At 72.2% G+C, this 41,945-nt stretch carries 35 protein-coding genes; 13 read left to right on the plus strand and 22 right to left on the minus strand.

Going from position 1 to position 41,945, the window contains the following annotated elements; translation table 11 throughout:
• Positions 1-95 precede the first annotated feature (95 nt).
• Positions 96-935, minus strand: coding sequence for a S1C family serine protease (locus AB0I91_RS31820; protein WP_498784590.1), 840 nt, complete (start codon positions 933-935; stop codon positions 96-98).
• A gap of 45 nt (positions 936-980) precedes the next feature.
• Positions 981-3,107, minus strand: coding sequence for a putative bifunctional diguanylate cyclase/phosphodiesterase (locus tag AB0I91_RS31825; protein ID WP_498784592.1), 2,127 nt, complete (start codon positions 3,105-3,107; stop codon positions 981-983).
• Positions 3,108-3,310: 203 nt separating this feature from the next.
• Between AB0I91_RS31825 and AB0I91_RS31830 the strand changes: the two genes are divergently transcribed.
• Entirely contained in the window at positions 3,311-4,180 is an 870-nt protein-coding gene (locus tag AB0I91_RS31830) for an NAD(P)-dependent oxidoreductase (RefSeq protein WP_499617600.1), read from the plus strand.
• Positions 4,181-4,314: 134 nt separating this feature from the next.
• Here AB0I91_RS31830 and AB0I91_RS31835 read toward each other — a convergent pair whose 3' ends face one another.
• The 3 genes from AB0I91_RS31835 to AB0I91_RS31845 are packed head-to-tail and all read right to left on the minus strand — an operon-like array spanning position 4,315 to position 7,158.
• Positions 4,315-5,079, minus strand: coding sequence for an ESX secretion-associated protein EspG (locus AB0I91_RS31835; RefSeq protein WP_498784596.1), 765 nt, complete (start codon positions 5,077-5,079; stop codon positions 4,315-4,317).
• Positions 5,076-6,728 carry a PPE domain-containing protein gene (locus AB0I91_RS31840; RefSeq protein WP_499640258.1) on the minus strand — a complete coding sequence of 551 codons (1,653 nt, stop codon included), beginning with the start codon at positions 6,726-6,728 and terminating at the stop codon, positions 5,076-5,078. The genes AB0I91_RS31835 and AB0I91_RS31840 overlap by 4 nt, the downstream gene beginning before the upstream one ends.
• Before the next feature lie 13 nt (positions 6,729-6,741).
• The gene (locus AB0I91_RS31845; RefSeq protein ID WP_498784600.1) at positions 6,742-7,158 is read right to left on the minus strand and encodes a hypothetical protein; all 417 of its coding nucleotides are present in this window, start codon (positions 7,156-7,158) and stop codon (positions 6,742-6,744) included.
• Positions 7,159-7,314: 156 nt separating this feature from the next.
• Here AB0I91_RS31845 and AB0I91_RS31850 point away from each other — a divergent pair, with 156 nt between their 5' ends.
• Both AB0I91_RS31850 and AB0I91_RS31855 read left to right on the plus strand, forming a co-directional pair.
• Positions 7,315-10,050 carry an AfsR/SARP family transcriptional regulator gene (locus AB0I91_RS31850; protein ID WP_499640260.1) on the plus strand — a complete coding sequence of 912 codons (2,736 nt, stop codon included), beginning with the start codon at positions 7,315-7,317 and terminating at the stop codon, positions 10,048-10,050.
• 84 nt (positions 10,051-10,134) lie between these two features.
• On the plus strand, positions 10,135-10,923 hold the full coding sequence (locus AB0I91_RS31855; RefSeq protein ID WP_499640262.1) for a hypothetical protein: 789 nt from the start codon (positions 10,135-10,137) through the stop codon (positions 10,921-10,923).
• Between the two features lie 13 nt (positions 10,924-10,936).
• On the opposite strand, the gene AB0I91_RS31860 is transcribed toward AB0I91_RS31855, so the two are convergent.
• Both AB0I91_RS31860 and AB0I91_RS31865 read right to left on the minus strand, forming a co-directional pair.
• Complete coding sequence (locus AB0I91_RS31860) at positions 10,937-11,761, minus strand: hypothetical protein (protein WP_499640264.1); 825 nt, start codon at positions 11,759-11,761, stop codon at positions 10,937-10,939.
• Positions 11,762-11,830: 69 nt separating this feature from the next.
• A complete protein-coding gene (locus AB0I91_RS31865) occupies positions 11,831-13,486 on the minus strand; it encodes an FAD-binding dehydrogenase (RefSeq protein WP_498784608.1) in 1,656 nt (551 codons plus the stop codon).
• 68 nt (positions 13,487-13,554) lie between these two features.
• On the opposite strand from AB0I91_RS31865, the gene AB0I91_RS31870 reads away from it, so the two are divergent.
• Positions 13,555-14,028, plus strand: a complete 474-nt coding sequence (locus AB0I91_RS31870) for a cupin domain-containing protein (RefSeq protein WP_498784610.1) — start codon at positions 13,555-13,557, stop codon at positions 14,026-14,028.
• Between the two features lie 465 nt (positions 14,029-14,493).
• On the opposite strand, the gene AB0I91_RS31875 is transcribed toward AB0I91_RS31870, so the two are convergent.
• The gene (locus AB0I91_RS31875) at positions 14,494-15,324 is read right to left on the minus strand and encodes a hypothetical protein (RefSeq protein WP_499617609.1); all 831 of its coding nucleotides are present in this window, start codon (positions 15,322-15,324) and stop codon (positions 14,494-14,496) included.
• Between the two features lie 257 nt (positions 15,325-15,581).
• On the opposite strand from AB0I91_RS31875, the gene AB0I91_RS31880 reads away from it, so the two are divergent.
• Positions 15,582-18,827, plus strand: coding sequence for a S8 family serine peptidase (locus AB0I91_RS31880; protein WP_499640266.1), 3,246 nt, complete (start codon positions 15,582-15,584; stop codon positions 18,825-18,827).
• A 93-nt stretch (positions 18,828-18,920) separates the two neighbouring features.
• On the opposite strand, the gene AB0I91_RS31885 is transcribed toward AB0I91_RS31880, so the two are convergent.
• The 3 genes from AB0I91_RS31885 to AB0I91_RS31895 form a co-directional block, all read right to left on the minus strand.
• Positions 18,921-19,340: a hypothetical protein gene (locus tag AB0I91_RS31885; RefSeq protein WP_498784616.1), complete on the minus strand. Its 420-nt coding sequence runs from the start codon at positions 19,338-19,340 to the stop codon at positions 18,921-18,923.
• Between the two features lie 64 nt (positions 19,341-19,404).
• Entirely contained in the window at positions 19,405-20,550 is a 1,146-nt protein-coding gene (locus AB0I91_RS31890) for a mechanosensitive ion channel family protein (RefSeq protein WP_498784618.1), read from the minus strand.
• Between the two features lie 135 nt (positions 20,551-20,685).
• Complete coding sequence (locus AB0I91_RS31895) at positions 20,686-21,348, minus strand: TetR/AcrR family transcriptional regulator (protein ID WP_499617613.1); 663 nt, start codon at positions 21,346-21,348, stop codon at positions 20,686-20,688.
• 94 nt (positions 21,349-21,442) lie between these two features.
• Here AB0I91_RS31895 and AB0I91_RS31900 point away from each other — a divergent pair, with 94 nt between their 5' ends.
• Positions 21,443-22,264 carry an alpha/beta fold hydrolase gene (locus AB0I91_RS31900; protein WP_498784622.1) on the plus strand — a complete coding sequence of 274 codons (822 nt, stop codon included), beginning with the start codon at positions 21,443-21,445 and terminating at the stop codon, positions 22,262-22,264.
• On the opposite strand, the gene AB0I91_RS31905 is transcribed toward AB0I91_RS31900, so the two are convergent.
• The 3 genes from AB0I91_RS31905 to AB0I91_RS31915 all read right to left on the minus strand — a co-directional run bounded on the left by AB0I91_RS31905 (position 22,239) and on the right by AB0I91_RS31915 (position 25,722).
• The gene (locus tag AB0I91_RS31905; protein WP_499640268.1) at positions 22,239-23,570 is read right to left on the minus strand and encodes a DUF4153 domain-containing protein; all 1,332 of its coding nucleotides are present in this window, start codon (positions 23,568-23,570) and stop codon (positions 22,239-22,241) included. The two genes, AB0I91_RS31900 and AB0I91_RS31905, sit on opposite strands and share 26 nt — an antisense overlap.
• Positions 23,571-24,004: 434 nt before the next feature.
• Positions 24,005-25,051 carry a HAMP domain-containing sensor histidine kinase gene (locus tag AB0I91_RS31910; protein ID WP_499640270.1) on the minus strand — a complete coding sequence of 349 codons (1,047 nt, stop codon included), beginning with the start codon at positions 25,049-25,051 and terminating at the stop codon, positions 24,005-24,007.
• Entirely contained in the window at positions 25,048-25,722 is a 675-nt protein-coding gene (locus AB0I91_RS31915; RefSeq protein ID WP_498784628.1) for a response regulator, read from the minus strand. The genes AB0I91_RS31910 and AB0I91_RS31915 overlap by 4 nt, the downstream gene beginning before the upstream one ends.
• Positions 25,723-25,955: 233 nt before the next feature.
• Between AB0I91_RS31915 and AB0I91_RS31920 the strand changes: the two genes are divergently transcribed.
• The gene (locus tag AB0I91_RS31920; protein ID WP_499640272.1) at positions 25,956-26,300 is read left to right on the plus strand and encodes a hypothetical protein; all 345 of its coding nucleotides are present in this window, start codon (positions 25,956-25,958) and stop codon (positions 26,298-26,300) included.
• A gap of 36 nt (positions 26,301-26,336) precedes the next feature.
• Positions 26,337-28,502, plus strand: coding sequence for an SF1B family DNA helicase RecD2 (gene recD2 / locus AB0I91_RS31925; protein WP_499640274.1), 2,166 nt, complete (start codon positions 26,337-26,339; stop codon positions 28,500-28,502).
• A gap of 79 nt (positions 28,503-28,581) precedes the next feature.
• Here the strand turns inward: recD2 and AB0I91_RS31930 are convergent, their stop codons facing one another.
• Together AB0I91_RS31930 and AB0I91_RS31935 are read right to left on the minus strand one after the other, a co-directional pair.
• Positions 28,582-29,394, minus strand: coding sequence for a MerR family transcriptional regulator (locus AB0I91_RS31930; protein ID WP_499640276.1), 813 nt, complete (start codon positions 29,392-29,394; stop codon positions 28,582-28,584).
• Between the two features lie 66 nt (positions 29,395-29,460).
• On the minus strand, positions 29,461-29,703 hold the full coding sequence (locus tag AB0I91_RS31935) for a DUF2630 family protein (protein ID WP_498784637.1): 243 nt from the start codon (positions 29,701-29,703) through the stop codon (positions 29,461-29,463).
• Between the two features lie 153 nt (positions 29,704-29,856).
• Between AB0I91_RS31935 and AB0I91_RS31940 the strand changes: the two genes are divergently transcribed.
• On the plus strand, positions 29,857-31,626 hold the full coding sequence (locus AB0I91_RS31940; RefSeq protein ID WP_498784639.1) for a M14 family zinc carboxypeptidase: 1,770 nt from the start codon (positions 29,857-29,859) through the stop codon (positions 31,624-31,626).
• Between the two features lie 42 nt (positions 31,627-31,668).
• Here AB0I91_RS31940 and AB0I91_RS31945 read toward each other — a convergent pair whose 3' ends face one another.
• Both AB0I91_RS31945 and AB0I91_RS31950 read right to left on the minus strand, forming a co-directional pair.
• Positions 31,669-32,427, minus strand: a complete 759-nt coding sequence (locus AB0I91_RS31945) for a hypothetical protein (RefSeq protein WP_499640278.1) — start codon at positions 32,425-32,427, stop codon at positions 31,669-31,671.
• 106 nt (positions 32,428-32,533) lie between these two features.
• Positions 32,534-34,162: a glycosyl hydrolase family 18 protein gene (locus AB0I91_RS31950; RefSeq protein ID WP_499617626.1), complete on the minus strand. Its 1,629-nt coding sequence runs from the start codon at positions 34,160-34,162 to the stop codon at positions 32,534-32,536.
• A 264-nt stretch (positions 34,163-34,426) separates the two neighbouring features.
• Between AB0I91_RS31950 and AB0I91_RS31955 the strand changes: the two genes are divergently transcribed.
• Complete coding sequence (locus AB0I91_RS31955; protein ID WP_498784645.1) at positions 34,427-35,533, plus strand: serine hydrolase domain-containing protein; 1,107 nt, start codon at positions 34,427-34,429, stop codon at positions 35,531-35,533.
• Between the two features lie 50 nt (positions 35,534-35,583).
• On the opposite strand, the gene AB0I91_RS31960 is transcribed toward AB0I91_RS31955, so the two are convergent.
• On the minus strand, positions 35,584-36,078 hold the full coding sequence (locus AB0I91_RS31960; protein ID WP_499640280.1) for a carboxymuconolactone decarboxylase family protein: 495 nt from the start codon (positions 36,076-36,078) through the stop codon (positions 35,584-35,586).
• Positions 36,079-36,109: 31 nt separating this feature from the next.
• Complete coding sequence (locus AB0I91_RS31965) at positions 36,110-37,300, minus strand: serine hydrolase domain-containing protein (protein WP_499617628.1); 1,191 nt, start codon at positions 37,298-37,300, stop codon at positions 36,110-36,112.
• 142 nt (positions 37,301-37,442) lie between these two features.
• On the opposite strand from AB0I91_RS31965, the gene sigJ reads away from it, so the two are divergent.
• Positions 37,443-38,381, plus strand: coding sequence for an RNA polymerase sigma factor SigJ (sigJ, locus tag AB0I91_RS31970; RefSeq protein WP_499640282.1), 939 nt, complete (start codon positions 37,443-37,445; stop codon positions 38,379-38,381).
• An 82-nt stretch (positions 38,382-38,463) separates the two neighbouring features.
• On the opposite strand, the gene AB0I91_RS31975 is transcribed toward sigJ, so the two are convergent.
• Together AB0I91_RS31975 and AB0I91_RS31980 are read right to left on the minus strand one after the other, a co-directional pair.
• Positions 38,464-38,928 (minus strand): heme-degrading domain-containing protein, encoded by a 465-nt coding sequence (locus AB0I91_RS31975; protein ID WP_498784653.1) that lies wholly within the window; start codon positions 38,926-38,928, stop codon positions 38,464-38,466.
• Complete coding sequence (locus AB0I91_RS31980) at positions 38,925-39,944, minus strand: Gfo/Idh/MocA family protein (RefSeq protein WP_499640284.1); 1,020 nt, start codon at positions 39,942-39,944, stop codon at positions 38,925-38,927. Before AB0I91_RS31980 ends, AB0I91_RS31975 begins: the two co-directional genes overlap by 4 nt.
• Positions 39,945-39,997: 53 nt before the next feature.
• Here AB0I91_RS31980 and AB0I91_RS31985 point away from each other — a divergent pair, with 53 nt between their 5' ends.
• Positions 39,998-41,038: an ROK family transcriptional regulator gene (locus tag AB0I91_RS31985; RefSeq protein ID WP_498784657.1), complete on the plus strand. Its 1,041-nt coding sequence runs from the start codon at positions 39,998-40,000 to the stop codon at positions 41,036-41,038.
• Positions 41,039-41,104: 66 nt separating this feature from the next.
• Positions 41,105-41,854, plus strand: coding sequence for a PP2C family protein-serine/threonine phosphatase (locus AB0I91_RS31990; RefSeq protein WP_498784659.1), 750 nt, complete (start codon positions 41,105-41,107; stop codon positions 41,852-41,854).
• Positions 41,855-41,945 lie beyond the last annotated feature (91 nt).

The raw sequence follows: 41,945 nt of genomic DNA on the forward strand, positions 1-41,945 counted from the left end.
CCACCCCTCAAGGGCGCGCGCGCGTGGGGTGCGGCCTCTGCGGCCCGGGGGCGCGGCGCCCCCCCGGGGCCCCCCCCCCGCCGCACCTGCGGTGCTCACAGCCGGTCGACGAGCTGCCGCACCTGGTTGGACGGGATCGCGAAGCCGATGCCCACGCTGCCCGCCTCGCCGCCGTCCGACGCGGGCGAGTAGATCGCCGAGTTGATGCCGATCACCCGGCCCGCCGAGTCGACCAGCGGCCCGCCCGAGTTGCCGGGGTTGATCGACGCGTCGGTCTGGATCGCCTGGTAGCTGACCGTCGAGGAGCCGCGGCGGCCGGTCGACGTGCCCGGCACGGTGACCTCGCGGTCGAGCGCGCTGACGATCCCGGACGTCACGGTGCCCTGGAGGCCCTCCGGCGAACCGATCGCCACGACCTCGTCACCGATCTTCACCTGATCGGAGTCGCCGAACGTCGCCGGCGTCAGCCCGCTCACGCCCGACGCCTGCACGACCGCCAGGTCGCTCGACGCGTCGGCGCCCACCACGGTGGCGTCCACGGTCCGCCCGTCGCTCAACGTCACCGTCACCTTCTGCGCGCCCGCGACCACGTGGTTGTTGGTCAGGATCCGCCCGTCCGGGGTCAGCACCACCCCGGAACCGAGGCCCTGCCCCTGCGCCGACACCACGTTCACCTGCACCACGCTCGGCAGCACGCGCGCCGCGACGCCCGAGACGTCCAAAGCGGACGACGCGTTCCGCGCGACCTGGCCGCCGCTCACCGGCGCCTGCGCGGTGGACGAGGCGTTCAGCGCGCCGACCACCCCGCCGGTGGCGCCACCGACCAGGGCGGCGACCAGCGCCGCCGAGGTCACGACCGCACCGGTCCGACGCCGCCAGAACGGCGCCCGCTCCTGCAACGACCCGCTCACGGCGGGGAAGTCCTCTGTCGTCATGGCCCCAGGCTCGTCCCCGACCCTATGCGCAGCCTGAGCGCCGGGTCAGGACTTGCCAAGAATCCCGCGGACGTCGTCGGCCGTCAGCAACGCCGACCCGAACAGCGGACCCTGCGCGCCCGTCACGCCCAGCTCCACCAGCCGCCGCGCCTCGAACTCCGTGCGCACGCCCGCCGCGTACAGCGGCAGCCCCAACGTGCGCGACCACGTGAGCAGCGCCACGGCCGCGCTCTCCTCGATCCGGCCCGCACCCTCCGCCAGCCCGTACACCGGCGAGCCCTGGAACTTCACCGCGGTCAGCGGTATCCGCCGCAGCCGGTCGATCGGCACGTTGCCGCCGCCGACCTGGTCGAGCACCAGCCGCACGCCGTCCTCGGCCAGGTACGTCAGCTCGTCGACCTGGTCGTCGTTGATCAGCGCGGGCAGCTGCTCGCCCAGCTCGAACTGCAGCAGCCGCGCGGGCAGCCCGCCGTCGCGCAACGCCCGCCGCACGGTCGCCACCAGCTCCGGCTCCTGGCACTCCCGGGCGGTCAGGTCCATGCTCAGCACGGGCGCGGCGTCGCCGAACTCGGCGTGCCAGCGGCCCGCGTCGGCGCACGCCCGCGCGATGGCCCACTGGCCCAGCCGGGCCGCCATCCCGGTGCACGTCGACAGCGACACCAGCTCCTGCGGGTCGAGCACGCCCTCCGTCGGGTGGTCCCACCGCAACCGCGCCTCGACGGCCAGCAGCGCGCCGTCGGCCAGCGAGTGCACCGGCTCGTAGTCGACCCGGAACTCGCCCTGCTCCAGCCCGCCCGCGATGGACGCCGCCAACCGCATCCGGGCCCGTTCCCGCTGGTCGCGCTCCTTGTCGTAGAGCGCCCACTGCGCCTTGCCGTCGTCCTTGGCCCACCGCACGGTCAGGTCGACGCACCGCAGCAGCTCGGCCGCGTCCGCACCGCGCGCGGGCCGCACCACGATGCCGACGCTGGCGGTCACGCCGATGCCGTCGTCGCCCACCCACACGGGTTCGGCGAACCGCTCGACGGCGGACTCGGCGAGCGTCACCACCGTGCGCACGTCCGCGGGGTCGCGGATCAGCACGGCGAACTCGTCCGGCCCGATCCGGGCCAGCTGCCCGACCCCGTCGAACACCGACCGCAGGTGCCCGGCGACCGCGGTGAGGATCCGGTTGCCGACCTCGTGCCCGTAGGCGTCGTTGACCACCCGGAAGCCGTCGAGGTCGAACACGACCAGCGCGAGCGTCGCGGGGCCGCGGGAGCCGACCGCGCCCTCCAGCCAGCCGACGAACTGCGACCGGTTCGCCAGGCCGGTCTGCATGTCGTGCAGGCTCTGCCGCACCAGTTGGGACTGCAGCGCCCGGACCTCGTCCAGGCTCTCGATCATCGTGACGTAGAAGGCGGGCGCGCCGTCGTCGTCGCGCAGCAGGGCGAGGGCGATGAGGACGTTGACCAGCTCGCCGTCGGCGCGGACCAGCCGGGTCTCGCTGCGCACGTGCTCGTGCCCCGCGTGTAAGAGCTGGGCGGCGCGGGAGATCACCTCGCGCTCGTCCGGGTGGACCAGGTCGCGGCCGAGCGTCCCGATCAGCTCCTCGGCGGTGCGGTCCACCATCGCGAGCATGGCGTCGTTGCAGTCGAGGATCACGCCTTCGGCGTCGGAGACCGCGATGGCCAACGCCGAGGTCCGGAACACGGCGCGGAACTTCGCCTCACTCGCCCGGACCGCGGATTCGGTCGACCGGGTGGATCTCAGCTCGTGGTGCTGTTCCTGCTCGTCCAGCGTGCGTTGGCACAGGGCGTCGGTGAACCCGGCGGCGAGCGCGCCCAGGGCGGCCATCAGGCGGCCGGGCTCGACGTCGGCGGCCAGGTGTTCGCCGACGAACGCGAGCGTGCGCTCCAGCGTCTCGGAGGCCGCCAGGCCGTGCTCGACCAGGCCGCGGCCGACCTCGCGCGCCGTCGCGGTCGACCCGTCGTCGCGGACGGCGGCGCGCAGGGTGGCGGTGAGCCTGGTGAGGAGGTCCTCCAGCCGTTCGTCGGGCTGCTCGTCGGGAGCGCCGGAGGACGCGTCGGACGGGACCGCGGACGGCGCGATGGCGGCGGCCCACTCGCGTGCGAAGGCGACCCGGGGTTGGCCGGGCTCGTCACCGAGTCTCGCCGCGTCTGCCGTCGTCATTCGGCTCTGGGTGCCATTCGTCGCTCCGACATGCCAATTTCCCGACTATTGTCACTCGAATGGGTTAATGCGGACCGTGGGTCCCGGTCAGCTTACTTCCCACCGGTCGGCGTTCGGCAAGACGATCAGCGCTTCTCTTCAGCGGGGCGTGATCTCGGGGTCGGCTTGACCTCTAGTAAACCTGAGGTTTTAGCGTCGGGTCCATGGCTGTCACTGTGTTGGGCTTGGGGGAGATGGGGAGCGCGCTCGCGGCGGCGTTCCTCGACGGCGGGCAGCGGACCACGGTGTGGAACCGCTCTCCGGGCAAGGCGGACGCGCTCGTCGCCAAGGGCGCGGTGGGCGCGTCGACGGCGGCGGAGGCCGTGGCCGGTGGTGATCTCGTCGTGGTGAACGTGAAGGGCAACGACGCGGCGCGGTCGATCCTGGCGTCGGCCGGGTCGTTGGCGGGGCGGGTCGTGGTGAACCTGACCGACGGGACGTCCGGTGAGGCGCGTGAAGTGGCTTCGTGGGCCGTGGAACGGGGTGCGGAGTACGTCCACGGGCAGATCATGACCATCGCGCCGGCGATCGGTCACCCGGATTCGGTGTTGTTCTTCGGCGGTGACGAGGGCGCTTATAAGCGCTACCGCGACGTGTTGTCGTTGTTGGGTGGTGGCGGGAAATTCCTCGGGGACGACGCGGGCGCGCCGGCGCTGTTCGGGCTGGCGATGAACGGCACGATGTGGGGCACGCTCAACGGGTTCCTGCACGCGGCGGCGTTGTTGTCGAGCCAGGGCGTGGAGGTGAAGCGGTTCGTGGAGGAGGCGGCGGCGTCGTTGACCGGGCTGCTCGGCTACCTGCCGTCGTTGGCGGAGGAGGTGGACCGGGGTGAGTACGCGGTGCCGTTCGGCGCGTTGAAGCACCACCTGCCGGCCGTGGACGACCTGGTGCGGGAGAGCCGGGAGCGGGGGATCGACGTGGAGTTCCCGTCGTACACGCAGCAGCTGCTGCGTGCCGTGGTCGAGGACGGGCACGGCGACGACAGCTACTCGCGGGTGGTGGAGCGGTTCCGGGCCGGGTCGACCGCGTCCTGAGCGTTGGACTCGGGGTCCTGAGCGTCGGACACGCGAGGACCTGAGCGTGGGGCACGCCGGGCCTGGAGGTTCGACACGCGGGGCCTGGAGGTGGGCTCACGGGGGTGAGTCCGCAGGCCAGGCCCCGCGTGCGGTCAGGAGACGGTGGAGAGGACCGAGGCGATCCGGGTGGCGATGCGGTCGTTGTCGGTCGGGGCGAGGCTGAGCCAGCCGTCCTCGTGGACCATCAGGTAGCGGCCCTGGGGGGTGTCGAACCACGTGATCAGGGCGCCGGCCCGCTCACGGCGGTAGCCGCCGCCCACGCTGACCCCGAACTGGCCGCCCGCGACCCGGCTCGCGGCCAGCTCGCTGACCGCGGTCGCGTCCTCGCGCGAGAGCCCGGCCTTCTGCAGAGCCTCCCGCTCGTCCAGCTCGCCGCTGCCCCACGGGTCGTCGCCGTCGTCGTCCGCCTGCTCGTCCTGCAGCGCGACGGCCGCGTTCAAGGTCTCCAGCCGCAGCGACAACGCGCTGCCCGGCCCCGCGGACCCGTCCGGCAGCACCTCGACGATCGACCTGGCCAACGCCGTCGGCCGGATCTCCAAGACCCCGATGGAGCCGCTGTCGATCACCGCCAACGCCGCCCGCTGCCCGTCGGACACGGCCACCGCCCGCACCGACCGGTCCACGTGGGCGATCGCGTCGACGGCCACCTCGTGGTCGCCGAGCAGCCGGAGCAGCGCCACCAGGCGCGGGTCGGGCTCGCCGTACGCGGCGAGCACCTCCTCCCGCAACCGCTTGCGCTCCTCCTCGGAGTCGCCGAGGCTCGGCACGTCCAGCGGGTAGGGCAGCCGGCCGAGGTCGAGGTGGTGCCACAGCACGTCCAGCTCTCGCGGCGTGAGCACGAACTCGGGGTCGATCACGGCTGGTCGCCCTTCTTCTTGGGCTTGGCGCCACCGATCACCGACGGGGGCAGGTTCTCACCCGGCACCTCGAAGATGTCCTCGCCGCGGATGTACGCCGCGGCGCGGTGCTCCTTGTCCTCGCCGCCCTGACCGCCCGCGCCGGCGCCGCCCATCGGCGCGCCACCGGCCATCGGGGTCGCCGCCGCCGCGCCGCCGGGACCGAAGCCGCCGACGGGCATCGGGCCGCGCGGGCCCGCGTTGCCGATCGCGCCGGTCGAGCCGCCCGCGGCCAGCGAGCCGCCGCCACCCGCGCCGCCGGAACCGGTCGGGCCGAAGCCACCGGCGCCACCACCGCCACCGAAGCCGCCGGGGGGCATGCCACCGCCGGGCATCCGCGCGCCGGGCACGCCGCCACCACCGCCACCGCCACCGCCGCCGGGCATGCCGGGCAGCGGGGGCGTGCCGGGGCTGCCGGCCGGGACGTAGGTCGGCGGCTTCACGCCGGGCGGCAGGGTGCCGCCACCCTGGCGGGGCGCGGTGTTCGGGTTGGCCGGCTGGTACGGCGGCACGTACCCGCTGCCGCCGGGCGGGATGTAGCCGCTGTTGGCCGGCGGCGTGTAGGTGTAGTTGCCACCACCGGACGGCGGGGTGTACGGGTTCGCCACCGGCACCTGGGCCGCCGCCGCGGCGGCCGTCGTGCCCTCGGGCCGGTACATCGGCTGCGGGCTCGACGGCATCGACGGAGCCGTCGGCGCCGACGCGCCGCTGGCGTACGTGCCGCTGCCGTACGACCCGGGGGCCGTCTGGTAGGACGCCGCGGCGGGCGAGTACCCGCCCGGCTGCGTGGCGGGCGTCGACTGCGACGGCTGGTAGGCCTGCGCCGGCTCCATCGGCCGCAACGCCTGCATCTGCTGCGCCGGCTGCGTCGCCGTGTACGCCGAGGGGGCCGTGGCGCCGCCCGCGCCGCCGACGCTGTCCGCCGCCGCGCCCGCCAACGTGGCGGTCGACGTGGCCCGCATCAGCGCGACCTGCGGCTCCTCGGTGCGGCCGGTGACCGGGTTGAACGGCGCGCTGAACTGCGGCGTGGTCTGGTCGACCGCCTGCGACTCGCGCTCCATCGTGCTCATGACCGTCACGGCGTGCTCGTGCAGCGCCCGCGCGTGCTCGTTGGCCGCCTGCACGTCCGCGGCGGAGCTGGCCAGGCCCTGGATGCCGCCCGCGGTGAACACGCCGGTGGCCTGGTCCCAGTTGAACTCGACCGGCTCGGGCATGCTGGCCCGCGCGTTCTCCATGATCTGGCTCTCGTCCTGCACCCGCTTGCCGACCTCGACCGCGGTCTCGGCGGTGTGCGTGACCCAGTCGGCCAGGCCCTTGATCGCCAGTCGCGCCGCGTCGGCCGCGTCGCCCGTCCAGCCGGACTCGCTGACCGCGACCCGCTCGTTGATCAGCCGCGCGGCCTCGGTGAGCTCGGTGCCGAACTGGCCCCACTCCGCGCCGATCTCGCCCGTCTGACCGGGGTCGTTGTTGTTGTGCACCGCCTCGTACAGCTCGCGGTGCGACCGGGACGCCCAGTTCTGGGTGTCGGTCAGGACCAGGTCGATCTCCCGCTCTTCCCGGGCCAACCGCCTCGCCTCGTCGGCCCGCAGTTCCACGCGCTCCGTCGCCATCGTCGCCAGCCCCCTAGTTCCCGCTCAGCTTGCGCAGCTCGACGCTGCTCTCGTCGTCGACGGCGGTGAAGTTGCGGATCGCGTTCTGCACCGAGTCGTGCGTCTGCTGGAGCACCTCGCGGTAGGCCGTCATCACGGCCACGAACGACCGAGGGTCGCCGTCCGCGCGGGCCTCGAACTTCTGCGCCAGCCGGTCGCCGACGGGGTTGCGGCCGATGGGCGCGGGACGGGCCAGCCGGCCGGCGCGCTCCAGCCACGAGTCGACCTGGTCCATCTGCTCCAGGAGCATCTTGCGCAGTTCCTCGCCGGTGGCGGGATCGAGCGACACCCGGCCGGAGTTCACGGTCTCCTGGAGGGCCACGACCTGACCGTTGACGGTCGGGACCTCCTGGGGCGGGGCCACTTCACCCCCGTTTTCGGCGATGTACATCGGTATCCCTCGCGAAGGCAGCCTGCTGGACGAAACCGACCGTTCACCGGTGCTCCAACGCCCGGCCAACGCGCGCCCAACGCGGCCCGCCGGAGTGCGGTGACGACTGTGGGAAACTCTTCGACTACACGGTGACAACGCCGAAAGGGCTTGCGGATGCGGGTGAACCTGCTTGGCCCCGTCGAGCTGGTTTCCGCAGGTGGGGAAGCCGTTCGGCTGGGCGCGGCCAAGCGGCGGACGGTCCTGGCGGCGCTCGCGCTGGAGCTCAACCGCGTGGTGTCCGGCGACCGGCTGCTGGAGCTGGTGTGGGACGGCTCACCACCGCCTCAGGCCAAAGCCGCCCTCCAAGGACATATCGCCCAACTCCGCAAGGTCCTCGCCGGCGGTGTAGCGCTCGTCACCCGCGCGCCCGGCTACGTCCTGACCGCCGAGCGCGCGGCCGTCGACGTGTTCCGGTTCGAGGACCTGCTGGTGAGCGCGCGCGAGGCGACGGACGCCGACGCCGTGCGGCTGCTGCGGGAGGCGTTGGCGCTGTGGCGCGGCCCGGTGCTGGCCGACGTGCCCGGCGACCAGCTGCGGGAGGCGGTGTCGGCGCGGCTGGAGGAGCTGCGGCTGGTGGCCGTGCAGGAGCTGGCGACCCGGCTGTCGCGGCTGGACCGGGCGGCCGAGGCGGTGTCCGGGCTGCGCGACGCGGTGGACGCCAACCCGTTGCGCGAGGCGCTGGTGTCGCGGTTGGTGCTGGCGCTGCACTGGACCGGTCGGCAGGCCGAGGCGCTGGCGCTGTTCCACCGGACGCGGGAGCGGCTGGCCGACGAGCTCGGCGTCGACCCGGGGCCGGAGCTGCGCGAGGCCTACCAGACCGTGCTGGCGGGCGACACCGCGCCGTCGACGCCGGTGGACCGCGCGCCCGCCCAGCTGCCGCGCGAGCACCGGGGGTTCGTCGGGCGCGAGGAGGAGCTGTCGGACCTCGGCGCGGCCCTGAGCGGGCAGGACTCGGCGATCGGGCTGCTGGTCGGTCCGGCCGGCGTCGGCAAGACGGCGCTGGCGCTGCGCTGGGCGCACCGGGTGGCGGGCGACTTCCCGGACGGGCAGCTGTTCGTGAACCTGCGCGGGTTCGACGAGACCGAGCCGCTCGACCCGCGCACCGCGCTGGTCGGGTTCCTGCGGGCGTTGGGGCTGACCGACTCGCAGATCGCGGTGGACCTGGAGGACCAGGCCGCGCAGTACCGGTCGCTGCTGGCCGGGCGCCGGGTGCTGGTGTTCCTGGACAACGCGCGGTCGGCCGAGCAGGTCCGGCCGCTGCTGCCCGGCTCGTCGCGGTGCCTGGTGCTGGTCACGAGCAGGCACCGGCTGGACGACCTGGTGGTGACGGAGGGCGCGTCGTCGCTGCCCGTGCCGACGCTGCCGGAGTCGAGCGCCGAGGACCTGCTGACCGCGGTGCTGGGCCGGCAGCGGATCGAGCAGGAGCCGGACGCGGTGGCGGAGCTGGTGGAGCTGTGCGACCGGCTGCCGCTGGCGCTGCGGATCGCGGGCGCCCGGTTGGCGTCCCGGCCGCGGTGGACGATCCAGTCGCTGGTGGACGAGCTGCGCGACGAGCAGGGGCGGTTGTCGGCGTTGTCGCTGCCGGAGGCGGGGCGCGGGGTGCACGCGGCGCTGGCGGTGAGCTACCGGGAGCTGCCGGAGGGCGCGGCGCGGCTGTTCCGGCGACTGGGCCTGCACCCCGGGACGGACCTGGACAGCTACACGGCGGCGGCGCTGCTGGACATCAACGTGGTCAGCGCGCGGACGCACCTGCGAACGCTGGCCTACGCGAACCTGCTGCACGAGTCGACGCCCGACCGGTACTCGCGGCACGACCTGGTGCGGCTGTTCACCCACCACCTGGCGGCCACGGAGTCCGAAGTGGACAACCAGGTGGCGACGAACCGGCTGCTGGACTACTACCTGCACGTCGCGGACCGGGCGCGGGCGCACCTGTCGGACCACGTGCGGCCGTTCGGACCGGCGGAGCACCGGCCGGCGTCGTTCCCGGAGCTGTCCTCGCACGCGGCGGCGCTGGACTGGTTCACGCTGGAGGAGGCGAACCTCGGGCTCGCGCTGGACATCGCGGTGAACGGCGGGCAGCGGGAGCGCACGTGGCAGCTCGCGCTGTGCCTGGACGCGTTCCACTTCCGGCGCGGCAACCGGCTGGACCGCTTGGCGTTGTGCCGGATCGGGTTGGCGGCGACGCGGTCGCTGGGCGATCGGCTCGCCGAGGCGACGTTCCTGCTGCGGTTGGGCTCGACGTTGGCCGACCTGGAGCGGATCGACGAGGCGATCGAGGCGTGCACCCGCGCGGCGGCGCTGGCGGACGGCGACCGCCACCTGGAGCTGGCGGCGTTGGCGAACCTCGGGTACTGCCTGATGGCCGACGACCAGCTGGACCGGGCGCAGGAGACGATCCTGGACGCGCTGGAGGTGGCGCGGGAGGTCGGCGACAACCGGTCGCAGGCGAGCATCCAGAACAACCTGGCCAACGTGCTGCTGCGCAAGCACCAGCCGGAGGAGGCGCTGCGGCACGCGACGGAGGCGCTGGGCCTGTTCCCGGCGGCGCCGTCCAAGGCGCACACGGCGACGCTGCACACCGTGGGCGCCGCGTCCCAGCAGCTGGGCCGTGCCGACGAGGCCCTGGAGTCCTACCGCGCGGGGCTGGCGCTGGCGGCCCGCCTGGGCGACCGCTACCAGGAGGCGTTGTGCCACCGGGCGATCGGGGACGTCCTGGAGCAGTCCGAGGGCCCGGCCGCCGCCCGACCGCACTGGCTGGCCGCCCTGCACCTGTACCGCGACCTGCGCCTGGCCGACGCCGACGACCTGGCCCGCAAGCTGGACCTGACCACCTGCCCGACCCTCTGAAACACCAACGGGCGAATCCGCCCTTCTACGTACCCGGTCGGATGACCGCGCCCCTACATTGGTCCACTACGTCGAGGGGCGGCGATGGTGAACGACGAACCCACCTCCCGGAACGCGGTGGACCGGTCCACCGTCGACACGGTGGTGCAGGCCGGTGTGGTGCACGGCGGCGTCCACGTCGCCAAGCGCGGCTTCCGCTGGTGGCACGCGCTGGTCGCGGTGGCGGCGGTCGGGCTGGTGGTCGGTGGCGCGGCCTTCTACGGGTACTGGTCGCGCGAGTCCGACCTCAAGGCCACCGCCGCCTACCAGCCGGACGTCGACCTGCCCGCCGCCGTGCTCGGGGAGGACCTGGGGCCGCAGGACTTCCCGAACGACAAGAGCTGCCGGTCGGTCGTCCGGTGGGCGGTCGAGCGGGGCGGCGCCTACGCGAGCGGCACGGTGGTCCGGCTCAACCTGCACAACCAGGGCGGCACGGCCGTGGTGAACCGCATCGTCGTGCGGGTCACCGAGCGACTGGCGCCGCCGACCGGCACGGCGTTCGGCTGCGACTCGTCCGGCTCGCCCGACCGCGTCGTGGTGGACCTCGACGAGGACAGCCCGATCGTGCGCCACCAGACCCGCGACGGCGGTGCGGGCGCCCCTTACGCGTCGGACACCGTGCAGGAGCTGCCGCACGACGCCACCAAGACCATCGACATCACCCCGATCACCACGAAGTGCCTGTGCCGCTGGCAGATCGACGTCGAGTACACCAGCCGCGGCAAGCCGCGCACCGAGACCGTGACCGGTCCGGACGGCGACTTCGCCACCGCCGCCACGACGGGTGTCGCGCACTCGTACTCGTCGATCGGCACGGGGTGGTCGGGCCGCTAGCCCGACCCGCCGGTCAGCACCCGGTGCGGAACCCCGGCGGACCGGGCTCGGTGCACCAGGCGAAGGTCTCGTCGAGGTCGTAGGTGCGCTGAGCCGCCTCGGTCACGAACGCCTGTCCGTCGCCGTCCCGGTCGAGGACCTTGGTGCGCGGCACGCCGTCCGCGGTGTAGTCGACCTCGACCTGCCACTGGTGGACGTTGTCCATCGCGACGACCGTGCCCACCACCCACCACACGTCGCTGCGGTCCGCGGTCACGGTCTGCGGCAGGGCGTCGCCGTCCCGGAGCGGCTCGTGCACCTCGGCCTCGTGCGCGTGGACCTCGAAGTCGGTCCGCCACCCGCCGCTGTCCAGGGGTTGCTTGCACTGGTACAGGTATCGCGGCTGGTCGCCGACCCAGCGGACGTCCAGGCGGCGGATCCGCAGCGCGGTGACGGTGACGGTCTTGAACGACCTGGGTATCACGGCGATCCGGAGGTCGGTCCGGTGCGCGTCGACGCCGCCGGCCGCACGTGCGGCGCGGTAGGGCGGCGCGCAGTCACCGGCGCCCGCGCGTGAGTCCATCGGAGGTCCGCCGACCTCGGGCAGCCCGTCCGGCCGGGTCCTGATCACCTGCGCCCACGACCCGGGGACGCGCCCGGCGTAGAAGTCGGCGGGCTCGTCCGGTGCGGGGTCGATCCGGCGGTCCGGCTCGGTCGACGTCGAGGGCGACGTCGGTGGCGCGGACGGCACCGCCCCGGTCGCGGGCGGGTCGGCGGTGAGGCGGTAGCCGAACCACGCGGCGGCCACGAGCACCACCACCGCCACCACCGCGACCGCCACCCGCCGTGCCCACGTCATCGACCGAACGTAGCGGCCGGTCCGGCGCGGCGGTCCGCAGTTCTGCCTACTCGAACGGGTGGCGCGCCCTCAGCCGGTCGCTTCCGCGGCGGCGCGGCCCGCCACCCGGCCGGAGAACAGGCAGCCGCCCAGGAACGTGCCCTCCAGCGCGCGGTAGCCGTGGACGCCGCCCCCGCCGAAACCGGACGCCTCACCGGCCGCGTAGACGCCGTCGAGCGGGGTGCCGTCGGCCTTCAGGACGCGGGCCGACAGGTCGGTGTGCAGGCCGCCCAACGTCTTGCGGGTGAGGACGGACAGCCGCACGGCGATCAGCGGCCCGGCCTTCGGGTCCAGCAGCGGGTGCGGCTCGACCACCCGGATCAGCTTGTCAGTGATGAATCTGCGCGCCTCGCGCATGGCGTTGACCTGCATGTCCTTGCCCAGCCCCGAGATCACCTGCCGGTCGCGCTGCACGATGGTCCGCCGCAACGCGGCCGCGTCGATCAACGACGTGCCGGTCAGCTTGTTCATGCCGGCCGCCAGCTCCTCGGGCGTGCGGCCGAAGATGAACTCGTCCGACCGCTTCGCGAACTCCTCCACCGGCGCGACCGCGCCCGGCATCGCCCGCTTCAGCACCGCGCGCACGTCCTTGCCGGTCAGGTCGGGGTTCTGCTCCGACCCGGACAGCGCGAACTCCTTGCCGATGATCTTGGAGTTGAGCACGAACCACGAGTAGCCGTGCCCGGTCTTGACGATGTGCTCCAACGCGCCGAGCGCGTCGAACCCCGGGAACAGCGGGATCGGCAGCCGCGAGCCGGTCGCGTCCAGCCACAGCGACGACGGCCCGGGCAGGATGCGGATGCCGTGCCTGCTCCAGACCGGCGCGTAGTTGGCGATCCCCTCGGGGTAGTGCCACATCCGGTCCTCGTTGATGATCTCGCCGCCGGAGTCCTGCACGACCTTGAGCATCTCGCCGTCCACGTGGTCCGGCACGCCCGACAGCATGTGCTCCGGCGGCGTGCCCAGGCGGGCCGGCCAGTTGCGGCGCACCATCTCGTGGTTCGCGCCGATGCCGCCCGAAGTCACGACCACGGCCTGCGCGCGCAGGTCGAACTCGCCGGACACGGTCCGCGAGCTCGGCTCGCCCCGACCGGCCGTGCTGACCTCCAGCACCTCGCCGCGCACGCCGTCCACCGCGCCGCCGGTCGTGGTCAGCCCGGTCACGCGGTGCCGGAACTTCAGCTGCACCAGGCCGCGCGCCACGCCCTCGCGCACCCGCCGCTCGAACGGCGCCACGATGCCGGGGCCGGTGCCCCACGTCACGTGGAAGCGCGGCACGGAGTTGCCGTGCCCGTCGGCCAGGTACCCGCCGCGCTCCGCCCACTGCACGAGCGGGAACCAGCGCACGCCCATCTCGTGCAGCCAGGCCCGCTTCTCGCCCGCCGCGAAGTTCACGTACGCCTCGGCCCACCGACGCGGCCAGTGGTCGGCGTCGCGGTCGAACGCGGCCGAGCCGAGCCAGTCCTGCAGCGCGAGCTCCGCCGAGTCCTTGACCTTCAACCGCCGCTGCTCCGGGCTGTCCACCAGGAACAACCCGCCGAACGACCAGAACGCCTGACCTCCGAACGAGGCCTCCGGCTCCTGGTCGAGCAGGATGACCTTGCGACCGGCGTCGGCCAGTTCGGCGGTGGCGACCAGGCCCGCCAGGCCGGCGCCGACGACGATGACATCAGCGTCATGGGGCATCGGGCGAGTCTAGATCGAACCGCGGCGGCGGACGAGAGTTGAACATAATTCACTTTTGGAGGGGTTGGGTGTCGTACACAGGGGACGTCGGCGAGGTCAGCGCGGTGTGGCGGCCGGTGGCGGAGGTGCCGACCATCGACCGGCCGCTGACCCAGGCCAGGCTGGTCGGCACCGGCGACGTCACGCGCAAGCAGTTCGGATTGTTCGAGTGGCGGATGGCGCCGCACGCCGGCGGTCCGGCGGCGCACTTCCACAAGACGTTCTCGGAGTCGTTCTACGTGATCTCGGGAACGGTCCGGTTGTTCAACGGCGAGACGTGGGTGAACGCGGTCGCGGGCGATTTCCTCTACGTGCCGGAGGGTGGCGTGCACGCTTTCCGCAACGACGCCGACGAGCCCGCGTCCATGTTGATCCTTTTCGCGCCCGCGCCGCCGCGCGAGGAGTACTTCCGGGAACTGGCCGAGATCGGGGAGTCGGGGCGGCAGTTGAGCCCGCAGGAGTGGACCGAGCTGTACGCCCGTCATGACCAGTACATGGTCTGAGCTGCGGGTTCGTCGGAAGTAAAGGCCGTCGGCCGTCCGGTGGGGGGAACCGTTCGGCCGACGGCGGTCGGGCGTGCGTGGGCGCACCTGCAACGTCTCGGGGAGAGGTGCCGCGCGGGCCTGGGGGGAGGTGCCTCGCGGGCCTGACGTCCGGTGCGGCGTCCACGTGCCGACCAGCAGTAGAACGGGCGGTGACCTGCGGGTGTTCCCCGGATGGCCCGGGGGTGTCGGGGGTCACGGGGAGTATCGGCGAGGCCGGGCGCGAGGCTGCGCGGGGGACGTGTGAAGGGCCTGTGCGGGGGCTGTCGACGGGCTGTCCGGGGGCTGTCGGCGAGCTGGGTGGAGGGCTGGGTGGAGGGCTGTGGGGAGCTGGGTGGAGGGCTCGCGGAGAGTTGGGTCGAGGGATGTGCCGGGGGCAGGTGCGGGGTGTCGGGGGGCTGTGCGGTGCTGTGCGTGCGCCGAGTGTCAGGCGTCACCCCGGAGTTCGGTCATCCGGGCCTCCGCGCCCGCGAGCTTGTCCCGCGCGGTCTCGGCGCGGCGCTTCGCCTTGGCCAGCCTGGTCGACGCCTCCTGCTCCGCCTGCTGCGCCCGGCGCAGTTCGGCGCGCAGCGCGGCGGTGTGCTCCTCGCGCTCGGTCAGGGCCTGCTCGGCCTCCGTGACGGCCGCGTCCGCCTTCCGCACGTCCGCCTGAGCCGTGCCGATGTCCTCACGCGCCCGTTCGAGCTGACGTTCCCGCCGTTGCTCGCGGCGCGGCGCCAGGTCGTCGCGCACCGGGGTCGCGGTCTCGCTCAACGGGCCGAAGCCGGACTGCTCGACCGGCTTGACCAGCCGACCCGCCCGGATCCGCGCGCCGAGCACGGCGTCGGCCAGCGCCGCGGTCAACGTCGTCCGCACCTGCTGCACGGCGTCCGGCCCGAGCGGCTGGCCGGCGTCGCCCGCCAACGTCTCCACCCGCCGCACGAGCGCGCTCAGCACGGCCCGCCGACGCGCGCTCAGCTGCCGCAGCGCGCCCCCGCGCAACTCCTCCTGAGCGGTACGCAGCTCGTCACCCAGAGCGAGCGCCTCGGCCAGGTCGGACGCGTCCCGGCGGGCCAGCAGGTTCAGCGCCCAGGCCGACGAGGTGGGCTTGCGCAGGGCCGAGACCTGCTTGGCCAACGCCTTGTCGCCGCGGTCGGCGGCCAGCCGGGCGTGGGCGTCCCTGGCCGCGACGAACTCCGCCGGCGGCAGGGCGTAGAGCTCGTCGGCTATCCGGTCGATCGGCGCGGTGTCCACGATGCCGACCAGTGTGCTCGCCATCGCGTTGATGTGCGATTTGTTACGGATTTCCACGCTTGGCGGGTGGTTCACCGTTGACAGTGTTTGACATTCGGGCCGGTCGGCTCTTGACTGGAGCTGTCGCGGCCGTTCCGGTGTTCTGCGGCACTTCTCGCGTGTTCGCGCAATAGACCGTTCAGTCCAATGTGGACTTTTCTATTGGTCTGTTCGTCCGATTGTTACCCGGGTGCCGGGGAGATGTGCTTGCGCCAATCTTTCCCCACGAAGGGTTTTGCGCCGTGATCAACTCAGGAAGCCGGTGGAGACACCGCACCAGTGCGGCCTTGCTGGCCGCCGTGCTGGGCACCACTGGGTTCGGCTTCGCCGCCGGCTCGGCCGTCGCGCAGGAAGCGCCCTCCGCGCCTGCGCCCGCGGACAAGCAGCTCGACAAGCAGGACCGGGAGCGCATCGCCGAGGCCGAGCAGGCCGGCCAGGCGAACGTCACCCTCCTCGTCGCCGCCGAAGAGGGCAAGCTGGACTCCGCCGCCAACGACCTCAAGGCCCTCGGCGGCGTGGTCGAGTCCACCGAGCGCGACGTCGACTACCTCAAGGTCTCGGTGCCGCGCGACTCAGCCGAGAAGGCCGCCAAGCTCGCGTCCGTGAACTCGGTGGACGTCGACGGCCTCGTCGTCCTGGACAACCCGCGCCCGGACGGCGCGACGACCCCGCTGCCGCAGACGGCGCCGGGCAAGTCGACGCCCAAGAAGAACCCGTACATGCCGACGCAGGACACCAAGGCGGCGCAGTTCACCGACGAGCACCCCAAGTGGGACGGCCGCGGGACGACGATCGCCATCATGGACTCCGGCATCGACCTGGACCACCCGGCGCTGGCGACCACCTCGACCGGTGAGCGCAAGATCGTCGACTGGTACAACGCCAACGCCACCAACTCCGGTGACGGCACCTGGCTGCAGGTCTCCGGCCGCTACAACGGCAGGTTCACCGTGAGCGGCGCGAGCTACACCGCGCCCGCGGCCGGTGGCCCGTTCAGCTTCGGCCTGTTCCGCGAGACCGCGGGCGACCTGGCCGCGGCCAACAGCGAGACCGGCGGCGACATCAACCGCGACGGCGACCGCGTGGACTCCTTCGGCGTGCTGCAGGACATCACGACCAAGGAAGTCCGGGTCGACACCGACGGCGACGGTGACTTCACCGACCAGACCGCGATGATCGACTACAAGTACAAGAAGGACGTCGGCCACTTCGGCGCGGACAACCCGGCCACGCCGGTGCTGGACACCGTGGCGTTCGTGGTGCAGACCGACAAGTCGAACTACGACGCGGCCGGCACGGCGTGGGTCAACCTCGGCATCTCCGCCGCCGCCCACGGCTCGCACGTCGCGGGCATCACCGCGGCGAACAAGATGTTCGGCGGCAAGATGGCCGGCGCCGCGCCCGGCGCGAAGCTGATGGCCGTCAAGGTCTGCCTGTCCACCCCGTCGTGCACCAACAGCGGCCTGATCGACGGCCTGCTGTACGCGGCGCGCAACGGCGCGGACGTCGTCAACATCTCCATCGGCGGCCTGCCGGCGCTCAACGACGGCAACAACGCGCGTGCGGAGCTCTACAACCGCACCATCGCCGAGTACAACGTGCAGGTGTTCATCTCCGCGGGCAACAGCGGCGCGGGCGCGAACACGGTCGGCGACCCGTCGGTGTCCACGGACGCGATGAGCGTCGGCTCCTACATCACCGCCGACACCTGGCTGTCCAACTACGGCTCGAAGACCACGCAGAAGGAAGGCCTGCACGGCTTCTCGTCGCGCGGTCCGCGTGAGGACGGCGGCTTCAAGCCGAACATCGTCGCGCCCGGCTCGGCGATCTCCACCGTGCCGCAGTGGCAGGTGCCCGGCCCGGTGGCGGGCACCTACGAGCTGCCCGCCGGCTACGCCATGTTCAACGGCACGTCGATGGCCGCGCCCCAGGCGACCGGCGCCGCCGCGCTGCTGATCAGCGCGTACAAGGCCGAGCACAACGGCGAGCGCCCGCCGGTCGCGGCGCTGCGCAACGCGATCCAGTCCGGCGCCAAGTGGGTCTCCACCCTCCAGGCGTACGAGCAGGGCGCGGGCCTGTTCGACACCAAGCGCGCGTGGACGCAGCTCAACGCGCACCCGGAGACGCAGGCGGTCGGCACCTCGGTGACCGTGAACACCGCGCTGTCCGGCCTGCTGGCCACCCCGAACACCGGTGTCGGCATCCACGACCGCGAGGGCGTCGTCGTGGGCAAGGAGTACACCCGCACCTACACCCTGACCCGCACCACGGGCCCGGACCGCAACCAGCAGTTCCTGGTGAACTGGCAGGGCAACGACGGCACGTTCTCGTCGAAGTCCCTGGTCAGCCTGCCGCTGAACAAGCCGGTGACGTTCGACGTCAAGGTCAAGCCGACCAAGGCCGGAGCGCACTCGGCCGTGCTGCGGCTCGACAACCCGGGCACCCGCGGCATCGACGTGTTCACCCTGAACACCGTGTTCGCGGCGGACGAGTTCACCGCGGCGGGCAAGTACGCGGTGACCAAGACCGGCACGATCGCGCGCAACCAGTCGAAGAGCTTCTTCGTGAAGGTGCCCGCGGGCACCAGCGCGCTGAAGGTCGACATGGCGGCGGGCGGCGCCGAGGCGGGCAAGGGCCAGGTCCGGTTCCTGCGCTACGACCCGTACGGCGTGCCGTTCGACACCACGTCCTCGACCAACTGCTACAACCCCGACGCGGGCGCCGGCTGTGCCGGTGGCTCGCCGACCAGCCGCACCGTCAGCAACCCGCTGCCGGGCGTGTGGGAGATCGTGGTCGAGGCCCGGCGCACCTCCGACGCCGACGCCGCGCCGTACTCGGTGACCGCGTCGGTGCTGGGCACGACGGTCAGCCCGAACCCGGACACCATCGAGTCGGCCGTCATCGGCACGCCGGTCAACCGCGAGTACACGGTGACGAACTCGCTGGCCGCGTTCACCGGCAAGCTCGTGGGCGGTTCGCTGTCCAGCGCCCGGATCGACCGGCCGACCATCGCGAACGCGGCGGTCCAGCAGTACGACCTGACCGTGGCTCCGGGCTCGACGTCGCTGCGCGCGACGATCGGCAAGACGAGTGACGTGTCGGCCGACCTCGACCTGTTCGTCTACAACTGCACCACCGGCACCTGCGTGCTGGCCGGTCAGGCGGCGGACGGCGACTCCGAGGAGTCGGTGACGATCAACAACCCCGCCGCCGGCGCGTGGCGGGTGGTGGTCGACGGCTACGAGGTGCCCGCGGGCACCACGGAGTACGACTACATCGACCTGTTCGCCGCCGCGGGCCTCGGCTCCGTCGTGGCGACCGACACCGACTCCGACCGCACCGCCGGCGAGACCTGGACGGTCCCCGCCACGGTGACGGCCGGTGGCCAGGCCGGCGCCGGCCGGGTGCTGCGCGGTGAGCTGACCGTGCAGACCTCGGAAGGCGCGATCGTCGGCCGCGGCGCGGTGATCCTGCGGAACGTGGCCTGACGCCACCCGCCTGAAGACCTCAGGGCCATTCCCGCTCGGCGCGGGGGTGGCCCTGAGCTTTTGGCGGGTGCGGTGACCTCTACCCGCGTTCGGTCAGGGTGTGGGGTCGATGTTGGAGAGCGGCTCGTCCACGTCGACCCGGCTGACGCCCTCGACGGAGGTGACCTCCTCGGCCAGTTCGACCGGGACGGTGAGGCGGACGTAGCCGATGGTGGCGTCGGTGGTCTCCACGGTCCCGCCGAGCCGGTCCACGGCGGCGGCCACCTCGTCGGCCTTGCCGGGCTCGGTGGAGACGGTCAGCCCGACGGTCCGCGCGCCGTCGCGCCTGGCCTGCTCCAACGCGGTCTTGGCCCGGGGGCTGAGCTTGGGCGGCGGCACGGGCAGCGACGATACGCCGACGGGGGTGGTGATCGGTTCCGTGCCGAACGAACCGGTGTCCGCGGGTTGCCGCGCGCAGCCCGCCAGCACCAGTCCGGCCAGTACCAGCCCGGTCATCTCGACGAGTCTTCGCATGCGTCCTCCTGCGGCGGATCCTGCCACCAGGACGGAGCGGGAGGTCAGTGCGGTTGCACGGCGGTCAGCGCGGCTGGGCGGGTGTCGACTGCTCCGGGCCGCTGAACGCCTGCACGCGCTCCTGGCCGTCCGCGCTCTCGCCGAAGACCCGGTTGTCCGATGAGCCGTTGGCCGCCGGTGCGGGCGCGGTGGTCGTGGCGCGCGGCAGGTCGCGCACCCTGACCTGGGGCAGCGCGCCGGGGTGCCGGGCACGCAGCCAGCCGACCAGGTGCTCGCGCGCGACGCACCGCAGGTCCCACAGCCGCCCGGCGTCCGAAGCGCTCACCAGCGCGCGGACTCGCACGAACGACCCGACCGCGTCGGTCACCTGGAGCACGCACACCCGGCCGTCCCAGAGGTCGCTCGTCTCCAGCGCCTGCCGCAGCTCCTGCCGCAGTTCCTCCACCGGCACGGTCCAGTCGAGGTCCAGCTCCACCGTGCCGAGCAGCGCCGACTGGGTCCGCGTCCAGTTCTCGAACGGCGTCTTGAGGAAGTAGGCGGTGGGCAGGATCAGCCGCCGGTCGTCCCACAGGTGCACGACCACGTAGGTGAGGGTGATGTCCTCGACGCGGCCCCACTGGTCCTCCACGACCACGACGTCGTCCAGCCGCAACGCGTCGCTGAACGCGATCTGCACGCCCGCGAACACGTTGCCCAGCAACGACTGCGCCGCGAGCGCGGCGATGGCGCCGATCACACCGGCGGAGGCCAGCAGGCTCGTCCCGGCCGCACGGGCGGCGGGGAACGTCATCAGCACGGTCGCCGCCGCCAGCACGCCCACCACGACCACGGTGACGCGGCGGACCAGCGTGATCTGCGTGTGCACGCGGCGGGCGTGCCGGTTGTCCGACACGTCGACCCGGATGCGCGCCAGCGTCGCGTCCTCGATCACCACCAGCAGGGCGGCCAGCAGCCACGCGCCGGCCAGGATCAGCGCTATCCCGGTCGCGTGCAGGGCGACCGGCCGCCAGTCGCCGCGCGCCACCACGCCGAGGGAGAACTGCACCGCCACCAGCACCGCCACCGCCAGCGCGGGCCGGTGGGCGTGCCGCGCCAGCCCGGCGAACAGGGCGGAGCGGCGGCCGATGCGGCGGACCACGCGGTGGACGAGGGTGACGGCGAGCAGTGCGACCAGCAGCGAGCCAGCGAACGTGAGCACGGCGACCAGCACGGACGGGCACCTCCCAGTGGTTGAGGTTTCCAGCGTCAGTTTTCAAGCGTCGGGTTTCCAGGGGTTTCCAGCGACGTTCCGGGTTCGAGGGGTGTGCAGCGGCGTTCCGAGGTGCGTACCCACTGGTGCGCCGGTTCAGCCGTCCGAGCGAAATGTGGGACGTTCGCCACTCGCCGCTCCGCCCGTCGGCAGCAGGTGCGCGACCTGGCCGACGAACGCGACCAGCCGGTCCGGCGTGAACCGCTCCTGGTCGGTGATCACCAGCCGGCCGGCCATCTCGGCCAGCGCGAGCATGGTGTGGCCGAGCAGTTCGGCGTCCAGCCCGGTGCTGCCCAACGCCTTCAGCCCCAGCTCGGCCAGCGCGTTGACGTGCGCCAACACCTGCGCCCGCACGACGGCGACCTGCTGCCGGAACTCGACCGGCGTGCCCTCGGGCGGCAGCAGCACGAGCCGCCACCGCTGCGGTGACGCCACGACCGCGTTGATGAACGCGCGCACGGTGTCGGTGTAGACGTCCTCCGGCGAGCGGTCGCCGAAGTCCGCGGTCGGCATCGCGCCGAGCACCTGCGCGGTGGCCCGTTCGGCCTCGCGGTCCAGCAGCGCGGCGATCACCTCGGCCCGGTTCGCGTACAGCTCGTAGACCACCGGCTTGGTCACGCCCGACCGCCGGGCCACGGCCTCCATGGTCAGCGCGTCGAAACCGCCGCAGGCGATGAGGTCGAGCGCGCCGTCCAGCAACTGGTCGCGCCGCTGCCCCGGTGGCAGCCGGGGTGCGTACTTGCGGCGCGTTGTGCTCACCGCCCCATATTGCTACGGTGGCGTAGCTTTCACAAAGCTACGCAGGCGTAGTAAAGCGCTCTCGGAGGCAACGGTGATCGTGGAGTCCGGAGACGTGCGGCTCGCTGTGTTCGAGGAGGGGGACCGGTCCGCGCCGACCGTCGTCCTGGTGCACGGCTACCCGGACACGCACCGGGTGTGGGACGACCTCGTGCCGTTGCTGGCCGAGGAGTTCCACGTGGTCACGTACGACGTGCGCGGCGCGGGCGCCTCGTCCGCGCCACGCGGCTTGGCCGCCTACCGGCTGCCGGAGCTGGCGCGCGACCTGTTCGCGGTGATCGCGGCGGTCAGCCCGGACGCGCCGGTGCACGTCGTCGGGCACGACTGGGGTTCGATCCAGTCGTGGGAGGCGGTCACCACGCCCGGCGCGCCGATCGCCTCGTACACGTCGATCTCGGGGCCCTGCCTGGACCACGTCGGCCACTGGATGCGCCGCCGGCCCACCGGCAGGCACCTCAAGCAGCTGCTGCACTCGTGGTACATCCTGGTGTTCCACCTGCCGTTCGTCGCGCCGTTGTTGTGGAAGCACGTGATCGGCCCGCGTTGGCAGGCGATCGCGCACCGCCTGGAGGGCGTGACGCCGCACGTGTCGCCGACCATCGTGCGCGACGGCGAGCGGGGCATCGCGTTGTACCGGGCCAACTTCGTGCCGCGGCTGCGCTCACCCCGCGCGCGGCGGACCGAGGTGCCGGTGCAGGTGGTGCAGCCGTTGCGGGACAAGTACGTCACCGCCGGCGTGAGCGAAGATGTGGAGCGGTGGGCGTCGGACGTGCGGCGGCGTGCGATCGACGCCGGGCACTGGGTGCAGATCACCCACGCCGACGAGGTGGCGCGCCTGGTGACCGAGCACATCACGGCTCACAGTCGCCCTGTTTGAGCTGCGGGAGCACGTCCCGGGCCTGCTGACGGCCGAGGTTCCACGAGCGCCAGTCGTCGTTGTCCACGTAGTAGAACTGCAGGGCGCACGCGCGCAGGTCGGCCGGGAGTTCGGCGAGGGCGGGCACCACGTCGGGGGAGAGCCGGGCGAGGTACCGGATGTCGATCTTCTGGGTGGCCTGGTAGCGGTCGACGTTGCGCTCGGCGATGAACCGCTCCGGGTTGAGCGCGGCGAGCCCGACCAGCGCGGCGAACCCCGTGCCCAGGACGGCGCGGGCCAGCCACGCGGCTTCGAGCTTCACCCCGGCCGCCAGGACCAGCAGGTAGACGACGCCGAGCCACAGTTCGCAGGCGGAGACGAGGACCCGCAGCACGGTGAAGCCGTAGGCCTGCTGGTAGAGCCACATGCGGGCGAGGGCGGAGGCGACGATCACCAGCGTGAGCACGCTGAGCGAGCCGAGCAGGCCGCGCAGCCAGCGGCGGTCGGTCGGTGAGTCGAGCCGGGCCAGGCGTGCGACGACCGCGATCACGCCGAGGGTGAGCACGGTGACGGCGAGCAGCTGCCAGAAGCCGCTGCGGGCGTAGTCGGCGTAGGTGAGGTCGGGGGTGACGAGGACGTGCTCGTCACCGGCGAAGAGAGTGTTGATCTGGACGGCCACGAACGCGGCGAAGAGCAGCACCAACGCGCCGACGGGCAGCACCCAGTCACGTCGCGCGACCGTGCGGGGCAGGTCGCCCCGCTCGTCCGGTTGCCGTGGGGAGACGAGGAGGTAGGCCGCGCCGACCGTGCCGAGGCCGACGGCCAGGAACAGCACGATCGGTTGGCCGGAGGACTCGTCGGGGGTGACCGAGTTGAGGAGTGCCGCGAACTGGGCGTCGGCGCCGGCGAGGAGCGGGACGAACACCAGCAGGAGGGCGGCGGTCACCAGGACCGGGCGGGCCAGGCGAGGCGTGCCGCCTTCTTTGACGCCTCTCGCGACCCACGGCAGGGCCCTGATCGCGGCGACCGGCACCGCGGCCGAGCCGAACACGAGGCCGCGCGCGGTCCGCCCCCCGGCGATCGCGAGCGACCCGGCGGCGCAGCCGGCGATGGCGCAGAGCGTGAAGAGCCAGGGGGCGGAGATGAACGCGCCCACGCCGAAGAGTGCGACGGAGAGTACGGCCCAGCCCGGTTTGACCTTGCGCAGCAGGGCGAAGACGAGGATCGCGGTCAGGGACCAGCCGAGGCCGGGTTTGTCCAGGGGCAGCAGGACGGCCGCGCCCAGGCCGGCTGCGGCGCCGGTGAGAAGTACGCGGTTCGGGGTCATGGTGTGGGGCCTCCAGGGCGTGCGTCATCGCCCCGCGGGTTCGGGGTTCGAGGTTCGGGGTTTGTGGCGGGGGTGAAGGGATTTAAAAGATTTAAAGAGTCCTCGCCGGACGGGCAGATCAGCAGGATGACGGGCCGGTGGGTGGTTCGGCGGCGGGTCCGTTGTTGGTCGGGTTTCGTGTCATCCCACCGACCTCCCTACGGGCTACCACACGTATCAAGGGGGCGACATCAGTGGACGGTGCGGGCATCGGTGAACAGCGCCCCCCTTGACACGCGCGGTAGGGCGGAGCCAGGTCGGCGGGATGACACGAAGCCCTTCTGTTGGGGAAAGGCGTGTCAGTGGACAGGTGGGGGTGAGGGGGCGGGTTAGCGGGTTGGGGAGGCGGGGCGGTGGATGATGGCGAAGCCCTTAGGTGGAGGAAGGGCTGAGGGTCAGGTGGGGGAGGTGGTTGCTTGAGCTGGTGGGCAGGTGGCGGGGAGGGTGGCGCGGATTCGGCAGCCGGAGCCGTCGACCACGGCGATGGTGCCGCCGTGCAGGTCCACTACCCAGCGCGCGATGTTGAGCCCCAGGCCGGTGCCGCCGCCGCCCGCTCGTTCGCCTCTGGTGAAGCGCTCGAAGACCCGTTCGCGGTCCTGTGGGGCGATGCCCGGGCCGTCGTCGGCGACTTCCAGCACCAAGTCGGCGCCCACGGTGGCCGAGACCCTCACCTCGCCGCCGGCCGGGCCGTGGCGGACGGCGTTGTCCAGCAGGTTGGCGACGACTTGGGCCAGCCGGGCCTCGTCGGCGTAGACGGTGGCCGATGGTGGTGAGACGTCGACGGTGAACCGCACCCCTCGAGCGGCTACCGAAGCCTCGGCGACGACCTCCATCAGCAACGGTTCCAAGGCGAATTCGGCCTTGTCCAACTTGTGCGCCCCGGCGTCGATCCGGGACAGGTCCAGCAGTTCGGTCACCAGGCGGCCGAGTCGTTCGGTCTGCGCCAGAGCCGTTCGCATCGTTGCCGCGTCCGGCTGCGCCACGCCGTCGACGACGTTCTCCAGCACGTTCTGCAAAGCGGTGATCGGGGTCTTCAACTCGTGCGAGACGTTCGCGATCAGCTCACGCCGCTGCTGGTCCGCCGCACCGAGGTCGGCCGCCATCTGGTTGAACGCACTGGCCAGCTCGCCGACCTCGTCACGCGCCGTCGCACGCACCCGTTGGCTGTAGTCACCGGCCCGCATCGCCCGCACCGCCGCCGTCATCTCCCGCAACGGGCGCGTCATCCCGTGCGCGAGGATCTGCGACGTGACCAGGACGATCGCGATCGTGCCGAACGTGGTGCCCGGCGCCAGCCACTGGATGCGGTACCAGAAGTAGGTGAACCCGGCCGCCATCGCGGACACCAGCAGGATCCCGAGCTTCAACTTGATCGACCGCACCGGGTCCAACGGGCGCGGCAGCAGTTCCAGGGTCGTGTCGAACGCCGACCGCAAGGTCACCGCGGCACCTCCAACGCGTACCCGATCCCGTGCACGGTCCGGATCAGGTCCGTGCCCAGCTTCCGCCGCAACGCCTTGATGTGGCTGTCGACCGTGCGCGTGCCCGTGCCGTCGGCCCAGCCCCACACCTCGCTGAGCAGCCGCTCCCGCGACTGCACGGCCCGCGGCCGTTCGGCGAGGTGCACCAGCAGCTCGAACTCGGTCGGCGTCAGGTGCGCCTCCGCCCCCGCGCGCACGACCCGCCGCTCGGCCAGGTCGATCTCCAGGTCGGCCACGGTGATCCGGTGCGCCGCCGCCGACGCCGCCCGCTCCACCCGTCGCAGCAACGCGTGCACGCGCGCGGCCAGCTCGCGGATCGAGAAGGGCTTGGTCAGGTAGTCGTCCGCGCCGACCGCGAGGCCGACCAGCAGGTCCGTCTCGTCGCCCCGGGCGGTCAGCATGAGCACCGGCACGGGGCGCTCGGCCTGGATCCGCCGGCACACCTCCAGCCCGTCGAACCCCGGCAGCATCACGTCCAGCACGACGAGGTCGGGCCGCACGTCACGGGCACGCGAGACGGCCGACGGGCCGTCGTGCGCCAGCTCGACCTCGAACCCCTCGGCCCGCAGCCTCGCGGCCACGGACTCGGCGATGGTGAGGTCGTCCTCGACCACCAGAATCCGGCGTGTCATGCGGCCGACTCTATGTGGGAGCCGTGGAGGTGACCGGCGCGACTTGTGAACGTCCTGTGGAGACCGCGCTGGGGTGGGTGGAGGCCGAACGGGGGATTCTGGGAGCGCTCCCAGTCGCTGGTTGGTTGGCTGGTGGCGGGCGGACTGGGGAGGACTGGTCATGCGACGGACGTGGGGCGATGTGCCGGCGCTCGTTTCGGTGATCTCGGCGGGACGGCACGGCGCTGAGCGAGGTGCCGACGCCGACCGGGTACCACAGCTTCCTGCACGCGGTCGACGCGGAGGGCGCCGCGTACGGCCAGGTGAAGGGCCGTCCGGTGAAGTGGTCGGCCGACGGCGCCGTGTCGGTCATGGCGTTGCCGGACGGGTACGGGGCGGGCGAGGTGCTGGAGCTCAACGACCGCGGCGCGGTCGCCGGCACGGCGACCAGCCGGTACAACCGGCCGATCCGCTGGTCGCCGTCGGGCGAGGTGGCGCTGCTGCCGGTGCCGTCCGGGACCTACGGCTTCGCCCAGGCCATCAACGACCGCGGCGTGGTCGTGGGCGAGTACGGGGGCCGGCCGCTGCTCTGGCCCTGACCGCCGGCCGTCGGTGGCACGTCCTAGGGTGACCCGGTGGCTGACGCGGTCCTGGAAGCGGTGCTGGAGCGGATCACGTTCGCCAACGAGGAGACCGGCTACACGGTCGCCCGCGTCGACCCCGGCCGCGGCGGCGACCTGGTCACCGTGGTCGGGTCGCTGCTCGGCGCGCAGCCGGGTGAGTCGATCCGGATGCGCGGTCGGTGGGGCTCGCACCCGCAGTACGGCAAGCAGTTCGTGGTCGAGGACTACACGACCGTGCTGCCGGCCACGATCCAGGGCATCCGCCGCTACCTCGGCTCCGGCCTGATCAAGGGCATCGGACCGGTGCTGGCCGACCGGATCGTCACGCACTTCGGCGTGGACGCGCTGGAGGTCATCGAGCACGAGCCGCAGCGCCTGATCGAGGTGCCCAAGCTCGGTCCCAAGCGCACCAAGCTGATCGCCGACGCGTGGGAGGAGCAGAAGGCGATCAAGGAGGTCATGGTCTTCCTCCAGGGCGTCGGCGTGTCGACGTCCCTGGCCGTGCGGATCTACAAGCAGTACCGCGACAAGGCGATCGAGGTCGTCCGCGAGGAGCCCTACCGGCTGGCCAACGACGTGTGGGGCATCGGGTTCCGCACCGCCGACCTGATCGCGAAGGCCGTCGGCATCCCGCACGACAGCCCGCAGCGGGTGAAGGCCGGGCTGCAGTTCACGCTGTCCGAGGCGACCAACGACGGCAACTGCTACCTGCCCGAGAACGAGCTCATCGGTGACGCGATCAAGATCCTCCAGGTCGACGCGGGCCTGGTGATCGAGTGCCTGGCCGAGCTGGTGGCGGAGGAGGGCGTGGTCCGCGAGGTCATGCCGGACGGCGAGCCGGGCATCTACCTGGTGGCGTTTTACCGGGCGGAGATCTCGTTGGCGAGCCAGCTGCTTCGGCTGCTCAGGACCGACGAGGAGCGGATGCCGGCGTTCCGGCAGGTCGACTGGGAGCGCGCGTTCGGGTGGCTCGGGGCGTCGCTGGAGGACAAGCAGCGCGACGCGGTCCGGTTGGCGTTGAGCCGGAAGGTGGCCGTGCTGACGGGTGGTCCGGGGTGCGGCAAGAGCTTCACCGTGCGGTCGATCGTGAAGCTGGCGGTGGCCAAGGGCGCGAAGGTGGTGCTGGCCGCGCCGACCGGCCGGGCGGCCAAGCGGCTGACCGAGCTGACCGGGCACGAGGCGCGCACCGTGCACCGGCTGCTGGAGCTCAAGCCCGGCGGTGACGCGGCCTACGACCGCGACCGGCCGCTCGACGCGGACCTGGTGGTCGTGGACGAGGCGTCGATGCTGGACCTGCTCCTGGCGAACAAGCTGGTCAAGGCCGTCGCGCCGGGCGCGCACCTGCTCCTGGTCGGCGACGTGGACCAGTTGCCGTCCGTCGGCGCGGGCGAGGTGCTGCGGGACGTGCTGTCCGCCGAGAGCCCCATCCCGAACGTCCGGCTCACGCACATCTTCCGGCAGGCGCAGCAGTCCGGCGTGGTGACCAACGCGCACCGGATCAACAACGGCGACTACCCCGTCGTGCAGGGGATGCCGGACTTCTTCCTGTTCCCGGTGGAGGAGGCGGAGGAGGCGGCGGCGCTGGTGGTCGACGTCGTCGCCAACCGCATCCCGCGCAAGTTCGGCCTCAAACCGCGCACGGACGTGCAGGTGCTCGCGCCGATGCACCGGGGCCCGGCGGGCGCGGGCGGGCTGAACGCGTTGCTGCAGGAGGCCCTGACACCGTCCAAACCGGACCTGCCGGAACGACGGTTCGGCGGCCGGGTGTTCCGGGTCGGCGACAAGGTCACCCAGATGCGCAACAACTACGACAAGAACGTCTTCAACGGCACGCTCGGCATCGTCACGGCGATCGACGTGGTGGAGCAGAAGCTGACCGTGCGGACCGACGAGGACGAGGACGTCGACTACGAGTTCGGCGAGCTGGACGAGCTGACCCACGCCTACGCCATGACGATCCACCGCTCGCAGGGCAGCGAGTACCCGTGCGTGGTCATCCCGATCACGACCAGCGCGTGGATGATGTTGCAGCGCAACCTGCTCTACACGGCGGTCACGCGGGCGAAGAAGCTGGTCGTGCTGGTCGGGTCGCGCAAGGCGATCGGGCAGGCGGTCCGCACGGTGGGCGCGGGTCGTCGGCACACGGCGCTGGACCACCGGCTGGCGCGGCTGGTGTGAGTCGGCCGGCCCGCCGCGGTGCAGGTGGGAGGCGAGGACCGCGCGGGTGGGCGGGTTCCCGCGCGGTCGGGCCGGGTCGTCAGCGCATCGGGAAGGCGATGTCGCAGACCTCGTCGTCGGGGCCGGCGGCGTCGAAGTCCGTGAAGTAGACCTCGCGGGGCGCGTCGTGGACCTCGAAGCCGTTCTCCTTGATCCACGCGGCGACGGCGTCGTAGGCCGACAGGACCTGCGGGAAGACCACCTGCGCCTTGGTCAGCCGCGCGTACGCCTCCCGGTGCGCGGGCTCCACCCGGGCGGCCGACCCGGTCGGCGGCTCGGCCGCGCCGATCGGCACGCACGACTCGACCGGGCCGTCGCTGTCGTCGTTCACCTCGCCGTGGTAGATCACGAACGTCGGGCCGGACACGCCGCCGAAGGCCTCGGCCGCCTGGTGCAGCCGTCCCAGCGAGTCGCCGATCCACGGCACCAGCGCCGGTTGCAGCACGTGCCGCTGCTCGGTCAAGACCACCTGTTCGGGTACTTCTCGCTGCTTGACCTCGTACATCTCCACCAAACCCCTTCCTCCGGACAACACGACGCGGAGGTGGGCGGCCAGGCCTCGCTGCACGGCCATCCGGTGCTCGACCTCGGCCCAGTACGCGGCGAGCAGGTCGGCGCGCTCGTCCTCGGGCGCGGCGACGATCCGGGCCACGACCGCGAGCGGCATGTCCAGCCTGCGCAGCAACGCCACCAGGCGGGCCGGGACGAGCTGGTCCTCCCGGTAGCGCCGGTAGCCGTTGCCCGCCTCGACCACGGCCGGCCGGAGCAGGCCCTGGCGTTCGTACAACCGCAGTGCCTTCACCGACAGCCGCGACCGGCGGGCGAACTCGCCGATCCCCAGTAGCCGTGCCACCGCCACATCCTCCATGGCGACGACCCTGCGGGCTGCCCCAAGGGACGAGTCAACGCACGCCGCCGACTACTGGCGGTAACCCTCCACGGTGCGGGGGTCGCGGGGCTCGGCGCCGTCCGGGTCCATGCCCGCCGCCCGGCGCGCGCGGCGTTGGCGCAGGAGGTCCCAGGTCTGGTCCAGGGCCACTTCGAGGTCGCGCAGCCGTCGGGCGTCGCCCTCGCTCAGGCCCTCGCCGATCCGCGATCCCTCCAACCGGTGCTCTTCCTCGACCAGTCGGGTGATCCGCTCGACCAGTTCTTCGTCCGTCACGACTCCTCCTCCATCCGGACCAAGCGCCGGGGTACCTCACCCGCTTCCGTCAAAACCCCTTGTCATCACGCTGAGCAATGGCCGATTGGCGGGTGTGCAAGGGGGTGGTCCGTCCCTCATCCTCCTGCTCAACCCTGCCTAGGAGGAACAACCGTGAAGTCGACCAGACGTTCACTGCTGACACTGGCCGTGGCCGGTGTCGCGGCGGCGGCGGTGGTCACCGGGGGCGTGCCCGGAACCGCCGGTCCCGCACCCGAGACCGTCGCCGTCCAAGCCGGTCCGACCTACGTCTACAAGGTCCACGCGCCGCTCGGCGCCGCCGCCCAGAACCTGCTCGGGCGCGGCTTCGACGTGCTGGAGGACCGTGACGGCGACTACCTGTTCGTGCTCGGTGACGCGAGCACCGGCGGCGGCCTGAAGCAGGCCGGTTTCACCGCCGTCATCGACGAGGTGCTGCCCGCGCCCGAGTGGCAGCCACCCGCGAAGAAGTCGCAGTCCCCGACGTTCGACGCCGCCGACATCAACGAGACCTACTACGGCGGCTACCGCACGATCAACGCCCACTGGTCGCACCTGGACCTGGTCGGGCAGCAGTACCCCGCGCTGACCACGCTGGTCGACTACGGCGACTCGTGGAAGAAGACGCAGGGCGCCGGCGGCTACGACCTGCGCGCCATCTGCATCACCAAGAAGAACGCGGGCGACTGCGCGCTGAACCCGTCCGCGCCGAAGCCCCGCTTCTTCGTGATGGGCCAGCTGCACGCCCGCGAGCTGACCACCGGTGACACGGCGTGGAAGTGGATCGACCACCTGACCACCGGTTACGGGGTCGACGCGGAGGTCACCGCGCTGCTGGACACGACCGAGGTGTGGGTCGTGCCGATCGCGAACCCGGACGGCGTGAACATCGTGCAGCAGGGCGGCAACTCGCCGCGCTACCAGCGCAAGAACGCCAACACCACGAACGGGTCGAACTGCTCCGGCACGTCGTCGTCGCAGATCGGCATCGACCTCAACCGCAACACCGACTCGCACTGGGGCGGCGCGGGCACGTCGTCCAACCCGTGCGACCAGACGTACAAGGGGCCGTCGGCGAACTCCGAGGTCGAGACGAGGGCGTTGCAGGCGCTGTGGCGCAACCTCTACCGCGACCGCCGCGGCACCGGCACCACCGACGCCGCGCCCGCCGACACGACCGGTGTCGTGATCTCCATGCACAGCTACTCGAACCTGGTGCTGTTCCCGTGGGGCTGGACGACGCAGTACAAGACGGGCAACGACGCGCCGATGCGGGCCATGGCGAAGGACATGGCGACGTTGGCCGGCGGGTGGCAGTACGGGCAGCCGGGCGAGGTGCTCTACAACGCGGCCGGCGCGACGGACGACTGGGTGTACGACGACCTGGGCGTGGCGTCGTTCGTGTGGGAGATCGGGCCGTCGTCGGGGTCGTGCTCCGGGTTCTTCCCGACGTACTCCTGCCAGGCGTCGACGTTCTGGCCGAAGACGAAGCCGATGCTGATGTACGCGGCCAAGAAGGCGGCCAACCCCTACGGCGGTGGCGGCAACCCGCCGGTCGGGTGCGCCAAGTCGACCAACGACGCCGACGTCGCCATCCCGGACAACGGGGCGGCGGTCACCAGCACGATCACCATCGCCGGCTGCGAGGGCACCGCTTCGGCGACGTCGCAGGTGGAGGTGCACATCGTGCACACCTACCGGGGTGACCTGGTGATCGACCTGGTCGCGCCGGACGGCACGGCGTACCGCCTGAAGGCGTCGAACAACGACTCGGGCGACAACATCGACACCACGTACACCGCGAACGTCTCGTCGGAGGCGCGCAACGGCGCGTGGCAGCTCCGAGTCCAGGACGTGTACTCGGCCGACACCGGGTACATCAACTCGTGGAGCCTGACCGTCTAGTCACCGGTCCGGGGCCCGCTTGCTTCCGGCACGCGGGCCCCGTCACGGCCCGGGCTCGGGCGCGCTCAGCGCCTCCCGCAGCGCGTCCTTGATGTACCGATCGGCTTTGGCCAGGAGGAAGTCGTGCAGGTGAGCGGGGGGAAGCCCGTCCGCGACCGCTCCCCTGGGGTAGGAGTGCAACGGTTTGCCGCCGACGTCGATCGTCTCCGTGCCCCGGCGCCCGCCGGACATCCAGTCCAGTTCGAGCCGCCACCGCACCTCGCCCGCCGAGCTGCGGCCCACGACGGAGAACCTCTCGGGGTCACCGGCCGTGACGGTGAACGGGAACTTCCCGCTCCACCCGCCACACGGCTCGACCTCGAGCTTCCGGCCGGGGGCGAGGACCACCTGGAAGTCACGCGTGTGCATCCGTGTCGACGCGAGGACGGGATCGACCTTCGGCACCGCGTACGCGGTACGTGGCTCCCTGTCGGTCCCCACGACCGCCCGCAGCGCCAGGAGGATGACCGCCTGGGACCCTCGCCCTTCGACGTAGAACAGGAGCTCGTCGTCCACGTTGAGTAGCCGTGGGCGCTTCCCGTCCAGGACGACGAGGTCGTACTCGTCGGCCCAAAGGCGTGGAGAGTCGTGGAAGGCGGTGATGATCAGCGGTGTTCCGATCGCCGCGACGTCCTGGGGGACGTTGATGGTGACATCACCGTGGATCGCTCCCGCCTGGATCACGTGCCCTGCCGCACCCGAGAGGTGGTTGGCCACCCCCTGAGCCTGAACCCCGTCCGGCTCGTCGGTCCTGTCGTCCACGTCGCGCCTCCCCTCCCGAGAATTCATTCAACCGCGTTGGGGCGGGGAACGGCGAAGGGCCCTGCGGGGGAGACGCCCGCAGGGCCCTTCGGGTGGTGCAGGGTGCTTACTTCAGGCCGTTGCCCATCGCGGTGATGAGCTCGCCGTTGGCCGTGTCACCGTCGAGCGCCCAGAAGAACGCGCCGCCGAGGCCCTGGTTCTTGGTGTAGGTCATCTTGCCGCCGATGGTGGCCGGGGTGTCGTAGCTCCACCACTGGTCGCCGCAGTGCGCGTACGCCGTGCCCGCGACGGTGCCGTTGGCCGGGCACTTGGTCTTGAGGACCTTGTAGTCCTCGATGCCCGCCTCGTAGGTGCCCGGCGCCGCGCCGGTCGCCGTGCCGCCCGGGGCGGACTGGGTGACGCCGGACCAGCCGCGGCCGTAGAAGCCGATGCCCAGCAGCAGCTTGGCCGCCGGCACGCCCTTGCTCTTCAGCTTCTGGATCGCCGCGTCGGAGTTGAAGCCCGCCTGCGGGATGCCGGTGTAGGACGTCAACGGCGAGTGCGGAGCCGTCGGGCCCTTGGCGTTGAACGCGCCGAAGTAGTCGTAGGTCATGACGTTGTACCAGTCGAGGTACTGCGCCGCGCCGCCGTAGTCCGCGGCGTCGATCTTGCCGCCGTTGGACCCGTCCGCCGTGATGGCGGCGGTGACGAGGTAGTTGGCGCCGAAGCGGGTGCGCAGGGCCTGGGAGACCGTCTTCATCGAGCTGAAGCCGGAGGTGTCGCAGGTCAGGCCGCAGGCGTTCGGGTACTCCCAGTCGATGTCGATGCCGTCGAACACGTCCGCCCAGCGCGGGTCCTCGACCAGCCGGTGGCACGACTCGGCGAACGCGGCCGGGTTCTGCGCCGCCTGGCCGAAGCCGCCGGACCAGGTCCAACCGCCGAACGACCACAGCACCTTGATGTGCGGGTACATCTTCTTCAGCTTGCGCAGCTGGTTGAACGAACCGCGCAGGGCGCCGGTGTCCCACGTGTCGGCGACGCCGTCGACGGAGTTCGCCGCGGTGTAGGCCATGTCGTAGTCGGCGTAGGCGTCACCGATGGTGCACTGGCCGTTCTGCACGTTGCCGAACGCGTAGTTGATGTGCGTCAGCTTCGCGGCCGAGCCGGAGGTGTGGATGTTCTTCACGAAGTACTGGCGGCCGTAGACGCCCCACTGGGTGAAGTAGCCCAGGTTCTTCCGCGAGCCGACCGGCGGGTTCGACGTGGTCGTCGTCGGGCCCGTGGTGGTGGTGGTCGTCGTGGTCGTAGTAGTCGTGGTGGTGGTCGTGGTCGTCGTCGGGTTGGTCCCGCCGGCGTCGCACGACGCGCCGTTCAGCTTGCAGTTGGCCGGCCCGCTGAACGTGCCGGAGTAGGTCACGTTGAAGCCGAAGCTCACCGTGCCGCCGACGCCCACGCTGCCGTTCCACGTGTTCTTCACGGTCACGTGCTGGCCGCTGACGGTGTGCGAGCCGTCCCACAGGGAGCTGACCCGGTGGCCGGTGGGCAGGTCGAACTCGACCGTCCACGACGTCAGGGCCGCCGTGGAGCCGTTGCGGATCGTGTACTTGCCCTCGTAGCCGGTGCCCCAGTCCGAGCCCTTGCTGAAGGTGGCCGAGACGCCGCCCGCACCGCTGGCCGCGGGCGCGACGACCAGCCCCACCACCAACGTGGCGACCGCCACGAACAACGCTGTGACATGCCATCGGATCTTGGACATCGTGCTCCTTGTCAGGAAAGGAGTGCAGGGTTGACCCACGATGTGGTTCAGACCACTTCACGGTCAAGGTCTAGACCATTGGCGTCACTCGAACGGACTAGTGGTAACCCGTTCGGAACCGGTTCCGAAGACGCCCGACCACTAAGGGTGGACGAGCCTAAAGTCTGATGCGCTCCCAGACCAGGGACCGACGTGGGAACCCCGCCGGACGGCCAGACTCGAACCCGCCGAAGGGGTCGGCGACGTGACTGAGGGAGGAACGCGTTGACGGGCAAGAGGGGTATCGCGTTAGCCGCCGTCGTGGGGTTGGCGGTCGTGGGGATCGGGGGGACGGCGGTGGCCGAGCCGGCCGACCGGGGGAGCCGGATCGACCGGCAGGTCGTGCAGCGGGCGTTGGACGCCATGGCGCGCACCGGGGGCCAGGGCGTCCAGGTCCGCGTCAGCGACGGGCGGCACGAGTTCACCGCCCGCGCCGGCACGGCGGAGGTCGACTCGCCGCGCCCGGTGCCGACCGACGGCCGGTTCCGGGTCGGCAGCATCACCAAGACGTTCGTGTCGACCGTCGTGCTCCAGCTGGTCGGCGAGGGCGAGATCGAGCTCGACGCGCCGGTGCACCGGTACCTGCCCGGCCTGCTGCCGGACGGTGACCGGATCACCGTGCGGCACCTGCTGCAGCACACCAGCGGGCTCTACAACTACACGTCCGCGCTGCCGCCCGGCCCGGACGGCGCGCTGGCCATCCGGTACAAGACGTGGACGCCCGCGGAGCTGCTCGCGATGTCGACGTCGCGGCCGCTGGACTTCCAGCCCGGCACGAGCTGGAAGTACTCGAACACCAACTACGTCGTCGCCGGGATGCTGGTGGAGAAGGTCACCGGCCGGCCGTACGGGGTGGCGGTGCAGCAGCGCGTGCTTCGTCCGCTGGGCCTGCGGTCGACGTACGTGCCGGGCAACCGCACCGACATCCCCGGCCCGCACGCCCACGGCTACATCAGGGCAGGCGGGCAGGTCGTCGACATCACCGAGTTCAACCCGTCGGTGGCGTACGCCGCGGGCGAGATGATCTCCACGACGGCCGACCTCGACCGGTTCCTGGACGCGCTGCTGGACGGCCGCCTGCTCCGGCCGGCGCAGCAGCGGGAGCTGACCGCGACGCTGCCGATCGCCGGCGGCTACGCGTTGGGCATCGAGAAGACCGACCTGGACTGCGGCGTGGCGGTCTGGGGCCACGGCGGCGGCATCCCGGGCTACAACAGCCTGGTGATCAGCACGGCGGACACGAAGACCCGCATGACGGCCTCGCTGACCTCCGCGCCGGACCCGGGCCAGATCGAGGGTTACGACGAGCTGCTGAACGAGGTGTTCTGCTGACGCGGTGAGGCGGTGGGGCGTCCGGTCGGGCGCCCCACCGCCCGGCGGGCTCAGTCCCGCCACTGCTGCGCGGGCGCGACGCCCGGCAGCGGCTTGCCGATGAGGGCCACCGGGATGAAGAAGCAGATCTGGCCGATCGCCATGGTCAACGTGGCCAGCGCCTTGTCGTCGTAGTGCGCGGACGCCAGGGCGTACAGGTCGTCGGTGACGCGCTCGCCGTGCGGGTTGGGGGTGAGCACCGCCTCGACGAGGGCCAGCGCGGCCCGTTCGGCGGCGGTGAAGTGGGGCGCGTCCGGCCAGGACGCGACGGCGGTGATGCGCTCTTCCGACACACCCGCCTTGCGGAGGTTGCCGGTGTGCAGGGTGGTCAGGTAGGTGTTGCCGACGAGCTGCCCCGCGCGCAGGTGCACCAGGCTGATGGTGGTCGGCGGGACCGAGCCGTTGCCGACGGCCTGGAACATGATCTTGGCGAGCTCCCCGAGCTCGGGGACGAGCACGGCGGGGTTCGGCAGACGGGACTGGAGCGAGTCCTGGATGGCGGTCATCGTGGAGGTGTCCTCTCGGATTTCGTCGTCTTCACCGCACTGACGCGTCGCGAGGCGCGGACGTGACCGCGCGGTGGACGGCGGCGGCCAGCCGGTCGTGCTCGGGGTAGGACCAGTCGAAGGCGAAGCGGCGGCGGGTGTAGCCGAAGGCGATGCCGCCGAGGGGGTCGGCGAACGACTCCGCGCCCGCGGACCCGTTGTGGCCGAACGCCTTCGCGCTCAGGAACGGGTAGCGCAGGCCCTTCGCCTGGAACCCGAGGGCGTACTGCCCCGCCTCGCCGGTGACGAGGTCGCGACCCGTGGAGTGGAGCATGGCGAACTCGTCGAGCGTGTCGGGCTCGAGCAACGGCGCGCGACCGTCCAGGCCGAACACCGCCGCGGCGTACATCCCGGCCAACGCGCGGGCGTTGCCGACGCCGCCGGCGGACGCCTGGCCGAGCGCGCGCACCCGCCGGGTGTTGAGGAACGCCACCTGGTCCAGCGGCGGGGTGGAGTTCAGGCCGTAGCCGATGCCGGTGATGCTGTGCGGTCCCGGGACGTCCGCCCAGAACGCGGCCAGCTCCGCCGGGCTCGCCGATCCCGGCCGCACCTCCCGGAACCGGTCCTCCAGCGCCTCCGGCAGCCCCAGGTGCAGGTCCAGCCCGTGGGGCGCCCGCACCCGCTCCTCGAACCACGCCTGGAGCGACCGGCCCGTGGCCCGGCGGACGACCTCGCCCACGATCGCGAACGTCACGAACCCGCCGTAGCCGTAGGCCGAGCCGGGCCGCCAGTACGGCCGCTGCCCGGCCAGCCGCCGGGCGATCACCTCGTCGTCCGCGAGCTCCTCGGCGGTGAGGCCGCCGTCGACGCCGATCACGCCGGAACGGTGGGTGAGCACGTCCCGCAGCGTGATCCGGCCCTTGCCCGCGGCGGCGAACTCCGGCCAGTGGTGCGCGACGGGCCGGTCCAGCTCCAGCGCGCCGTCCTGCACGAGCAGCGCCACCGCCAACGTCGCGGCGCCCTTGGTCGCGGAGTAGACGCCGGTCAGGGTGTCGCCGGTCACCGCGTCGCCGGTCCCTTGGTCCCCGCTGCTGCCGTCGCCGGACCACAGGTCCACCACCAGGCGACCGTGCGCGTAGACCGCCAACTGGGCGCCGGCCCCGGGGTCGACCGCGTCGGCGAACTCCTCGCGCACGCCCTCGAAACCCTCGGCTACCGTGCCTCGTACCTCGATGTCCCTCATCGTCCGGTCCGCTCCGATCGTCGTGTCACCGCTGGTGTCGCGGCCATGACGCGGCGGTGGCCGGGAACGTGACCGGACCGCGCCGGTCACATCGCGGGCGTCCCGTTCGTCATCGGTTCGACCGCCGACCCGAGAGGTGACCATGAACGACAGCGACTTCCTGGCCCGGCGCTTCGAGGAGCACCGCGGGCACCTGAAAGCGGTGGCCTACCGGATGCTCGGCTCGCTGACCGAGGCCGACGACGCCGTCCAGGAGGCCTGGCTGCGGCTGGCCCGCTCCGAGGCCGAGGACATCGACAACCTCGGCGGCTGGCTCACCACGGTCGTCGGCCGGGTCTGCCTCGACCTGCTGCGCTCACGCCGGCAGCGCCGGGAGGACCCGCTCGACGACCGCCTGCCCGACCCGGTCGTCACCGACGAGGTCGCCGACCCCGAGCACCAGGTGCTGGTGGCCGACTCGGTGGGCCTGGCGCTGCTGGTGGTGCTGGAATCGCTCAACCCCGCCGAACGGCTGGCGTTCGTCCTGCACGACCTGTTCGGCCTGCCGTTCGAGGAGATCGCCCCGATCCTGGACCGCACGCCGGTCGCGGCCAGGAAGCTGGCCAGCCGGGCCCGGCAGCGCGTCCAGGGCGCGGCGCCCGCGCCGGACCCCGACCCGGCCGCCCAACGCCGCGTCGTCGACGCCTTCCTCACCGCCGCGCGCGGCGGGGACCTCACGGCCCTGCTCGCCGTCCTGGACCCCGACGTCACCCTGCGCGCGGACGGCGGCAAGGCGCTCGCCGGCATGCGGGTCCTGCACGGCGCCGAGGCCGTCGCCGGGCAGCTCGACACGTTCCACCGCATGGCCACCCTCGCGACCGCGCGTCCCGCGCTGGTCAACGGCTCGGCCGGGCTGGTCAACACCATCGACGGCGAGCTGTTCTCGATCATGGGCTTCACCGTGGCCGACGGGCGGATCGTCGAGATCGACATCCTGTCCGACCCCGACCGGCTGGCCGGCTTCGACCTCGACGGCGTCCTCGGCACGGACCCCGACGGCACGGACCCGGACGGCACGGACCCCGACGGCACGGGGAAGTGACGCCCGACGGCCCGTCCGGGGGCAGGACGGGCCGTCGGGTGGGGAAGAGCGCGGCGACCGGGCGGCGCCGCCGCGCCCTGGTCTACCCGGTGGTGGCCAGGAACTTCTCCACCTGCTCCACGACGAACGCGTGGTCCTCGGCCTGGGGCAGGCCGGACACGCCGACGGTGCCGACCAGGCCGACACCGGCCACGTTCACCGGGAACACGCCGCCGTGCGCGGCGTAGCGGTCGGGGTCGAGGCGTGAGTCCGCTTCGAACGTCTTGCCGCTCGCCCGGAAGGCCTCGCCGACCCGGTAGGAGCTCTGCCCGTAGCGGTCCACCACGCGGCTCTTGCGGTCGATCCACTCGTCGTTGTCCGCCGACGTGCCCGCCAGCGCCGCGTGGAACAGGCGCTGCTGCCCCCGGCGCACCGAGATCGTCACCGGCAGCGACCGCTCCCGCGCGGCGGCCAGCAGGAACGCGCCCAGCGCCAGCGCCACGTCGTTGTCGAACGACGTGAACACCAGTCGCGACTCCTGCTCGGCCAACGTCTCCAGCAAGCTCACAGCGACACCACCTGTCCGGTCCGGGCGGAGGCGAACGCCGCCTCGATGACGTCCAGCGCGCGCACGGCGGACTCCGGCTCGACCGGCAGCGGGCCGCCGTCGGTCAGCGCGGCCACCAGCAGCCGGTAGAACTCGGAGTAGGCGCCGGGCAGGCCGACGACCTCCTCCGCGTCGTCCAGCACGCCCAACCGGCCATTTGTCGACAAATCTTCAAACGGCTTGCCGGCGTCCAGGGCGTCCTCCTGGCGGTCGAGGCCGTGCGAGACGTACGCGCCCGCCGAGCCCAGCACGCGGAACCGCGGCCCGTGGTCCGGCGCGGCGGAACTGGCCCAAAGGTGTGAACGCACCCCGTTCGCGTGCGTCAACGCCACGAACACGTCGTCGTCCACCTCGACGCCCGGCCGCCGCAGGTCCACTTCCGCGTACACGGTCGACACCGGGCCGAACAGCTCCAACGCCTGGTCGACCAGGTGCGCGCCCAGGTCGTACAGCAGCCCGCCCGCCTCCTCGGGCGCGCCGAGCTCGCGCCAGTTGTCCCACACCTCCGGCACCCACCGCTCGAACCGCGACTCGAACCGCGTCACCGCGCCCAGCGCGCCCTCGGCCAGCAGCGACCGGAGCGTGCGGAAGTCGCTGTCCCACCGCCGGTTCTGGAACACCGTCACCGGCACGTCCCGGTCCCGCGCCGCCTGGAGCACCAGGCGCGCGTCCGCCGAGGTCGGCGCGAACGGCTTGTCCACCACGACCGGGATGCCTGCCTCGATCGCCGCCATCGCCAGCGGCACGTGGGTGCGGTTCGGGGTGGCGACCACGACCAGGTCCAGGTCGAGCGCGAACAGCTCCTCCACCGTGCCCGGCAGCGCGACGCCGGGGTGGGTGGCCTCGGCGTGCGCCCGGCGGGTGGCGTCCGAGGTGACGACGGCGCTCAGCTCCAGGCCGGGCGTCGCCGCGATGAGCGGTGCGTGGAACACGCGGCCGGCGATGCCGTAGCCGAGCAGTCCGGTGCGGAGAGACATGGCAGTGATTAAAGCAACGGCGTGTAGTAAACGCCAGGTGCGATGATGGACCCGTGGCCAACTTGCGCTTCCTGCGGGGGTACAACGACGCGGTGGTGCTCGGCTTGGCCAGATCCGGCGCGGTGACCAGGGTCGAGCTGGCCGACCGCAGCGGGCTCACGCCGCAGGCGGTGTCCAAGGTGGTGAGCAGGCTCATCGACGACGGCCTGCTGGTCGAGTCCGGCACGCGCAACGTGGGCGTCGGCAAGCCGCGCACCCTGCTCAAGCTCGTCGCCGACAGCAGGCTCGCGCTCGGCGCGCAGGTCGAGCGCGACGAGCTGCGCGTCGTGCTGACCGACCTCGCGGGCACCGTGCTCGACCGCGCGGTCGCGCCGCTGCCGCGCGACTTCGACCCGCCGACGTTCGTGGCGGAACTGCACCGGCTGGTCGACGGCCTGCGCAGCGAACGGCTCCTCGGGGTGGGCATCGGGTTCGTCGGCCCGCTGGACCACCGCACGGGCGTGGTGCACTACCCGACCGGCCTGTCCGAGTGGCAGGACGTGCCGCTGCGCGCGTTGGCCGAACGGCGGCTCGGCCTGCCGGTCGTGCTCGACAAGGACACCAACACGGCGGTCGTGGCCGAGGCGTGGCGGCGCGGCGAGGAGCTGCGGGACGCGGTGCTCGTGCTCGTCGGCACGGGTCTGGGCATCGGCATGCTGCTCGACGGCCGCGTGCACCGGGGCGTGCGCACCAACGCGGGGGAGTACGGGCACACCACCATCCAGCTCGACGGCCCGCCGTGCGTGTGCGGGCGCAGCGGGTGCATCGAGGCGCTGCACAACCTCGCCGCCGCCCGGGGCGACCTGGTCGAGGCCACGTCCGTGGTCGGCGTCGCGGTGGCGGACCTGGTGCAGCTGCTCGACATCGACCACGTGGTGCTGGCCGGTCGCGCGGTGCTCGCCGAACCCGCCGCCTACCTGGACGGCGTGCGCGCCAGGCTGCCCAAGGACGAGTGGCTGCCGGTGGACGTGTCGATCACCCCGTTGGGTGAAGACGTGGTCGCGGCGGGGGCGGCGATGCTCCTGCTGAGCGAGTTCTACGGCCGTCCTCGCTGACCAGAGCCGGCCGGATTTGGACATGCCCTGCTCACGGGCACCCGTGCGGGTGATTCACTGTGCGGCATGTATGCGCTCCGGTACGCCGTCGGCACCGACCCCGGCCTGCGCCGTGAAGCGAACGAGGACTCCGTGTACTTCAGCGAACGCCTGTTCGCCGTCGCCGACGGCATGGGCGGGCACGCGTACGGCGAAGTGGCGAGTTCGATCGCGGTGGCGGTGCTGGCCGACCTCGACGTGGACGCCGACGACCCACTCGGCGAGCTGGCCGGCGCGGCGCGGGAGATCGCGATCCGGCTGACCGACCTGGCCGAGGAGAACTTCGACATGCGCGGCATGGGCACCACGCTCACCGCGCTGCTGTGGGACGGCGAGCGCTTCGCGGTCGGGCACATCGGCGACTCGCGCTGCTACGTCGTCCGCGAGGGCGAGCTGACCCAGGTCACCCGCGACCACACCATGGTCCAGGCGCTGGTGGACGACGGGCGGATGGCCGCCGAGCAGGCCGCCGAGCACCCCGGCCGGTCCATGCTCATGCGCGCGTTGCAGGCGGGCAGCGCGCACGACCCGGACCTGTTCTTCCAGGACGTCGAGGCGGGCGACCGGTACCTGATCTGCTCGGACGGGCTGTCGGACGTGGTGGGCCCGGCGCGGATCGCCGAGCTGCTGGCCGCGTCCGCGGACGGTGACGAGGCCGTGCGGACGCTGATCGAGGCGGCCAACGCGGGCGGCGGGCCGGACAACATCACCTGCGTCGTGGTGGACGTGCTGCCGGCGGGCAACTCGTCGTGGCTGCCGAAGTGGCTGACGCGCTAGCGCCTGTTTCACAAGTCTCGTTCGATGAGAGTCGCGCCTGAGGTGGTTCCCGGCGGTGCGGCCGAATGGGCCGCATACCGCTGTTGTATGT

The sequence above is a fragment of the Actinosynnema sp. NPDC049800 genome, assembly GCF_040656635.1.
In the GTDB taxonomy this organism is placed as follows: Bacteria; Actinomycetota; Actinomycetes; order Mycobacteriales; family Pseudonocardiaceae; genus Actinosynnema.

Bases quoted from the DNA above. Each gene is read 5' to 3' on its own strand.
- AB0I91_RS31820 (WP_498784590.1), bottom strand. From the start codon at position 935: ATGACGACAGAGGACTTCCCCGCCGTGAGCGGGTCGTTGCAGGAGCGG.
- AB0I91_RS31825 (WP_498784592.1), bottom strand. From the start codon at position 3,107: ATGACGACGGCAGACGCGGCGAGACTCGGTGACGAGCCCGGCCAACCC.
- AB0I91_RS31830 (WP_499617600.1), top strand. From the start codon at position 3,311: ATGGCTGTCACTGTGTTGGGCTTGGGGGAGATGGGGAGCGCGCTCGCG.
- AB0I91_RS31840 (WP_499640258.1), bottom strand. From the start codon at position 6,728: ATGGCGACGGAGCGCGTGGAACTGCGGGCCGACGAGGCGAGGCGGTTG.
- AB0I91_RS31845 (WP_498784600.1), bottom strand. From the start codon at position 7,158: ATGTACATCGCCGAAAACGGGGGTGAAGTGGCCCCGCCCCAGGAGGTC.
- AB0I91_RS31850 (WP_499640260.1), top strand. From the start codon at position 7,315: ATGCGGGTGAACCTGCTTGGCCCCGTCGAGCTGGTTTCCGCAGGTGGG.
- AB0I91_RS31855 (WP_499640262.1), top strand. From the start codon at position 10,135: ATGGTGAACGACGAACCCACCTCCCGGAACGCGGTGGACCGGTCCACC.
- AB0I91_RS31860 (WP_499640264.1), bottom strand. From the start codon at position 11,761: ATGACGTGGGCACGGCGGGTGGCGGTCGCGGTGGTGGCGGTGGTGGTG.
- AB0I91_RS31865 (WP_498784608.1), bottom strand. From the start codon at position 13,486: ATGCCCCATGACGCTGATGTCATCGTCGTCGGCGCCGGCCTGGCGGGC.
- AB0I91_RS31875 (WP_499617609.1), bottom strand. From the start codon at position 15,324: ATGGCGAGCACACTGGTCGGCATCGTGGACACCGCGCCGATCGACCGG.
- AB0I91_RS31885 (WP_498784616.1), bottom strand. From the start codon at position 19,340: ATGCGAAGACTCGTCGAGATGACCGGGCTGGTACTGGCCGGACTGGTG.
- AB0I91_RS31905 (WP_499640268.1), bottom strand. From the start codon at position 23,570: ATGACCCCGAACCGCGTACTTCTCACCGGCGCCGCAGCCGGCCTGGGC.
- AB0I91_RS31915 (WP_498784628.1), bottom strand. From the start codon at position 25,722: ATGACACGCCGGATTCTGGTGGTCGAGGACGACCTCACCATCGCCGAG.
- AB0I91_RS31950 (WP_499617626.1), bottom strand. From the start codon at position 34,162: ATGTCCAAGATCCGATGGCATGTCACAGCGTTGTTCGTGGCGGTCGCC.
- AB0I91_RS31960 (WP_499640280.1), bottom strand. From the start codon at position 36,078: ATGACCGCCATCCAGGACTCGCTCCAGTCCCGTCTGCCGAACCCCGCC.
- AB0I91_RS31965 (WP_499617628.1), bottom strand. From the start codon at position 37,300: ATGAGGGACATCGAGGTACGAGGCACGGTAGCCGAGGGTTTCGAGGGC.
- sigJ (WP_499640282.1), top strand. From the start codon at position 37,443: ATGAACGACAGCGACTTCCTGGCCCGGCGCTTCGAGGAGCACCGCGGG.
- AB0I91_RS31980 (WP_499640284.1), bottom strand. From the start codon at position 39,944: ATGTCTCTCCGCACCGGACTGCTCGGCTACGGCATCGCCGGCCGCGTG.
- AB0I91_RS31990 (WP_498784659.1), top strand. From the start codon at position 41,105: ATGTATGCGCTCCGGTACGCCGTCGGCACCGACCCCGGCCTGCGCCGT.